This window comes from Janthinobacterium sp. GW822-FHT07A03, from assembly GCF_058798815.1.
Genome location: NZ_JBXAKW010000006.1, coordinates 1 through 54,833 on the forward strand (window position 1 = coordinate 1; position 54,833 = coordinate 54,833).

Here is a 54,833-nt window from a genome sequence, read left to right on the forward strand (position 1 = left end):
ATTGCTGGCAGGCCCATCAAGGCGCGCGTGCGGTTGACCAGAGCGCCAGCCCGGCGGTAGCCATAGGTCGGCAGCGCCGTAATCTCGGCGCGCACGGCGTCGACCAGGATGGCGTCGGCAGGCTGGTGGAACGTCTGAGTGGTGCGCCCGTCGATCCAGTCCGCGGGGCGAACCAGCAGCTGGGCTACGTGTGAGCGCGCTACGCCAAGGGCAGAGCAGACCGGCTTCACTGGCCGTCCTTGCCCGACAAGGGCGAGCGCGCAATCCACTTTTTTTCGCGAGCGAACTCGACGGCCTCCTTCAGGATTTCCGCCTCCATCGTCTTCTTGCCGAGCATGCGCTGCAACTGGGCTATCTGCGCGCGCGCAGCGGCCAGTTCGCTCGCCGGTACCACCGATTCGCCAGCAGTGACCGCCGTTAGCGCGCCTTCCCGTTCGAGCTTGCGCCAGTTGAACAACTGGCTTGCACCGACGCCGTGCTTGCGTGCGACCAGCGATACGTTCATGCCTGGCTCGTAAGTCTCGCGCACCAGCGCCGCTTTTTCCTCGGCAGACCAGCGCCTGCGGCGCTCCTGGCTCACCGTCACCACCTCGATTGTTTGCTTGTTCCTAGTCATATGCACAGTCCTATTCCTATCCGTAAGAATAACGCATAGGCTGTGTCTGGTGAATCAAGGGGCTATTTCAAAGCCTCCCAAGAAATTCGAACGAAGCATCTGGAAAGCCAGCGATTACTAGTTCTTCCATGTTGCGAAACTGGGCCAGCGGCGAAAGGCTTTTGTATTTGCAGTACCATACCTTGACACTAAGTATAGCCTCAGGTTCAGCAATTGTAGGGAAATTACCACCAGCGTCGCGAATCAATTCTAGGTGCATTTTTAATATATCCATCCATTTTTCTAGCTTTAGCATCGACCGCTAAAGGTCCGTTTCTGGCCGTACGCAGGCGATCAAGGAATTAACAACTGCATCTTAGCGCTAGAAAAATACTGCACCTTTGCTTGAGATAGCTCTTCGGCTAGTTTTTGACGCAGGGCTAATCCATCCGCATCTAATTTAGCAACTTCTTTCAAGTCTGTATATGTCCGAAAGTGAGCCAACTCATATCGTTTCTGCCACGCGGAAATTTCATCGTCTAGACGTTCGGAAATGCCTAGTGCAGGTGCCATCAGCCAGCCACCCTCGACGGCGTCACGGATACCGGTTCCTGAGAGATTTCCGTCAACTACTAAATAGCGCACACTGTTGTTCATATTGAGAAGATACCCGTGAGAGTCTGCAATTGGCCGACTGCTGTCGTCACAAGGCTATTTTAAATGGTCATCAAAACCCAGTGCACGTGTCAATTTTGGAAGTTTAGCCCACAGAATAGCGAGAACCACTAACCCAGTTGGAATGCCAACATACAGTAGAGCACCTTCCTCAGAAACCTTGAAAAAATACCTGGTCAATCCAGCAGCTAGTAAACCCCAGAAAAGAAACGCAAAAACCAAACAAGAAACAATTGTCACCCACTTCCTAAACCACTCAAAGCGGCGCTTGCGAGGTGAATGGAGTTCATATCTTTCCATCTCATAAGTCCCGCAAAATTTCCTACTTTCAACTTCTCGTAGTACAAGGCGCATCAACTTTTTTAGCAAGTTAAACGGCTGGTTTTGGCCAGTTGCCGTAGTTGGAATATTCCGCCCCGAAACGCTCATTCTTCAATGCTTTGGCCCGATGGTTGATTGCGGAAGTAGTCTCCATCTGGATCCAGATCCTTGTATTGACGCACGATAGGGTGCTGGAGCGTGGACCACAAGTGGTTGATCAAGCCAGTCAATGCGCGTAAATTCTCAGTTCGCTCTATGTCGGGGAGCGTGCGAATAACATTGTCCGCTTCATTAATGATTTTTCCCATGCGTTCATACATCGACATCAGTTGCTGTGCGGTTGAATAGTCCATTTCTCTTCTTTCAAAAATCACTTGCTAGGAACTTCGACACAGCGTCGACATCAACGGCGATGCTGAGATGATCCAATCTGTGGAGGGTCCGCTTCTGGTCGGTTGCCATCGTTCTCAGGTTGCGCCCATTGCGGACCTTAGATACCTTTCTCGCCCGCTGAAGAACCCATTAGTGAGCCAGCCATTCACAGAGCTGGCCTAAATCACTTCCTGGTAACGTCTAAAGAAGCAATCAACTCAGCAGCTTGTTTTAAGTTCGCTGGCGCATTATCAATCTGGCTTTGCTGAAGTGAAATCTGAACGTCAACATCACGATATGAGAAGAACAAATGACAAATTTCTGTTTCGTGACAAATAATAGAGCCGACGGAATATGTCGAATCGTCGCGCGTAGGCTTTCGTTGGAAGTACCAGACATCTCTCCCACATAACTCTGTACATCTATACCATCCAAAGGAGGTAAGTTGAAGTGCAGACCCTACCGTTCCTTCGGCAACGGTAACGTCAAATGGCGACGGAAATCCATTAGCTCGTCGCTCTGCACTCGACTGCAACTGAACGCCCCATTTCCCATAATAAGGCCCGTTGGGAATCTCTAAAAAAGCGCCTTGTGTACTATCGAGCGCACCGCTAATCGCTCGCAACGAAGAAGCGCTGACTATCGCTGGGTTTGGAAATCGAAACGTTACACTGGCGATTTTTAAGTCCACGTTTCGCTGCGACCAAAAGTGCGCGAGTGTGCCCCCTAACGCTAATAAAAGAAAAAACACACCTACTTTGTTCTTACTCATTGCCCTTCTTTCAATCAGACGGCAGCCTCTGGCCCGTAGCGGCAGCAGAGCATAGCGGATTGCCAAGCAGAAAAACTCACAAATTGTCACGCCTCCGCGAATGACCGCTTGTGGCCGATACCGGCCGCTTGCGAAGCGCTGCTCTTGGCCGATGCCACACTCACGATTTCATCTCCGTTCCGTTGAGCTGCTCCATCAACGCATCGAGCTTACGCTCTAGCTTCAAATTTGACGCCCCAATGAAATACCAGATGCAAGCGAAGTTCACGATTGGAATCAACGATAGAACTGTCCAAAGCACTGCGTTCCGTCCTTTATCCTTTGCTAGAAGATAAGCAGAAACTGCCATCATTAGTGACATGAATACAAGCGGAAGAAATGAGACAAACATGTTTGGGGCGTTGTTTTCCATTAGTTTTATCTAGGTTGAATGGTTTAAATACGTTGGAAAGTCGACCTGGTGACACGTCCGAGCAACCTGCTTTAATGCTCCTGAACGGTTGCTTCTGGACGATAGAGGCACCAGAGCATAGCGGATTGCTAAGCAGAAAAACTCACAAATTGTCACGCTGCCGCGAATGACCGCTTCTGGCCGAAAGCAGACGGCCAGGATGAACCAGGCTTCGGCCATGGCGCCGATCAATATCACGCGGCCGCTTGTTCCCGCGGCCGGATGATCATGCAGGTGGCCGTCGCGTGCGCGTACACTTTGCCCGCTTCGTCGCGGATTGTGCCTTCCGAAATGACCAGGTTGCGGCCCGCATTGATGACCTTGCCTTCCGCAAAGACTGTCACGTTGAAGGGCAGGGGACGGCACATCTTGATGTTCAGGTCTGTCGTGCCGTAGCTTTCGCCGGCCGGCAAGACCGTGTGCGTGGCGCAGCCCGTGACCGTGTCGAGCACGGTGGCGGCGAAACCGCCGTGCACGCCGCCCATGGGATTCGTGTGGTTTTCATTCGCCGTGGCCGTGAAGATGACTCTGCCGTGCTCGATCGTGTGCGCATCCATGGGCATGGTCTTGGAAATGCCGGGCCGGGGGAACAGGCCTTGCGCGAACGCCTGCATCAGTTGCAAGCCTGTCATGTCTTTCGGGTGCATGGGTAACTCCTGTGGTGGTGATGTGGGGATAAGTCAGACGTCCTGCGCAAAACGCAGGCGCGAGGCGTGCAGCAGGAAGCGGGCGACGATGGCCAGCTCTTCCTCGCTGAAGCCTTGCTTCAGTTGTTCGTTCAGGCTGTCGAGCAGGGGCAGGGCATGGGCCAGCACCTCGCCCCCCTTGGCCGACATGTGCAGGGTGCCGGCGCGCGCGTCGAGTGCCGACTGGCCGCGCACGATCAGGCCGTTTTCTTCCATGCGCGTCACCAGGCCTGTCACGGCCGAGTTTTTCAGCTGCAGCGCCCGCCCCAGATCCTTCAATTGGCAGCCTTCCTCGCCCTTCAGGGCAAACAGGGCGACGACTTGCGTGCCGGAAAAGCCCAGTTCACTGCTAAACACGGCGTCGGCCGAGCGGAACAGGTTCTGGCGCGCCAGGTTGAGCAGGTTGAACAGGCGCGGCGAACGCTCGCCCAGCGGGCAGGCGGCGGCATCGGGAAGGTCTGGCTGGGGGGAGGTATTGGTACGCATGCGAAGTATACTACTACGTATGCGTAATAAATCAAGCGCCTATTTTCAGTCGCGCCGGTGGCGCCCCACGTAGCGGGCGCGGGGGCGGATCAGTGCCGCGCTGGCGGCTTGCTCGGCGGCATGCGCGATCCAGCCGGCCGAGCGGGCCAGCGCAAACACGCTCAATGCCGCGCCCTCGGGCCAGCCGAACGCCAGTTCCATCGCGGCCAGCGCCAGGTCGGCATTCGGGCGGGCATCGAGCAGCTCGCTTGCCGTGGCGCAGACGGACAGAATGGCGGCCAGATGCGGGTACCCGGGCGACAGCGCCGACAAGATTCCCAGCAGATATGCGGCGCGCGGGTCGCCGTCTGGATACAGCGGGTGGCCAAAGCCGGCGAATTCTGGCGCGACGGTCTGGTAATAGGCGCCGATGGCGGCCCTGGCGTCCGGCGCGGCCAGCGCCTGCGTCAACATGCGCCGGGCCGCCGCGCTGCCGCCGCCATGCTTGTCGCCGGACAAGGCCGCCAGCCCGGCCATCAGCGCGGCGGGCAGGCTGGCACCCGTCGAGGCGACGCAGCGTACGGCAAAGGTCGACGCATTCAATTCATGGTCGGCCAGCAGCACGAGGGCCGCGCGCAGCAGTTCCGTTTGCTGCGCATCGGCATGCCACGCCCGGGCCAGCTGCATGTGCAGCGGCAGGATGGATGGCGCCGTCCGGAGCAGGGCGGCGGCCAGGATGCGCATCAGGGCGGGGCCGGATGGCAGCGAGGGCGCCATGTCCGCCGTCGCCAGCATGGCCAGGGCGAGCATGGCGCGCGCCAGCGGCGGTGCTTCAGGTGCGCTGGCCAGCCCTGGCGGCAGGGCCGGCGCGTCCTGCTGAAAATGGTCGCTCGCGTTATCGTCCCACAGCAGGCTAGCAGTCGCTTCCAGCGTCGCGGACTCGGCCAGCGCCGTCGCATCGCAACCCCGGTACAGCAATCGTCCGTCGAAAATGTGGGAAATCCGTGTCTCCAGCACGGGCAAGCCCCAGTGCATGGCGGCCACGGCCGTCTGGCCACCGCGTTTGGCGTCGTTCTTGCGCGCCGCCAGGCGCAGCACGTCTTCCTGCGGATAGCGCTTGCGGCGCGACACGCCATTGCTGACGGAGGCCAGCAAGCCCCGGCTCACATAGGAATACAGGGTGGGCAGGCTGACGTTCAAGAGGCGCGCAGCCTCGGCAGCGGACAGATCGTTGTTCATGGCGGCCATTGTAGCGGCTGTCACTTTATATTGATTGATGGAATCAAGATTGACGGGCCGGGCGGCGCGTCACTAGACTCATGCCTTTCCAGGAGTTTCCATGAGCACACACACCATTCGCACCCTGCGCCCCGATGATGCCGCGCCCTTGCTTGCTTTCGAGCAAGCCAACCGGGCCTGGTTCGAGCGCCATATCGACCGGCGCCCCGACGATTTTTACAGCGTCGACGGCATTGCCGCGCACGTCGCGCAATTCCTGGACGAACATGCACAGGGACGCTTGCACCCCTGCATCATCGTGGACGAACATGGACAATTGATCGGGCGCGCCAACCTGAAGGATATCGACGGGCAGACGCAAACGGCCGAAGTCGGCTACCGCATCGGCGAGCAGCAAGCGGGCAAGGGCTTGGCCACGGCCGCGCTGCGCCATCTGATTGATCTGGCGCAAAACGAATGGCAGCTGGCCAGCCTGCGCGCCTACGCCATCGACGGCAATGCGGCGTCGATCCGCGTGCTGGAACGCTGCGGTTTCGTGCAGGGAATGGCCGTGCCCGATATTGCCCTGGTGGAAGGCAATGTTGTCGATGGCCATGCCTATGCGCTGGATTTGCGGGCGGCTGGGGTAGACTCTATCCTGTTATAAAAACAAAGTTGACAGATATGAATCGCGAAAGGCCTCAACACATCATCGTCATCGGTGCCGGCATCGTCGGCGCGTCGCTGGCATACCACCTGGCCAGCAAGGGAGCACAAGTCACCGTGCTCGAGGCGGGCGGCATCGCGTCCGGCGTGACGGGCACCTCGTTTGCCTGGATTAACACGTCCTGCGCGGGGCCGGACCCCATTGCGGCCCTGCGCGGCGACGCCATCGCCGCCTGGCGCCAGCTGGAAACGCAGGTGCCGGGCTTGACGGTACGCTGGCACGGCGCCTTGTCGTATGGCACGCAGGATGGGCGCGTGTCGCCCGAATCCATCTTGATAGACCGCTCGCGCATCGCCCGGCTTGAACCGCAGCTGCGGCGTCCGCCGCAACAGGCCGTCCACGAGCCGGAACAGGGCGCCCTCGACGCCGTTGCCGCGACACACGCCTTGCTGGCGGCGGCCGAGGCGCTCGGCGCGACGGTCCGCACGCACACGCCCGTGCTGGGTTTTGCCGTCCGGGACGCGCAGGTGACGGGCGTGGAAACGGCTGCGGGCCGCATCGAGGCTGATATGGTCGTGCTGGCGGCAGGCACGGGCACGGCCAGCCTGGCCGCGCAGCTGGGAGTTGACTTGCCGATCCTCGCCTCGCCCGCCATCTTCCTGCGCTACCAGGCGCCGCCGGGCCTCGTGCGCGCGATCATTTCCAATCATGCAATGGAAGTGCGGCAAGCCGAGGACGGGACCATGCTGGCGGCCGAAGATTACCTGGACGACGCGCCGGAAAACCATCCCGCCGCCATCGCGCTGCGCACGGCCTGCGCGATACGGGAAGAACTGGAGGGGGCGGAGGCCATCGCGCCGGAATTCGCCTGCATCGGCCTGCGGCCCATGCCCGCAGACGGCGTGCCCATCATCGGCTCTCTGCCAAATATCAAAGGAGTGTACGTATGCGCCATGCATCCGGGCGTGGTGCTGGCCGCCATCGTGGGGCAGCTGGCCAGCGGGGAAATTCTCGATGGCCAGCCGGCTGCGGCCCTGGAGGCTTGCCGGCCCGCGCGTTTCCTGGCGTGCTGACTTTTAAGGCACAGCTACCACGAACACGGGCAGGACGAACGGCGCAGGCTCCTGCTCATCGCCGTCCTCCGACGGCGCCTGCATGAAATCCTTGTTGCGCCAGTCCCCATTCACCACTTGCTCGGCGATCAGCGCCAGATCCTGCGTTTCGCGCAGCGCGCAGCGAAACGGCAGCCGCCCATGCGAGCGCGACACCAGGCTGAAGCGCAACTGCCGGCATTGCGCATCGTGCCAGCAATAGAACAGCATGTCCTCGCCAGCGAGGGCGCTGCGGCGCGCCGCGATCACCTCACCGATGAAGGCAACGATATCCGCCGCATGGATCTGCGGCGTTTCCTCGTCCGTGGGCGAAAAGCTCCACATATTGGTTCTGGCTTCGTGGTTGATGTCGTCGGGATCAATTTCCACGGCATCGTCCTTGGCCATGGCTAGCCAGCTGTTGACGACAGTTGAATGAATCATGTGAAGCTTTCAGTACTTATTAATATTTGTTTATTTGCGCATCACCGGCTGGATTATGCCGACGTGTCCATTCATCCGCGACTTCGCCCATGGTTTTAGCAACGCCATCACCTATCCATGCCATGAAATCACGGTCAAGCTTGAATTCGGGACCGCACTGATCCAACAGGAAGCGCCTGACGTTTTGCGTATTTTTATAGCGGGCATCAATGCTGGTCTGCCGAGTGATGACGCCGCCGTGCCAGTCGAAATCCATGCTGCAGTCCTTTCTGAGATATTAAGGCTGGGTAGAGAACGACCTGTAGCTTGGCTTGCACTTGAACTCAGGCACTGGAAGTACCTCCAGCCTCATCCGACTGCAGAGTCCGCATATACTATGCTAAAACCATGATGCTGAGATTGTAGTTTAATACATAATCCTTGATGAAAATTCTCCTGAGTCAAGTCATTCACAATGCAATACAAGTTCAATCCTGGTGGCCGAACGATCAATGTCAGTTGATAACTCAGAATTTCTTCATTTTTCTCGGAGTAATATGTTTTCATTGTTTTGTTTTTTACATATACTCCGGCTTTTCTCAAGGCTTCATCAATCAGATATGTTATATTATCATCGAGCGTAACATCCAAATTGTCATGGCCATTATATTCGCATAGTATTGAAATCGGAAACTCCACCGCAATTTCAACTTCTCTTGCATAGTCGCAGATTATCTTCATAATTTCATGCCTTGCTGGTAATTTGATTTTAAATGAATTGGGCTGATATCAATCGTTTGAATGAAGTTCTACAATTCAAAATATGACCTCACCCCCCGCGGCCCATCCGCCAACAACTCCGCCAGCCTGTCCGTCAACCACAAACTCGTCTCGCTGAGTTTCTTCCCATGTATCGATAGCCGCCGCACCGGCAGGCGCGACAAAGCCAGCGCAGGGCAGGGCACTTCCTGCAGATAGCCCTTGTAATTGTCGTAGTTGGCGATATTCAGCGGCAGAATCGCCCAGCCCAGCTCGTCCGCGACCATTTCCGCGATGCTGTAGAAACTGTCGGAGAACCAGACGGCGGGGCTGAAGGCGTGTTCGCGGTTGAGCTCGGAATCCATGATCAGCTGGCGGTAGCGGGTCAGCTCGTTGCGGCTCACTTCCTGCCCGTGCGCCATCGGGTGGCCTTTGGCCACGAACACGCCTTGCGCCACGCTGCCGATGTGCTGCTGTTCCAGCACGGGGGAGATGGGGCCGCGGTCAAAATGAAAAGCCACGTCGGCTTGCTGCTGCTCCACGTATTGCGCCACCTCGGACGCCGTGGCGTTGAGCATCACCAGTTCCAGCGCCGGGTAGCGCGCCGCCAGTTCCTTGACCAAAGTGCCGATGGCCAGGTAGGGCAGGGCTTCGTCCAGCGCCAGGGTCAGCTGGGCTTCCGGCGCCTCGCTCAGCAGCTGGGCGCGCAGTTGCAATCGCTCGGCCTGGCGCAGCAGTTCGCACGCTTCCAGGTGCATCACCTTGCCCGCCTCCGTCAGCACGGCGCTGCGGCGCGAACGGTCGAACAGTTCCACGCCGAATTCCGCTTCCAGCAAGCCGATCGAGGTGCTGACCACCGATTGCGCGCGGCCCAGCCTGCGCGCCGCGCCCGAGAAAGAGCCGGCCGCGACAGCCGCTTCAAAGTAACGCATTTGTTCCAAAGTCCATTGCATGGCATCCACCTATCTGTTTTACAGATGGATTTTAACTTGAATGCCATTCAGGGGCGACATAAAATGCTTTTACTAATTCAATAACACGAGATCCGCCATGAAAAACGCCCAAGCCCATACCCCCGCCATCAGCTTCAGCTGGTGTCACGACGCCACCGCCGAAGATGCGCTGTGCAAGCTCTATCTTGACAACGTCAGCGCCGACTATATCTCCCATTCGGAGCTGCAGGGCGAACGGGCCGATGCGCCCGGCAACTGGCGCGCGGACTTGCCTGAAGTCATACGCGGCGAAATCCGCGCCGCCCTGTCGCACGACTGGGCGCATGGCGATTCGACCCTGCTGGCCGTCGCCACGTCCGGCGACACTATCGTCGGCATGGCCTTGGTGTCCATCGACACGCGCCAGCGCGCCTCGAAATCGTTCGCCGCGCTGGACGACCTGGTCTTGCTGCCTTCCGTGCGCGGCAGCGGCATCGGCAGCTTGCTGGTGGAGTGGGTGGCCGACGAGCTGCGCAGCCACGGCATCGCCCGCTTGTTCCTCGAATGCGGCGCGCACAACCTGACGGCACAACAATTCTTCCAGGGCCGCGGCTTCAAGCAGGTGTCCGTCGTCATGCTGCGCGAACTCGACGCAACTGCAGCGAGTGCCGCAGTGGATGACAAGGACGGCGACCGTGGCTGACGCCCGCCGCCCCCGACAAGGCCAGGCCCGTGGCAGCCTGGAACGTAAATATTTGCGCAGCACCAGATTCATCCAAACCGATAGTTGTTAAAAGTCACACTAAAACCCATGAGTTGTTTATGCATCCAATGAAAAAATGGCTGACGCTGGCCATCGTCTCCAGCGCCCTGTTCCTGATCGTGGTCGACATGACCGTGCTCTACACCGCCTTGCCCGCGCTGACGCGCGACTTGCAGGCCACTTCCTCGCAAAAACTGTGGATCATCAACGTCTACGCGCTGGTCGTCTCCGGTCTGTTGCCCGGCCTCGGCACCCTCGGTGACCGTCTGAGCCACAAACCCGTTTTCCTTGCCGGCCTGGCCGTGTTCGGCATCGCCTCGCTGTGCGCCGCGTTTTCGCCCGCCGCAGAATGGCTGATCTTTGCCCGCGTATTGCTGGCCATCGGCGCCGCCTTGATGATGCCGGCCACCTTGTCCATCATCCGCCTGACCTTTACGGACAACCGCGAGCGCTCGTTCGCCATCGGCGTGTGGGCGGCGATCGCCTCGGGCGGCGCCGCGTTCGGCCCCGTGCTCGGTGGTTTCCTGATGGAACATTACTGGTGGGGTTCCGTCTTCCTGATCAACGTGCCCATCGTGCTGCTGACCTTGGTATTGGCCACCGTCATCCTGCCGAAACGGGCCGGTAACCGCGACAAGCCGTGGGACTTGAAGGGCTCGCTGCAAATCATGATGGGCCTGCTTGGTGGCGTGTATGCGATCAAGGAGCTGGGCAAGTCGCAGCCGTCGTATGCGCTGGCCGCCGCCTCGTTCGCCGTGGGCGCCTTCTTCATGCTGAAGTTCGTGCGCCGCCAGAAGCGGCAAGCCAGGCCGCTGATCGACTTCGCCCTGTTCCGCGAATTGCCGTTTTCCAGCGCCGTGGCCGCCGCCATGGTGGCGTCCGCCGCCCTGATCGGCATGGAACTGGCGCTGAGCCAGCACATGCAGCTGGTGCGGGAACTGTCGCCGCTGGAAGCGGGTCTGCTGCTGTTGCCGCTGCCGCTGGCGTCCGTGTTTGCCGGTCCGTTGACGGGTTTCATGCTGCCGCGCGCCGACAAGGCCAAGGTCTTGTGGGGTTCGCTGTTGCTATCCGGTATAGGCATGGCGTCGTATCTGCTGCTGCATGACGCCGCCGTCTCGGCGCAAGTGGCCAGCCTGGTGATCCTGGGCCTGGGCCTGGGTGCCGTCATGACGGCCGCATCGAGCGCCGTGATGCTCAACGTGGCTCCCCAGCAAGCCGGCATGGCCGCCTCGATCGAGGAAGTGTCGTACGAGCTGGGCGCCGTGATCGGCGTGACGGTGCTGGGCACCATCATGTCGGCCGTCTACAGCGCCACCCTGGTGATTCCGGAAAGCGCGGGCGTGTTGCCGAACGTGCATGACACCTTGGATGCGGCGCTGCTGGCCGCCGAGCAATTGCCGGCCGAACTGGGCTTGCAAGTGTCGGAACTGGCCCGTTCGGCCTTCGACAAGGCATTTATTGTCGTGCTGGCAACGGCTTCCGCCATCCTGATGGCGGCCGCCGCCACCATCCGCCACCTGCATCTGCGGGCCCGCCGCGTGGCTTGATTGCCCCCTTGGGGCCAGGGAAAATGCTGACGCCGCCATGATTGGCGGCACCAGCAGGATTTGCTTTTTGGGCAAAGGTCAGACGCAAAACAGTAGGATCAAATACAAACTAATAAGATTGACGCGAGTGAGCCTGGCGGCCATGCTTCGGGAACAATCGCTATCTGCCAGGAGCAGACAGTCGGCCCTCGCCAGCTAGTGTGGCCAGCACATTTTTATATGTGATCAAGAAAGAGCACATCTCCCATGAAGCCACTTCGCTTGTTAAGCTGCGCAACGTTGGTAATTGCATGGTTTGCAGCATCGACAGTCATTGCTCAGACGTCAATTGCCGAACAACAGGATGCACGGGTCATAGAAAATCTGCGTCAGAACGGCGCGGATGTTACCAAAGTACATAACATCGATTTCTTTCTTGTCTTTATTCGGAAGGCTGAAGCGGCTGCCACCGCAGAGAAAATCCGAGCCTTGGGATACGAGATTGTAGGCGTTGGCCAGCCGCCCACCGCGAAGCAATGGGAAATTCACGCCAAACGTAAGATGGTGCCAGAGTTGCAAGCAATGCAGGCAACTACACGCGCGATACAATCCCTGGCGGAAGTTCGCAATGGGTATTACGACGGCTGGGGTGCCGTTGGAGTCAAATAGCAAATATTGCCGGATGGACTGCTTCATTGCGCTCACCGACCGCTACGGGGCGGAACCTGGCAGCGGCGGCAACCGGCCAGGAGCGGACTTTTCGTTGGCAATTATTTAAATAAGAAAACATGCACCCACCGTGGAATTTTACCTTTTAGTTTAGGAATGAAAAATTTTCCAAGGAGAAAAGCCGTGGACCATAAGAAAAACAGCAGATTTACACTCAAAGATGTCTTGATAAAAACCAATGCTCAGCGTCTTTCTGAGGCACCAAAAAGCGAGAAAATTACTCATTATGTTTTTGTTTTTGGCATTGCGATTGTTATAGTGGCCTCTCTTATTTTTATGGATTGATTTTTACTCATGTACTCTATGGCAACTAATACCACAGCATTACAGTTTAAAGAATCGCTCGGAAACGAATAGATCAGGATCGCAACCTGCTGGTATCACGCCAAGACTGACAAATACCCTAACCGAACCTATCTCAAGGTCGAAGTCACGAATGAGCAAGGGCGATATTACGTCGCCGGATATTCAATGGAACGGGTCCTGTTAGGTGGGAAGTTTCCCTTTCTGAAACAGTAGATCGGGCGATCAGCAGACTAGCTACTGGCCGCTATGGGCCGAAAGCAGCCGCTCGTATAAGCTCAGGAAACAGCAGCCTGCGTCAAATGCTGCAACCATGGCCTCGGCAAGCTTCGACGCGCAATAGTGTCTAACATTCTTGCACGCGCGGCGCGTCGAATTCGCTTGCCTCATGGCGGGCTTGCGTCGAACTTTATGGTTCGTCCACCTTACTCCGTGACAATGATCTTCCCGTTCATCTCCTCGTGGCCGCTGCCGCAAAAATTGTCGCACAAGAAGGCGTATTCACCGGACTTGCCGGGCGTCAGCCGCACTTCGGTGACCTGGCCCGGCTTCAGGTCGGCGCGGATGTTCATGTCCGGGATGAAAAAACCATGGATGAAATCGACGGCGGTGAACGCCAGCACGACGGTTTCATCCTTTTTTACGGTGATTTCATTCGGCGTGTAGACGAATTTCCTCGCCTCGATGGCGATGATTCTTCCCTTTTCGGCAATTTCCCTGACGCCCCGGGCATTGATGGCGGCCAACGTCAGCAGCGCACCGAAGCCGCAGGCCAGCCTTGCACATAGCTGTCTTCTGGCGCGGTCCATGGCTTACGTCCTCGTGACGGGAAATTCCGTGAGCTGGTAGTCATTCCCCGCCTGCGCTTCCACCTCGCGAAAACCGAGTCCCTTGTACGGCGCGGCTGGGTCCCACGGCAGGGGCGTGCGTTTTTCCTGCGAGCCGGGCGCCGGCAGGGGGAAAATCAGCGATTTGGCCGCGTGGTGCGCGATTTGGCCCGTCATGTGGTGATGTTCCTGGTGAATATGGCCGTAGAACACCGTCACATTGCTGTACGGCATTAACAGGGCGATCGCCTTGTCGCCGTCGCGCGTGGCCCAGTCCCACTTGGGCACGAGGTCGAACAGGGGGCGGTGGGTGAAGACGACGATGCGCGCGTCTTTTGCCTGCCTGTCCAGGTCGTTTTTGAGCCACTCCAGCTGGGCGTCGCCGATGCGCGCGCCGGGGTCGGACACGTTATCGAGGGCGATGAAATGCACGCCCTTGTGCTCGAACGTGTAATTGGACGGCCCGAAGTTCTCCTTGAAGGCGGCGCCGTTGTCGAGCGAGGCGTCGTGCTCGCCGGGGATGAAACGCACGGTTTTTACCGTTAAACCGGCCGCAATCTCCTTGAACTCGGCCATGCGCTGGCGGCGCTCCTTCGGGTCGTCCGTCGTATGCGTCAGGTCGCCCGTGAAGATGATGAAATCGGGCTGCACCTCCAGCGCATTCACGGTGGCGACGGCCTTGCGGAAGGTGTTCAGGGCGTCGGGATTGGCGGCGCCGCTGAAACCCCAGTGCACGTCGGACAGCTGGACGAAATAGAAATCGTCGTAGGGGGCGGCCATCTTGCCGTCCGCTGCCGCCTGCGCATGTCCATACAGTCCGGACATGAACACGGCGCCGCCGCCGATGGCGGTCAGTTTCATGAAACTTCTGCGGTCCATCATGATATTTCTCCTCGTTTCAGTGGATGACGGTGGCAAAACAAGCGCTATCTGGCGGCCGTCGCTGGACTGGCCCGCCCGGCTTCCTGCTGCAAATACGCGATCAGGTCGGCGCGGTCCTGCGCGGACGGCACCATATAGCCCATCTTCTGGCCGGGAATCAGTTTTTCCGGATTCGTCAGCCATTGATCCAGCGTTTTCTCGCCCCACACGATGGCGGACGCCTTCACGGCCGGCGAATAGCTGTAGCCGGCGGCGCTGCCGGCTTTCCTGCCAAACACGCCCTTGTGCGCGGGACCGACGCCGTTGTAGTCGATCGAGTGGCAGGACATGCACATGGTTTTGTAGAGCACCTGGCCGTGGACGGCGTCGCCGGCGCTGGCCGCGCCGCTGGCAGCCATCAGCATGGCCGCGGCCAGGCCGGCGATGAAGTACGGGTATGTCATGTCGAAGTCCCTTTCATTTGCAGGTATCTGGCATGCACCCGATGCAATCGGGGCCTGCAGATGCTATAACTCCGAAGACGGTGAAAATATTCCCGCGAAAACCGGTTTATTTTGGGCCTGGCAAAAAAAGGCCCGGCAGCGGGAATAAACGGCGGGCAAAGCGAGTCTTATGCAATGAGACGGTCGACAGGCGGATGGGTGTTGATTTGAATGACATCGATAAAACCAGGTTGTTTGAAAAAATTGCCATGCCTCATCTGGATTCCGCCTACAACCTGGCGCGATGGCTCACGCGCAATGACCAGGATGCCCAGGATCTGGTGCAGACGGCATTCCTGCGCGCCTGCCGCTTCATGGACGGCTACCATGGTGATGGCGGCGGCGCGCGCGCCTGGCTGCTGACGATCGTGCGCAATACCTATTACACGTCGCTGCGCGACAGCCGCCCGCAACACGATGACATCGGCTTCGACGAGGAAATTCACGGGCATGATGAGGATGGATGCGGCATGGTGCCGGATGCTGCCGGCGGCAACCCGGAAGACATCCTGGCCAGGGCCGACGTCAAGCAGGCGATCAACCATGCCCTGGAAACGCTGCCGCGGCCTTACAGGGAAGTGCTGGTGCTGAAGGAGATCGACGATTTGTCCTACAAGGAGATCGCGGGCATCGTCGGCATCCCGATCGGCACGGTGATGTCGCGCCTGGCGCGCGGACGCAAGCTGCTGCTGATATACCTGAAACAACATACCGATGAGAAATGAAATGGAGTGCACCGAATCACGCAGCAAGATGTCCGCCTTTGCCGATGGCGAGCTCGACGCATCGGCGGCGCGGCAATTGACGCAGCATCTGGCCCATTGCCCGGACTGCGCAAAGGCGTGCGCACAGCTGCTGGCCTTGCGCGCGGCGGTGAGCCGGCATGGCGTGCGCCATGCCGCACCAGCTGCCCTGCAGCAACGCTTGCGCCAGGCGCTGCAGGACGAGGGAAAGATGGCGAAGGAGAAGCCCCGGGGCTGGAAATGGGCGCAATTGCCGTGGGCGTGGATCAACTTTGGCGTGGCCGGCGCCAGCACAGCCGCGTTCGCCGTCACGCTGGCGCTGTATCTGTCCGTGCCATCGGACGCTGAACGGCTGGACCAGGAGATCGTGGCCAGCCATTTCCGTTCGCTGATGCCCGATCACCTGGCCGACGTCGCGTCATCCGACCAGCACACGGTCAAGCCATGGTTCAGCGGCAAGCTCGACTTTTCACCGCCCGTGGTTGACCTGGCGCAAGCCGGATTTCCCTTGGTCGGCGGGCGCCTCGACTACATCAGGCAGCGTCCCGTCGCCGCGCTCGCGTATCGCCGGCATCAGCATGTGCTGAACCTGTATGTCTGGCCCGACCAGGCGCAGCGCGATGCGCCGCCGCGCCTGACCGTCAAGCAAGGCTATCACTTGATACGCTGGAGCCGCTCCGGCATGGAATACCGGCTCATTTCCGACCTCAATGTGCCGGAACTGATGGATTTCGAGCGCCGGCTCGCGGCGCAGATCGACCAGGACGCTCGGCCGTGAAAGCGCCGCGCCGGGCGTGTTACCTGAGCAGCGGCGCCACCTTGTCGCGCAAGACCGTCCATTGGGCGTCCAGCACGGCCTGGTTGGGGTCGTGTCCGGCCCGTTTTACCAGGGTAAAACTCTTGACGGGCGCCGTGATGCTGTCGAAATACGTGCGCGCGATGGCGGGCGAGGTCAGCAAGTCCGCTTCGCCCATGATGAAAAACACGGGCAAGTCGAAGCGCGTGCCCAGCGCGGGCAGGTCGACCTTGGCAAACATGCCGTCGCCGCGCAGGCCGATGAACTGGATGTACGAGTAATCATCGGCCGCCTCGGCATCGGCCAGCGCTTGCGGCGTGGCGTAGAACGGCGCCGGCTGCCACCAGTGCCTGGGCGGCGCATCCGTTGCCAGTGCCTCATATTTGCGGTCGAAGCGGCGCAGGATGCCGAAGTTGCGGGGATCGCGCCAGGGCGGCGGACCCAGCGCCGCCAGCTTGTCCAGCGTGGGCGCATCGTTCGCTGCTTGCGCCAGCGCAAGCACTTGCCGGTACATGCCGGCCTCGTTGTCGCGCGCATTGACCACTTGCGCCGTGCCGATATACGCGTGGAACAGGTCGGGGCGCGCCTTGGCCATGTGCACGCCCAGGATCGAACCCCAGGAACTGCCCATCAAAATGACCTTGTCCTTGCCCAGGTGCTGCCGCAGATAGGCCGCCACGGCAATGCCGTCGTCGCGCATCTGTTCCACCGTCAAGGGCACGTCTTCCGTCGGGCGCTGTTTCGCATACGTCATGCCCGCGCCGCGCCGGTCCCATTGCACCAAGGTGTAATCCTGTTTCCAGCCGGCATAGAGAGCGTCGGCAAACGGGCTCAAGGCATTGCCGGGACCGCCATGGATGAACAGGATCACGGGATTGCCGCAGGCGGCGCCCGTGACGGTGATCCATTGCTCGATGCCATTGATGGGCACATAGCCCTGTTCGCGCACGGCTTGCGCGGGCGCGGCGCAGATGGACGGCGAGGCGGGCGCCGCCTGGGCCGCGCCGCAACAAGTTAACAGCAGCAATGCCAGGCCTGTGATGCGCATATCGTCTTCCTGTATCTGGTTGGCGGGAACTACAGCGTGCAATCCTGTGCCGGCTTGCCGGCAATAAAGCGGGTGCTGGCCTGCTCGAAACAGGCGGGCGCCGTCCACAGGATGAAATGCGGGGCATTCTGCACGGTGGCCAGGGCCACCTTGCCCGCCTTGCGCTGCGTCAAGGCCTGTACTTGCGCCTGCGCGCCCGCGTACGGTGTCTTCGGGTCCAGCGTTCCCTGCAGCACCAGTGTAGTCGGCACCTTGGCCGGCAAGGCGCCGAAATAGGCGTCGCGCGGGTAGGTGGGCAAGCCGCCGCCCAGCAGGATGCGGGGTAGGGGACTGGTCAACAGCAAGTCCGCCTCTTCGCGCTCGAGGTCGGCGGCCGTCCAGCCGGGGCGCAAGGAGGGCTGCAGATTGTTTTCCGAATTGCTGATGATGCTGACCAGCGGAATCGACAGCGGCGACTGGGGATAGCTGCCCAGGCCGGCTGCCGAGGCCGTCAACGTGGCGCGCACGGCCGCCAGTTCGCCATCCTTGCCCTGGTCCAGGTCGTGCAGCAGGTACGGGATGCGGGCGCGGGCGGCCGGCACGTCGAGCATGCTGCCGAGGAAGTTTTTCAGGTTCTTGCCGGGAATCTTCGCCAGCAGGGCGGGATCGGCTTGCGCCTTGTCCAGCACGCGGCGGTACAAGGTTGCGGCCGGCTCGCCCAATGCCGCATGGCAAGCCGCATCCGCGTCGCAGCGGGCCAGCACCTGCATGCCGACCTGGTTGACCACGTGCGAGCGCTGGCTCAAGTCCCAGCGCGCATCCGTTTGCGGCGGCACCAAGGAGTCGAAAATCACGCCCTTGACGGGCAGCGGTCCCAGCTGCAAGGTGCGCAAGACCAGCTGCGTGCCGTACGACACACTGTATACATACACGGGCGGCTGCTTGCGCCTGCTCCGCTCGCCCTCGATCAAGGCTTTCAAGTCGCGCGCGGCCGTGGTGATGGAAAATTGCGCCGCGTATTCGGGCATCAGATTGATGCCCTTGAAGCAGCTGGCCCATTCGGCGCCGGCCAGGGCGCGGCCGCCGGGACTTTGTTCCGACTCTTCCACCTTGCACAGGCGCGACGAATGGCCCGTGCCCCGATGGTCGGGAATCAGGAATTCAAAGCCAGGGAAACTGCGGCGCAGGGTGGGCAGCAGGCTGTAGAACGAAGCGCCCGATTCGCCGGGGCCGCCCGCCACCAGCCATAGCGTGCCCTTGGCGGGCTTGCCGGCAGGCACATCGGCGGCAAACTTGCGCACGAAGACGTGCATGGCATCCGCGTCGCCGACGGCGCGGCCCTGGGCATCGTAGCTGCCCGGCACGTTCAAGCCCGAGCACAGGCTGCCGGGGGCGGCCGTATCGGAGCAGGGCGTGAAAAACATCGGTTCGGCATGCAGGGAGGTGCCAGCCAGCAGAGCGGCCAGCAGGGTCAGGCGGGGAAGTAAGGTCATCGGCTACTTTGGCGGCGGTGGGAACAGCCGCCAAAGTAGCGTTTTTTACACCAATTGTCCAGATGGAAATATTTCTGCGCGGGACTATGTTGCTTGTTACTATGCTTGCTTGTTATTGCGAAGCAAGCGCAAGCCGTTGGCCACCACCAGCAGGCTGGCGCCCACGTCGGCGAACACGGCCATCCACAGGGTCGCCATGCCGGCCAGGGCCAGGCCGAAGAACACGGCCTTGATGCCGATGGCAAAGCTGATGTTTTGCACGAGGATGCTGCGCGTGCGCTGGCTCAGGCTGATGAATTCAGGCAATTTACCCAGTTCATCATCCATCAGGGCCACGTCCGCCGTTTCGATGGCCGTGTCGCTGCCGGCCGCGCCCATGGCAAAGCCGATGTCGGCCTGCGCCAGGGCCGGGGCGTCGTTGACGCCGTCGCCCAGCATGGCCACCACGCCGAACTCTTGCTGCAAGGCCTTGATTTCATCGAGTTTATTTTCTGGCAGCAATTCCGCCTTGACCAGGCTTACGCCCACCTCGGCCGCGATGCGCTGCGCCGTCAGCAGATTGTCTCCCGTCAGCATCACGGTGGTCACGCCCAGCGCATTCAGGCGGGCAATGGCGGACGCCGCCGTGGGGCGCAGCACGTCGGCCACGGCGATCACGCCCAGCGCACCGGCCGGGGTGGCCAGCACCATGGCTGTGTAGGCTTGCTGTTCCAGCCGCGCCAAAATCGCTTGCAGTGCCGGCGTCAGCACGTTCAATTCCGTCATCAGGCGCGCATTGCCCAGATAATAGGTCTGGCCATCGATGCTGCCGCGCACGCCGCGTCCATGCAGGGCGGCAAACTGGGTGACGGGCAAGTGGCTGCCGGCGGGCGGCCCCGCCTTGACGATGGCGGCGGCCAGCGGGTGGGCCGAGTTGACGTCCAGGCTGGCGGCCAGCAGCAGGATGGCGTCGCGGTCGCTGCCCTCCATGGCCACCACATCCGTGACGGCCGGTTTGCCCATGGTCAGGGTGCCCGTCTTGTCGACGGCGATGGCCTTGATCCGATAACCCGTTTCCAGGAATTGCCCGCCTTTCACCAGAATGCCGCGCCGCGCGGCCGCCGTCAGGCCGCTGACCACCGTGACGGGCGTGGAAATGACGAGTGCGCAAGGGCAGGCGATCACCAGCATCACCAAGGCCTTGTAGACCCACGCCATGAAGGGCTGACCCAGCAGCAAAGGCGGCAGTACGGCCACGAGGATGGCGAAGACGACCACGGCGGGGGTGTAGTAGCGGGCAAAATTGTCGACAAAGCGCTGCGTGGGCGCCTGTTTTCCCTGGGTTTCCTCGATCACCTTGACGATCTTGGCCAGGGTGCTGTTGCCGCTGTTGGCCGTCACGGTGACGTCGAGCAAGCCCCGTTCATTGATAGTGCCCGCATACACGACGTCGCCCACGGCCTTGTCCACCGGCATGCTTTCACCGGTGATCGGCGCCTGGTTGACGGACGATTCGCCGCTGGCCACCACGCCGTCGAGGGCGATGCGCTCGCCCGGTTTTACGCGCATGGTCGCGCCGATGGCCACGGTGGCGACGGATACTTGCTGCCAGGCGCCGCTGGCGTCGGCAACGGTGGCCGTGTCGGGCGCCAGCTGCATCAGGCTGTGCACGGCGTTGCGCGCGCGGTTCAGCGACAAGCCCTCGATCAGCTCGGCGATGGCGAACAGGAAGATGACCATGGCCGCTTCCGGCCACTGGCCGATGGCGATGGCGCCGAAAACCGCCAGGCTCATCAGGAAGTTGATGTTCAGGGTGAATGTCTTCAGGGCAATCCAGCCCTTTTTCAGGGTCGGCCAGCCGCCCGTGGCGATCGACAGCAGGGCCAGGGCGATGACGAGGGGCGAGCTGTCTGCGTGCGTGGTCCACGCCAGCGCCTCGGCGCCGGCTGCGGCCAGGCCGGAAACCACCAGCAAGCCTTTTTGCAGGCCGGACAGATTGCCTTCGTTCGGGTCGCGCGCGACAGCAGCGTCCGCCTCCATGGGAATCGCCTGCATGCCGATGCCGTGCAGGGCCGCTTCCACCATGGCCAGCGAGGGCAGTATATGGTGCACGTCGAGTACGCGGTTCATCAGGTTGAAATCGAGGCCCACGACGCCCGCCATATTGGCCAGCTTGTTGCGGATCAAGCGTTCTTCCGTGGGGCAATCCATGTTGGCGATGCGGTATTTGGCCGTGCTCGCGCCGGCGATGGGGGCGCTGGGCAGGGCTGGCGCGGACGGGGCTGCTGGCGTGGACGAGCACGCGTGCTGGCTGGAGCAGCAGCCGGCGGCTTGTGGCGCGCGGGCTGCTGCGGGGTCGTGCGCATGCTTGTGGTCATGCTCGTGGTCGTGCGCGTGGTTATGGCTATCGTGCGGCATCGCATCATCCTTCTGGATTGGTGTATGCTTCCATTAGAAACCCTGTAGCCGCTACAGGGTCAAGCGGAATTTGCAAGTTGGAATGAAAAAGGGAATGCCATGCGTATCGGAGAACTGGCCAAACGGACAGATTGTGACGTGGAAACCGTGCGTTACTATGAAAAGGCGGGCTTGCTGCAGGAACCGGGCCGCAACAGTGCCGGCTACCGCGAATACCGCGAAGAACACCAGGAACGGCTGCAATTCATCCGCCATTGCCGCTCCTTGCAGATCGGCTTGACCGATATCCGCGCCTTGCTGGAATTTAAGAACAATCCGGCCGAAGGTTGTCAGAGCGTCAATGAATTGCTCGACCACCATATCCTGCGCATCGCCGAGCAGATGGCGAATTTGCAAACCCTGCAGCAGCAGCTGGTGACCCTGCGCCACCAGTGCGACCAGCCGCAGCCGTCGCAAGACTGCGCGATTCTGCAAAACCTGTCCGAGGCGGCCAGCGGCCACGACTGCGCCTGCCACACCGAACTCCCACAATCCCATTGATTCATGCTGAAACTGTTACCTGTAAGAACTTTACTCACCTTGTCCCTGCTGTCGCCGCTGAGCCATGCGGCCGATGCGCCTGCCGCCGCCGGCCATTACCTGACCCTGTACGCCGTGCCCGGCGTGCCGCAAGACGATGACCCGTATACCTGGAGCACGGCGGGCGGCAAGCAACTGACAAAGGGCGTGACCAAGGCGGATGGCCGCGCCTATCTCAAAGGGGAAGAGGGCGAAGAAAACTATATTTTGAAAACCGTCAGCATGCGCTGGCAGTTGAAGGTGCCGGCCCAGTGCTGGCAGGGCGCGCCCGAGGCTTTCCTCGATTGCGTCAAGCTGGCCAAGACCACCAGCCGCTATGATGAGGAGCAAGAGGCGCTCAAGCTGGCGGAACAGCAGAAAGAAGTGAAAATGCAGGCCAGAATCGCCGCCTATGCGGTGGAAGCCCGGGCCAACGACGATGCGCTGGCCTGGCTGGGCCGCCTGCCTTCGAGCTGGACCCTGGACGGCTATGGCAAGCGCCTGCTGGGCATCGGCGACAAGGTCTCCCGGTACATCGCCGACGAGTTCAAGGAGGACGGGCCCGACGCGCGCCAGTTCGTCTGCCGCGCGCCCGCCTACTATGGCCCCGTGCCGGACCAGGCAGCCGTCGAGGCCTGGCTGGGATCGCCTGACGAGGTGGCCAAGGTTCGCACCGGCCCCGCCTGGAATGCGCTGGTGGCGGCAGGCGAAAAGGGCAACTGGATGGCCCGTCTGGAACTGTATTACGCCTTGTCCGGCGCCAATGTCAGCGAACTGAGCCTGCTGGAACAGTACCGCATCGTGCAATTGATGGAATGGCTGCACAAGAAGAAGATTAGCGGCCTGTACAGTTATTTCATCGGCGCCATGCCCGTCGCTCCCGGCAGCAACTACAGTGCCGTCTGGCGCAGGCGGGATCAGGTTTTCCTGTATGCCGCCATGCTCGGCGATTACCATCAACAATTCCGCATGGGCAATGTCTTGCGGCGGGAAACCGACCCCGCGCTGGTCGAGACAGGCAAGGCCATGCAAGCCTGTTCCCGGACCGCCATGCCGCAGCGGTACTAGCGCGACTAGCGCGGCAGCAGCGGCGGGCCGCCGTCGCCCAGGCGGAAGGCGTCGACCACGCGCAATAAATCATGCGCCTGGTCCTGCATGCTTTGCGCGGCGGCGGCCGATTGCTCGACGAGGGCGGCATTGCGCTGGGTCAATTCGTCCATTTCCGTGATGGCATTGTTGACTTCCTCGATGCCCTTGCTCTGGCGCTGGCTGGCCGCCGTGATGTCGTTCATGATTTCCGTCACTTGCTGGACGGAAGCGACGATATCGCCCATGGTGCGCCCGGCGCTGTCGGCCAGTTCGCTGCCTGTTTCTATCCTGGCCACGGAATCCTCGATCAGCTGCTTGATTTCGCGCGCCGCCGTGGCCGAGCGCTGCGCCAGGCCCCGCACTTCCGTGGCGACCACGGCAAAGCCGCGCCCCTGTTCGCCCGCGCGCGCCGCTTCCACGGCCGCGTTCAAGGCAAGGATATTCGTCTGGAAGGCGATGCCGTCGATGACGGCGATGATGTCGACGATGCGCCCGGAACTGGCCTTGATCGACCCCATCGTCTCGACCACCTGGCCCACCACGCGGCCGCCTTCCAGCGCCACGTTCGAGGTCGACAGCACCATCTGGTTGGCCTGGTGCGCATGGCTGGCGTTTTCGCGCACGGTGTCCGTCAGTGCATGCATGGATGACGCTGTTTCCTGCAAGGAATGCGCTTGCGACTCCGTGCGGGCCGACAAGTCCGCATTGCCCAGCGCAATTTCACTCGCTTCCACCGTGATGGTGGAGCCCGCCTGACGTATGTCGCCCAACAAGGTGTTCCAGTTCTTCAGCACGGTGGCCAAGGCGCGCGACAGCTTGCCCACCTCATCGTCCCCTTGGGCATCGATGCGCATGGTCAGGTCGCCGGCGGCCAGGCTTTCGGCGGCGCGGCAGGCCTCATCGATGGGACGCACCACGGAACGGGCCACCCAGGTGGCGATCAGGGCCAGCAAGGCAAAGCCGATGGCCATGGTGCCCAGCGACAGCCAGCCGGCGCGCTGGCCCGCGTTTTTTGTTTCCTGCAGCGCGTCGACCGTGCGGTGGTCGAGATTCTGCAGCACCTGGCGCAGCTGTCCGCGCACTTGCTGATAGTGCGTGGCAGCATTTTGCATCGCCGCCACGCCCGTATTCGGGTCCATCGAGGCCAGGTCCAGCGCCTGCGCCACGCTGGCACGGTAGCGCTCGAGGCCTGGCAGGGCCTGGTCCGCTTCCGTGGCGGCGCCCGAGAATTTCTTGAGCTCCTTCAAGCCTTGCGCGATGGCATTGAGCTGGCCATCCGTTTGCGCGCCGAATTGCTTGAACTGTTCGTCCGACAGGCTGGCGGCGATGGCGATCTTCGCATACACGTCGGCATGTACCTGGCCCAGGGCAATAGCTTGCTGGTTGGCAAGCCGCTCGGCCGTCAGGGTGACGTCTTTCAGTTCGCGCATGCGGCTTTCGTTCTGCTGCATGGCGAAATAGGACAAGGCCCCCATGGCCAGCAGGCAAGCCAGCGCGACCACCGGGACGATCAACATCTTCTGTGCGATTTTCATCGGAACCCATATCGTCAAGAGAGGGGAAAACCATCCCGGCGCTGGCGGCGCGGCGGCTGGCTACAGGTAGATGCCGCCGCAGACGACGGTCTCGGCCAGCTTTTCGCAGTACATCACCTTCGGCTCGATCTTCTTGGTTTCCGGATTCGTGAATTTGTATTCCTGCCAGAAGGTGCCCTTGCTCTTGGCCAGGTCCACTCGCTCCTTGACGAAGGCCTTGCCGTCGATATCTTTCAATTCGATCAAGTTCTTGCCCACCATTTTCGGGTTGGCGCCATGCGCGACCACCGTGCCGTCGAGTTTATAGACGACCAGGTACAGGTCGTGCAGGATGAATTGCGGCGCCTTGGCCGTGATCTCGCCATACGCCTTGGCGTCGCCGGCGCTCTTGATGTAGGACACACCTTTCTTGACCATGGCTTCCGCGTCGGCGCGCGTGGCGCCGCCTTCGGCAGCGCTGGCGATACAGGGCAGCATGCCGGCGGCAAGCATGAGCGACAGGCAAACGGCAGGGGCGAACTTGGGCATGAGAATCTCCTTCACATTGCAGCAGGGAAAGGCCGGCGGGGAACCGGCGCGCTTGGGGGAGTGCTGACGGTTCATGGTAGCGCGATGCCAGTGGGCATGCGCTGGTGCAACAGATATTTTTTCAGTGGGGCGTTTTTGCAACATCGCGTGCACATTGCCGCAATGGATATTTCATAGGGGAAAGCAGGGCGCAGCCTATCGTGTCGATAGTGTGGCGCGTGCGCCGCGCTACCAGCTGGACGGGTCTTCCGCCGCCGCCCTGGCCAGGTCGGCGGCCCAATCCTGCTGGGCCAGGCGGTAGATATCGGCAAAAAAAGCGCGCGGGTCAGCCATGTCATCCCACAAGGCGGGCAGGGCGTGCGTGCTTTCGGGATCATGCTCGAGGATGGCCTGGAAATCGTAGGCGGGGTCTTGCAGCGCCTGCGCCAGCACGGCCACCAGCGCATGGCGGTGGCGGTAGCTGAGTTCCTTGTATTGCGAGGTGATGTCGCGCCGTATCAGCGCCGCGCGCTGGAGCGGATCGTTCATGTCCCAGGTGTCCAGTTCCACGCCTAGGGTTTCTTCACGGTCATACACGTCGAAGGGGCCGAGAAAATAGTGGAGCGTAGGAATGTAGGGAGCATCGCTCGAGGGGCCGCGCAGCATGGGACTCTTTCGTTTGATTGCTAAATGATCACGCGCATTCGGGCAGGGTCCAGCCTTCGTCGCCCATGTCCGTCGGGTAGATGGCGCGGGTCTGGTTCTGGCCCCAGCGGGCATGGTCGAGGATGCCGTCTTCATGCATGTCCAGCACCCATTCGGTGCTTTCCAGCAAGGTGCCATCCTTGTGATAGACGCGGAAGAAGGTGGACGTGCTGAGGGCGCGCACGATGTTCTGCGGCACGCCGTCGCCGTAGTGGGGCACATAGGTCTTGATCACGCAGGTGCCCTGGTCGTTCCACTGCTGGGCATATACGCTGGCATTGCGCGCGGCGCTGACCTTGATGAACAGCCAGGCTGCCAGCAGGAGGGCGAACAGGAGGGCGGCGGCGATCAGGCCGGTTTTCTTGAGTAGCTGCATGAGGTCATGGCATGGCCAAAAACGGAGTTGCCGCATTGTATGTCAATAGGGGAAATACTTGCTGTACGGCACGTGCGGCAAGTATTCCCCGCGTGGCTGTCTATTTCGGCAATGCCGCCTGCAAGGCATTGGCCATTTCCAGGTGATGTTGCAGCGCTGGCAAGGTTTTCGCGGCAAAAGCCTTGATGTCGGGATCGCTCGCCTTCTGGCTGGCATCCGTGAACAGTTTCACGGCATCCTTGTGCGCCGCCACGCCGATGCTGGCCGCGTATTCCGTATCGAATTGCTTGCCTTCCAGGCGGCTCAGCTTGTCGATCTGCGCCTGGTGCTTCTTGCCGGGCTGGTCGCTGACCTCGATCTGCTTGCTGCTGGCCAGCTGTTTCAGCTCATCGGCCACTTTTGTGTGATCGGTAACCATGGCATCGGCGAATTTCTTCACTTCCGCATTGCTGCTCTTGCTTTGCGCGACTTTGCTGGCGGCAATTTCCGTGCTGCCCGCGTCGGCGGCCTTGCTGAGGAATTGCTTGTCGTACGCGCCCGGCGCGGCGGCGGCAATGCTGTTGATGGCAATGCCGCTCAATAGCGCCACGGCGGCGCCGATGGCCACGCTTTTCAGGGAGGGCGCGCGGGAACTGGTGGTCGGGATAGGCATGGGGACTCCTTTTTGGTGTGGTTTTTTCTGCAAGCTGATGACAATGTTAAGCCAGCAGCCTGCGCACACCCATAGGACACTTTCGAAGCTCCCCGTAGGACTAGTCCTGTTCGTTAGCGCACAATTCGACTTGTTTCAGCGCAAACAAGGCGGCGATGCCCGCATCGCGGCGCCAGGCGGGCATGCAGATATCGAGCCATTCCGCCATCGCGTCCAGGTGCGACGGTTCCGAGACGCTGTGTTCGAGTTCGTCGAGCACCGTTTCGCGGTCGATGTACAGGCTGTCCAGCCAGGCGTCGAATGAAGGCGCCAGTTCGATGAAACCGTGGGCGCGCTTGCCCGTCCACTCCGGCAACTCCTGCACATAGGCCAGCACGCGGCCGCCGCCTTCGTCCGTCAAATCCAGGTAGAGCATGGAATTGCCACCGTCGCGGGCGAAGGGCAGGATTTTCACGGGCATGCCCGTATGCTCGCGCGCGGCGCGGATTTCGCCCACCAAGGTTTCATCGCAGAAATCGCCTTCGTCGGCGCTGAAGAAGGTATTGAAACCCATTTTTTCCACGCCGCCATTGCCGTCCGGCACATCAGTGGTGTAGTCGAACCAGGCGCCGTTGGCCACTTGCAAGAACGCCAGGAAGGCGGGCGGCAACGGTGCTTCCAGCAAGGTTTCGATGGCGGCGATTTGCTGCGCGGTGGGAGCCGGCTTGGCGCCCTCGAGCGCCAGGTGGCGGTACTGCGTGTAATGGTTGCTCATTGATTATCCTTGTAAATTGCTTGCGGCCGCCACGCCATCGTCGCAGCCCGTCTCCACCTTGGCCAGCGCATCGACGAGTCCGGCCCGCAGCACGGCCATCGAGCGGGCCTTGTCGTCGATCTGGGCGATTTTCGTTTCCAGCATGGCCCGCTTGGTTTGCGCATCGAGCGCATTTTCCTGCCAGACGGCAATGACTTCGGCGATTTCCTTCAGGGTAAAACCCAGCGCCTTGGCGTGGCCGATCAGCTCGATCCGGCGCAAGGCCTGCGCCGAATATTCCTTGTAGTTATTCGTCAAACCCGGCTGCGGCGCTTCGTCCAGCAGCCCCTGGCGCTCGTAGAAGCGCACCGTGTCCTTGCTGACGCCCGTCAGGCGGGTGATTTCTCCGATGCGCATCGATTCACCTTGACCGTGGACTAAAGACCGCAGTTTACAGTAGAAACACTTTCAACTACGACACTTTTGCCATGACCGCCTTCAACTACACCAAGCAGACCGTGCTGATCACGGGCGCCTCGTCCGGCATCGGCCGCGTCTTTGCGGAAACCCTGGCCGCGCGCGGCGCCCATTTGCTGCTGCTGGCCCGTTCCGGCGCCGTGCTCGACAGCCTGGCCAAGGAACTTTCCCAGCGTCACGGCATCCGCGCGCACGCGCTGGTGGCCGACCTGGGCCTGCCCGGCGCCGCCAGGGAAGCTTATGCACGGGCTTGCGCGCTGGGCATGCCGCCCGACGTGCTGATCAATAACGCGGGTTTTGCCACGCATGGCCGCTTCGAAAGCATCGATCTTGCACGGCAAGTTGGCGAAGTGACCGTCAATTGCACGGCCCTGATGGAACTGACGCACTGCGCCTTGCCGCACATGCTGGCGCAAGGACGGGGCGCCGTCATCAACGTGGCGTCCACGGCGGCCCTGCAGCCCGATCCCTACATGGCGGTCTACGGCGCCAGCAAGGCTTTCGTGCTGTCGTTCTCGGAAGCGCTGTGGGCGGAAAACCGCAGCCGCGGCGTGCGCGTGCTGGGCCTGTGCCCGGGCGCCACGGACACGGCTTTCTTCGACGTCGTGGCCGCGCCGGAGGCAGCCGTGGGCAAGCGCATGGCGCCGCAAACGGTGGTCGATGAAGCGCTGCGTGCGCTGGACCGTGGCCGCAGCAGCCACGTGGCGGGCCGGCCCAACCGGCTGCTGGCCTGGTTGCCGCGATTGCTGCCACGCCAGACCGTGCTGGGCATCGTGGAAGGCATGCTCAAGCCGAAGGCGGCGTAACCGTCAGAACGCCATCGTGGCGAACATGGCCAGCACGGCCGTCGCCATGACGATGGTCGACAGCCAGCCCAGCGCCCGCAGGCGGCGCGAAATGGTGAGCGTGCCCATGATGGCGGGGCGCGAGGCCATCACCATCATCAGGGCCATGATGGGCACGGAAATGACGCCGTTGATGACGGCGCTCCAGTACAGGGCCTTGATGGGGTCGAGCGGCGAAAAGCACAGGGCCGCGCCGATCACGGTGGCCGTGACGATGATGCCGTAGAACTTCTTGGCCGCCTTGGGCGCCAGTTCCAGGCTGTTTTTCCAGTGAAAGGCGCCCGCCATGGCGTAGGCGGCCGAGCCGGCCAGCACGGGAATGGCCAGCAAGCCCGTGCCGATGATGCCCAGGCTGAACAGCGCGAAGGCGAAATCGCCCGCGATGGGGCGCAGGGCGGAAGCGGCCTGGGCGGAGGTGTCGATGTGCGTGATGCCTTGCGCGCCCAGGGTCACGGCCGTCGTCAGCATGATGAAGAAGGCCACCAGGTTGGAAAAGCCCATGCCGATGGCCGTGTCCATCTTAATGCGCTGGAATTGCCGTGGCGCCAGTTCCGGCGTGCGGCGCAAGGCTTGCGCGCTGGCATCGGCCTGCAAATCTTCCACTTCCTGCGAGGCTTGCCAAAAGAATAAATAGGGGCTGATCGTGGTGCCGAACACGGCCACGATCATGGTCACCGAGGCAGCCGACCAGGCGAACTGGGGCCAGACGGTGCGCAGCGCCACTTCGCCCCAGGGAATATGCACGGTCAGCACGGTGGCCACATAGGCCAGCAAGCCCAGGGTCAGCCATTTCAGGATGCGCACGTATTGTTGATACGGAATGAAGACTTGCAGCAGCAGGGACAGTAAACCAAAGCCGACGGCGTACAGGTGCGTGGGGCCGCCGATGATCAGGGTCAGGGCGTCGCCCATGGCGGCCACGTCGGCGGCGATATTGATGACATTGGCCAGCAGCAGCAAGCTGACGATGGCGTACAGCAAGGATTTCGGATAGTGGCGGCGGATGTTCGTCGCCAGCCCGTGCCCGCTGACCCGGCCGATCTTGGCGCTGATGACCTGGATGCCCAGCATCAGGGGAAACGTCAGGCACACGGTCCACAGCATGCCGAAACCGAACTGGGCGCCCGCCTGCGAATACGTGGCGATGCCGCTGGGGTCGTCATCGGCCGCGCCCGTGATCAGGCCGGGGCCCAGCTTGCCCAGCCAGGTGTCGGATGGGTCGGCCTGGCCACTGTCGGTCTGCATGCGTCACTCCTGCGTGATGGAGCGAGCAGCGTATCACAGGCGGGCGGCGTCGGACAGGGCGCCGCCCGGGAAACACGCGTCTCAGTAGCGCGCATCCTTGGGCTTGCCGCCCTTGGGCCAATCCTTGACCTTGTCGGGGAAGTCCGGACGGGGCATGTGCGTAAAGTATTCGGCCACGTCGACGGCGTCCTGGTCGGACAGGCTGCCTTGTCCCAGCGGGAATTTCTGGCCGTGGCCCATCACCATGTTGGCCTTGACGAAGCCGGCCGCCGTGTAGGTGCGGGCCATGCCGGCGCCGATATTGAACGAGCGCTCGCCCCACAGCGGCGGGAAGGCGACGACGCCATTGGCGCCCTTGATGCCTTCGCCATTCGCCCCATGGCAGACGGCGCATTGCTCAGCATATACTTTTTTGCCATGCACGGGATCGGGCAGCAGCGCGCGGTCTATCTTCGCCACGCCGCGTCCCGCCACCTTGTCGCCCGCCTGCGTGGCACCCTTCATCCAGTCGATGTAGGCGACCATGGCCTGCAGGTCGGGGCCGTCCACTGGCAGCGGCTTGCCGTGCATGGAGCGGCGGAAGCAGCCGTTGATGCGCTCTCCCAGGCTGATGACCTTGCCGGCGCGCGGCGCTTCCGACGGGAAGAAGGCGGAAATGCCGAGGAAGGGCGAACCGCCGGCCACCGTGCCGCCATTCAGGTGGCAGCTGCTGCAATTGAGGTCGTTGCCCACGTTTTGCGGCAGGCGGGCCCGCGTTTCCGTCATCAGCTGCATGCCGTGGATCAATTGATTGGCATTCGGCTCGGCCGTCAGGGCGGCGAAGCGGGGCGTGACGAAGCCGCCCGCGTCCGGCGCCTTGAGCTTGAGCTCCTTGCGCACCCTGGCGATCTGCGCCGGGGTCACGGGTGCGCCTTGATTGCCCCACTTGCCGCGCACAAAGGTGAGGATTTCCGCCAGTTCCGTGTCTGACAGGCGGTCATACGCGGGCATGCCGAACGAGCGGGGCGACTGCTGCGTGACGGCCGACTGCCAGCCCGTCAGCGCGATATGGATGACGGAGGTGGCGTCCTTTGATTGCACCGAGTCGTTCTGCGCCAGCGGCGGGAAGATGTTGTCCACGCCACGGCCGTCGCGGCGGTGGCAGGTGGCGCAGAACTGCAGATAGCCCAGGCCGCCCCGCGTGTTGTACAGCGCATCGCTGCCGGCCGCCGCGAGGGGCGCCGTTTTCTTCGGCGGCGCAGTTGCCCCATCCTTGGCCGGCAAGCCGTGCAGGTAGTGCGCCAGCGCGTCGAGGTCGGCATCCGTGAAGTATTGCGTGCTGTGCGTGATGACTTCCGTCATGCTGCCGGCCGCCGTGCCGAAGCTGTTGCGGCCCGTTTTCAGCAATTGCACGATGTCGCCCGGCGTCCACAGATTGCGCAGGTTCACCGCATGCCAGCCGTCAAAGGTGAAGCCGGACAGGTAGAGCTTGCCGCTGCCGCCATCCTGGCCCATGGTTTTTTCCTGGAAAGCCACGCCGCGCGGCGTGTGGCAGGAGCCGCAATGGCCGAGGCCTTGCGCCAGGTAGCTGCCCCGGTTCCACTGGGCCGACTTGGCGCTGTCGGGCTTGAACGGCGCGTCGTCAAGGAAGACGGCATTCCACAAGGACAGGCCCCAGCGCATGCTGAACGGCCATTTCATGTCCGTTTCGCGGTTTTGCTGCGCCACGGGCGCCACGCCCCGCTGCAGGTAGGCGTACAGCGCCTGCATGTCGTCGGGCGTGATCTTCGCGTAGGAAGGGTAGGGCATGGCCGGATACAGGTTGTGGCCGTCCGCCGCCACGCCCTTGCGCATGGCGCGGTCGAACTGGGCAAACGTGTACGTGCCCAGGCCCGTCTTGGCGTCGGGCGTGATATTCGTGCTGTAGATGGTGCCGAACGGCGTTTTCAGTTCCAGGCCGCCGGCCATGGCGGCGCCGTTCGGGCTGGTGTGGCAAGCCACGCAGTCGCCCAGGCGGGCGACATATTCGCCGCGCTTGATCAGCTCGGCCGACGCCGTGGGCATCTTGGCGGTCGCGGCACTGGCGCCTGTGCAGAAGGCCAGCATGCCCAGCAGCAACAGCTTTGCCGCCAGCCAGGTCGTTATCGAAAAGAAAAAGGTGGGAGGGCGGCGCGAGCCGCAGCGGGGGATGGAAATGGCGTTCATGGTGACCCTTTATTATTACGCGCAAGCTTACGCAGTCGTCACCACCGCGAACATTGGGAATTTCTTTCGAACAACTAGGTAATCTTCCCTAGTGTTTTACACGGCAAAATCGTGTAGGGGCGCCTGCAAGCTGGCCATGATGCGTTCGCGCAGCCAGCGGTGCGCCGGGTCCAGGTGCATGCGCTCGTGCCAGACCATGGCCATCTCGTAATCGGGCAGGGTCACGGGCGGCTCCCACGTGCGCAGCGCGCCCAGCGCATTCTTCAACAGGCGCGACGGCAGCAGGGCCACCATGTCGGACGCTGCCAGCAAGGGCGGGACGATCAGGAAATGCGGCACGGACAGCACCACCTTGCGCGTACGCCCCAGCTTTTCCAGTGCCGTATCGACGTTGCTGCGGAAACCGCCGCCGTTGGGCGAGACGACGATGAATTCCAGCGCGCAGAACTGGTCGAGGTCGGGCGGCGATTGCAGCAGCGGGTGGTCGTGGCGGCCCGCCAGCACGTAGTGCTCGGTAAACAAGGTGCGGTGGCGCAAGCCGGGCGGCGCTTCTTCCTGGGCCAGGAAACCCAGGTCGACCTGGCCGTTTTCCAGTTCCTGCGCCATGCGCGCCGGAACGGCTTCGAACACGGCCATGCGCGACAGGGGCGCCTGCGCGCGCAGGGCGGGCAGCATGGGCAGGAGGATCGCATATTCGGCGGCGTCGGCCGCCGCCAGATTCCAGCGCACCTGGGCCGTGGCCGGGTCGAAGGCCTGTTCCGGCTGCAAGACCTGTTCCAGCTGGGCCAGCACGGCTTGCAACGGTGCCAGCAGGGCCAGCGCCCGCGCCGTGGGCAGCATGCCGCGCGGACCGGGCAACAGCAGCGGATCGTCGAAGGCCGCGCGCAGCTTGCCCAGCTGCACGCTGACGGAGGGCTGACTCAGGTGCAGCCGCGCGGCCGCCCGTGTGACGTTGCGCTCGATCAACAGGGCGTTGAGGGTCAGCAGCAGGTTCAGGTCCAGCTTGCGTAAATTGTCCATGGCTATACCTTGTATATCAACTATTCATTTCCACTATGATAGCGCAAGCCCTACAGTGGTTCCTGTGACTTTTACTCTTCACCTTTTACAGGAACTAACTGATGCAACTCCATGAATATACAAGCTTTGATGCTTTGGGATTGGCCCAGCTGCTGCGCCAGGGCGCCGTTTCCGCCGCCGAATTGCACTACGCCGCCCGGCGCGCCTGCGCCGCCGTCAACCCGCGGATCAATGCCGTGATCGAGCTGTGGCCGGCCGATTTGACTGCCATCGACCACGCGGCACCGTTCGCCGGCGTGCCATTCCTGATCAAGGATGTGGCCGTCACGATGGCGGGCCAGCGCAGCGAAGCGGGCAGCCACCTGGGCGCCGGCCATGTCGCCGCGTTCGACTCCCACCTGATGACGCAGTTCCGCGCGGCCGGCCTGGCGACATTTGGCCGCACCAGCACGCCGGAAATGGCCTTTGCCACCACCACGGAACCCGTTCTATATGGGGCCACGCGCAACCCGTGGAACGTCAGCCTGAGCGCGGGCGGCTCCAGCGGCGGCGCGGCGGCGGCCGTGGCGGCCGGCATCGTGCCCCTGGCCCATGCGACGGACGCGGCCGGTTCCATCCGCGTGCCGGCCGCCTCGACGGGCCTGTTCGGCTTCAAGCCCAGCCGGGGGCGCGTATCGAACGGCCCCGCCATGGACGAAATCTTCAGCGGCCTGGGCGTGCAGCTGGGCGTGAGCCGCAGCGTGCGCGACAGCGCCGCCTTGCTCGACTGCGTGCAGGCAATCATGCCGGGTGAACCGTATGTGACGAATCCGCCTGACCACAGCTGGCTGTCGCAGGTAAGCGTGGCGCCGGGCAAGCTGCGCATCGCCGTGCAGCGGACCGCCAGCAATGGCGCCCGGCCCGTGCCTGCCGTCGATGCCGCGCTGCAAGACACCGTGCGCCTGCTGGAAGAGCTTGGCCACCACGTGGAAGAAGTGCAACCGGCGCTGGGCGTATCCTGGCCAGCCTTCGTGCACGCCAATGCCAGCATCTGGTGCGCCAACCTGGTGCCGTGGATAGACGGCCTGGCGCAGGAAAGCGGGCGCGCCGCGTCGCTCGATACGCTGGAACCAGCCACTTTGGCCTGCTACCGGTATGGGCAGACGGTGTCGGCCGTCGATGTCGTCGTCGCGCTCGGCATGCGCAACACCGTCACGCGCCACGCCGGCGCCCTGTTCGGCCAGTACGACGTGCTGCTGACGCCCACCATGCCGGATATGCCGTGGCCGCTGGGGCGCTATGGTGAAAAGGAGGAACAGCTCGATGGGCTGGGCTGGACGGCGCGCCTGTTCGAGCATTCGCCGTACACGCCGCTGGCCAACGTGGCGGGTTTGCCGGCCATGTCCGTGCCGCTGGCCATGTCCAATGATGGCATGCCGATCGGCATGCAGTTCATGGCCGGATATGGAAACGATGGAACCTTGCTGCGCCTGGCGGGCCAGCTGGAGCGGGCGGCGCCATGGCTTCCAAGGCGTCCGCCTGTGTGGGCGGGAAATTAAAAGCAGGGATTACAGCGCCGCGAGGCGCGCCGCGCCCCGGTTTTCCATGCGAAAACGAAATCGTTCCCACAGCCGGTCGTGGAAGGGCAGGACGATCACGTTGCAGATCGGCTCGACCACGGCCAGCAAGCCGCCGAAGGCCATGGAACCCGTGGCCCAGTACATGACGCTGAAAGCGACGCCCATGTGCATGGCTGTCTGGCTCAGTTTTTCGCCGGCCAGGGCGGCAAAGCCCAGGCGGCTGGCGGCATGGCGGCGGCGGATCGCGTGCCAGGCTTTTTCATGCCAGGGCAGCAAGCCTACGTTGATGACCGGTTCGATGATTGCGGCCAGGCCACCGAGTGCCAGCGAGCCCGTCAGCAAATAGGCAAGGCCGAAGGCGATCGACATGTGCGTGCAGACCTGGCTGAATGTTTTGATGGCGGTGAGCAAGGGAGGCTCCTTTCTGTTGAATTCGCTTATCCTTGAGTTAGATAGTAACGATTCTCATTTACAAAAGGAAGTAAAATATTTCAACTGGCTCGATAGATTGCATCTATTGATTTATAAATATCAATTGCCCATACTGCGGGTGTATCCCGCTGCAGGCATCGCCGTCAGCGTATGGCCGTCGCCTGCGACCAGACGGCTTGCCAGCGTCCATCGCGCAACTCATAGCTATCCATATGCTAGTAGCGGGCGCGCGGCACGGCGTGTCCGCCAAAGACGATTTCCAGTTGCGCCGAGTAACGCAGGATGGCGGCCGTGCCGTACAGGCGCACGCTGATCGCGTCCGGCTCCCAGCTCAGATAGCGCATGTGGCCGGAGGCGATGGCGCCCAGGTAGTGTTCCCGTGACAGCATGCTGCCGATGGGCGTGATCAGCTGGAAGTCTTCGGCGTGCAGGGAGCGCGCCGCCTGCGTATCGGCGGCCACGAGGGCGCGCAAACGGCTGCGCTCCGTATGGCGCAGCAGGTCCATCTGCTGTTCTTCAGTCGGTGCGGCATTGAAATCGTGCATGGCAGTCCTGTTCTGGTAGGTGATTGACATTTTGACGTTTTTTGTCCAAAAGTCATGTTGACACTATATACTCAAAGTGTCAACATGACTGGATGACGACCGATACCCTGAAAAGCCAGCTCATCCTCGATGCGGCCCTGGCCGTGTTTTGCCGCTACGGCTACCGCAAGACGTCCATGCTCGACATCGCGCAGGCGGCCGGCATGTCGCGTGCGGCGCTGTATTTGCACTTCAAGAACAAGGAAGACGTGTTCCGCGCCGGCTCCGAACGGGCCCATGCCACCGTCATGGCGCAAGTGGCGGCCGCACTGGCCGAATCCGGCCCCGTGTTCACGCGCATCGAAACGGCGCTGCTGGCGTTCCAGCAAGGCTTGATGGCGGAAATTGCGGCCAGCGCCCATGGGCAGGAATTGTTCGACGCTAACATGACCCTGGCGGCCGACGTCACCTTGACGGCGCGGGCGACCTTGGCGGCGTCGCTGGCCGGCGCGTTGGAACAGGCCGAAGCGGCGGGCGATATCGCGCTGCGCCGGGTGGACGCGACTGCCGCGCAAGTGGCCGCCTTGCTGGTGGCCACCATCGATGGCATCAAGCACACGCAGGGGGGAGGGGAGGCGTTGCGCCACGGCATTGCGCTGCAGATGCGCGTGCTGGGCGCGGCGCTGCTGCGCATGTGAGCGGCAAAGCCCGCATGCGCAGTCGGGCAATGCCGCTTACGGCAAGGTTTTCAGGACATTCTTCGTCGGCACGGAGAAGTTATAGCCGTCGTGGCGGTCCCAGTTGATCGACCACGTCATCACGCCGCGGAAGTCCGGATACGCCTGCAGCGGCTTGATGGTGCCGCAGTTGAGCAGGCGCGTCAGGCAATTCAGGGCGTTGCTGACGTCGGCATTCGTCGTGAAACCGGAGCCGGCCGAGCTGCGGCCCGACGGCACGCCGAAGCCCACCTGATCCGGACGCAGGCCAGCGAAGGTGTTGCCGCCATAGTTAAAACCCTCGATCAGCATGCGCGCCGTGGCCACCAGCTGATCGGCCGAGCCCGCCTTGATGGCGCCCGTGGCGTACGGCGTGTAGATGTCGCCGTTGTTGTAGTACTGCGGGTGCAGCACCGTCAGCTCGCTGCGCAAGGCGTTGATGATGGGAATGTAGGCGCCCCAGATGCTGCCATAGCTCGTGTAGCCCCCTTCCACGTACACCCATTCCGGCGCCATGGACAGGTAAAAGCTGCTGCCGACCTTGGTTTTCAGGTTTTTCACGGCGATCGGCAGATAGGTCTGGATGGCCGCGCCTTGCGCCACGCCGTTTTCCAGGTCCAGGTCGATGCCATCGAAACCATATTTGGTGATGATGGCGTACAGGCTGTTGGTGAAATTCGTCGCTTCGGCCGTGTTGCCGACGGAAACGGAACCGTTTTGCCCGCCCAGCGACAGGATGACTTTCTTGCCTTTCGCGCGCTTGGCGGCCACGTCGGCGATGAACTGCGCTTCCGTGCCCGCACCCGGATCGATGGTCAGGCTGACATTGCCGCCGCCCGCGTTGTCGCCGAACGAGACGACGATCACGTCCCAGTCGTCGCTGACCTGGCTGATCGGATAGGTGGCGCCGCTGGGGTTGGTGAAGTTGTGCCAGTAGCCGATCAGCGCGTGCTTCGCCAGGCCGGTCGGCGTAGGCGTAGGGGTTGGTGTCGGCGTTGGCGTTGGCGTCGGTGTCGGGGTGGGTGTTGGCGTAGGCGTTGGGGTAGGAGTCGGTGTCGGCGTCGGCGTGCCGCAGTCTCCCACCACCGTCCAGGGCTGGCCGCTGCCGGCGCCGCCGCTGCTGGTCGACGGGTTATTGCCTTGCGTCCACCAGTTGGCCGTGTAGTTAACGTTGTTGTAACTGGCCTTGCCGCCGCCATTGTAGGCGGTGCCGCTGTTCCACGGCGTGTAGCAGGCGACCGCTTCGGTGGCACCGGCCAGCAGCTGGCTTGCGCCTGCGCTGGATCCGTCGCTGCCGCCGCCGCAAGCGGCCAACGTCCCGCCGAAGAGGGTAAGGATGAGGGTATTCATGACTGTCCGGTTCATTGCATCTCCTTGTGTATTTTTTTCATGGCCGAGCCGGTTTATCACCGTCCGATTTTTCAGAGTGCAAGCATTGCAGGTGGTAGTCAACTGGTTTTATTCTTTGCGCAAGATCACAATACCAGTTGCGGACTTTCCCCTTCGGATGGGCGATGCGGGCCATACCAGTGCCTGTTTTCCGGTGCGCTGGTATGGTGTACGCAAGAGCGCCGGGAGCAGGGCGGGGAAGGGAGGAGGACTCTCTCAGCGGCTGCGGTATTGTTTCTTGGCGCAATTCGGCAAGCGGCACGCGCGACAGGTCCAGCAGCATCTGCGTGAAGCCACGGTCTGGCGCTGCATCAGCGGGTAGTTCAACTGGGTCACGGTATCGATGCCATGGTTGAGCACGGACAAGGCTGCCGCGATGGCCAGCGCGCCAGCAACGCGCAGCAGATAACGCAGATGCCGGCAGGAAGACAGGGGAGCAGCACCTCGCCGCGTCACGGGAATATATCGAGAATTTGCATTCAAAATCTCCTGCAAGCCATTGATTTCAATGTTATATTTCTCATAGAAGACGTCAAGGTGTGCCCGGCAAAAGATAAAGGCGGGCAATCTTACATGAACTGGCGCCATGCCGCATATTATTATCAATTTGAAATTAAATAATGACGGCATAGTTTCAGCTATCGTAGCGTGTCGCAAAGCCGGTCTTCAACCATCCGTTCCCAAAGCGGTGAAAGTGTTTCAATCGACAAGATAAGTTCAGACTGCGGGAGTTCGTTGGCATCACGTAATAGTGCGATCAGGGAGCGCAAACTCATGTCCAGCCAGGCTGGATTGCGAAGTGTGGCGGGAGCACGTTTTGTCAGCTTCTCGAGTTCAGCCTGCAAAGATCCATCGCCAAGCTGAAGATTTCCTCGAATATAGCGCTCATCTGGCTTGCGTATCATTGTCACTAGCCGCGCCAGTAACTTAAGCACGGACAAGACCGATTCGCCGGAAATGTCGGGAGCACGCCTATAGACATGAAAATATGACTGTAGATTCTCAGCATATCCAGTCAGCGTGGACAACTTTGGACTGATGGATGATATTGCACGCGTAGGTATCGCCTGCAGGGAGTAGATATGCGAGGACAGGTCGATATCAATACGTGGTACCGATAGAAATTTCGCGAAAAACCCGGATTGGCTATTCTGCCGCTGAGTCTCCTTTTGAACAATCCATTCGCTAACGGCAGGAAGCAGGTTGCAGAAAACCCAATCATAGGTGAATTCGGCGTCCCAGGCTAAGCGCGGATGCATTGCAAGAGGCTCGTCCGAGATTGAGGTAAGAGGTGACCAGCCAATGATAATACTGTCCTCATGAGGGAGCGTAAAACCACCATCCTGATATGCCCGCATAATCAGATGATAGCCACGCTCAAGCTCGTCTGTCCTATGCTCAACATATACTTTCAAAATGCCTGGCGCCCTGTCAAAGATGTGCCAAACTGATTCACCTTGACGGCAATCATGCTCTTGCGCGAACGAGAGAAACGCACGCCATAATTGGCGGCTAATTTTAGCGAGGCCGAAAGTCTTCTGCTGGGTATCTTGAATTGGATTAAAACGGAGAAATCGCCATTTCGATTCGAGAGATTTGGCGGCTGAAATATAAGCAATCCACGCCTGCTTAAATACCCAATGAAGATGACACAACTCGTCGTTGTCGAGCATAAGCCGTATGTCGGGCGCACAGAAGATGTATCGTCCTTTCTGTCCCGACGCCGGAACCACATCCAGCCTGACTGTTTCGTTCTCGAATACGACACTGTTGTCGTACTGTGCTTCAAATTCGCGCCGGTATCGGGCCGGATATTTGTCCGGTATGCGAGCACGGGAACAGAAGCCCGACGCAATCTTTTCACCAAAAAAAATTTCCACCAGACCTGCTTGTTCTCGAAGTAACTCGTTTAGCTTATCTAGTCCCCAAAGTTCCGCATTTATCTCATGCCGGTCAAGCAGTAGCGCTTGCTCAGCCCATTCTTCGACAAGTTTGGCATCGTCATTTACGGCAAATGGAATGCACAGAATGTAATGATCCGAGTCTGATGCTTTCTTATTGGCTAAAAATTGCTTTACCCAAGTGTGTAACTGCCCCCGTTTTACCTCTCGAACATTCTTGCACTGCATAACGGTCTGTTTTACTGAACCTGGCTTCAGAGCGACGATGTCGATTCCGTACTGAGCTTGGCCGCTGCGGCCGTAGCCAAAAACCTGGAGAAATCGGCTTCTGAAGAGCACTTCCAGCAGCCGCGCGCACAACTTTTCAAAGCTCTGCCAGGATACTTGCTCGAATGGAAGAGATTTCAGTCGAGGATCATAGGCATAATAATCGCTGGTCTGTGGTGGTTCGAAGAGCTTGTTGGGGTCCAGTTCCTGTCTGTTTTCGGGGGTGTCATTCATTGCCGTCTCCATGGGTAAGTAGCGATACGATTTGGTTTGATTGCGAATGAAGAATGGAATATGCAGAGTGGCGAGGTTTCTTTCAGGTGCCGATTCATGCCGATATACTGCGCCAGTACGGGCGCCATCATCTTGCCAACGCCTGGAGAGGGAAGCCAGAACGCTGGTACAGATCGGCCGACGATGCGCTGCGGGCGGCATATTCTAGCTGAGCCAGTCGCGCACGGTGCACCCATCGCGGCTCCAGATCGGCGCCGAGCAGGCCAAGGCAATGTCCATGGTGTGATATTGAAAGTTAAGGATGAACGAAGGTAAATCGCATTTGCGATTGTATAAGTTGTAAAACGGGGGATTTGACAAATTCGTCCATAATTTCGCATAATTTATATTATGTCAAATCACTAAAGCAGTGCAGAATCAAAGCGTTACATCCAGTTCGTCCGTTGAAGTAAATGTGCTACGGCTTCTGAAGTGAATTTGCTACTCAAAGAATCGCGCCCGCCCTGCATGCGCGTTTGATTGATGAACTGGTATAGGGTATGTGCCAAACAAGTCTTTTTGGATTTTCCCTATAAATTTGCATCTAATGACACGAGGACACTCTCGCATTGACGATCGAGCCGCCTTGAACGGCATTCTGTTCATGCTCAAGACAGGATTGCCTTGGAAATATCTTCCTCTTGATCATGAACTGGGCTGTGGCATCGCATCGCATCGCGCGAGCGCCTTGGCAAATGGCGCTGGGTAGTCGAACGCACCTTGGGTCGGCTCCACCGTTTCCGTCGGCTGCGGATTCGCTATGAACGTCTTGCCGATACCCACCAGGGATTCCTCTCGCTTGCCTGCATACTCATCTGCTGGCGATATATTGAGATTGGGCGGTTTTGTTAGGGGCTCTAAGTGTACAGCCTGGCTGGCAAGAGTGACCGTGACGTAAAATTTGTTCCGCGACTATTCCGTTTTATCCTTCCCCCTCCCCCTTCACTTGCACAAAGGCTATTCAACCAAGAACAGTATTTCATCAATTTATGACGTCAACCTCGCAAACTCTCCAGCTTGGCCAACGATGCCCTCTAACCGCAACGATTTGTATCCACCCCTTACTCCAACTTGCTAACATCTAGCGTCCTTGAACTTTGTCGACGAAAACGCTAGCTGGAGGCGAAGCTTCTAAGTGACCTACGCATAACCGTCCACGGCTATCAAATGGCGGCCGCCTATCAGGCGGTGCGTACGGAGGTTGGACGCAACGGCTTCGCCGTAGAACTTTGGAGCTTACCTTCCAAGCTACACTTTTTCGCTACGATGAACGTACGAGGACGCGCGAATGGCCACTCTAGTGCGATGCCATCGTCGGTCACATTGGGAGTTAAATAAAAACGTCAGTTTGATGTAGTTTATAGCCAGAGCTCGCTACGGATACTCCCTACTTGGCGGGATAGCTGGGTGAGGCATGCCCAAATTTGCCTCGGTGGGAGAGCTTCCAGATACGCGGTTTCCTCCACCGCCATCACGACTATCTGCAAGGGCGTTTCGTTTAGAAAATGCAATAATTGCGATTGGTGATTAGTCGGCACCTGTCCGGTAGCCAAGGCCTGCTGCAGCTGCTCGCTGCTCAGTTTGCCCTTGTAGCTGACACTTGCGTTTTTTGCCGCCATCCACAATCCTCGCTTTTTCTCCCGAGCCTTGATCGTCGGCAGGGAAAAACTGAGTCCTAGTACACCCAACAAATTCACCACGCGTCCAAAACTCAGATCGGCAATGGTTCCAACCTCCAATTGCTGAACCGTCTGGCGCGACAGACCAGCCAACCGCGCTAGGCGTAGCTGCGTCAATCCCAGGGCCAGGCGACGAACGCGGACTGCTTTGCCAACTTCATAGAGGTACATGAACTGCCGTTCTAAAAGTGTATAAAATATTTTACATCTATTTATCTTGGGAAGTGTGGAGATGCGCAGTTCAGCACGACAGCTAGTATTTTGTCGCGATGATGTTGGCCGGATTGAGCGAAGTCGGCAAGGCGTTGTCGCACTCTCCCCGCTTACCCAGGTCAACAAAGTCAATCAACGCTTGACTATTAACCCCACCGTATCAAGTAGGTGATCGCACGTGCGGCACGATATCGGTGTCCGCCACCGCACGGACGGTAGACAAAACGTCTTGATGATGGTCTACGGTCGCTTCGTAGCTCGCCTTGCAGCGACTGGCATAATTCTAACCGTAACGCATAGCCACTAGACCTTCTCGATCGTGAAGTGATTCTTAAGCCGATTCTGATTGTCCGGTGACAAACTTGGAACGCAGATGAACAATCTGTTCTTTGCCCGACTGACCGCTACGTAGCTGATTCGTTGTTCCTCCGAAGCCTCAGAATCCTTAAGCAGATCAGGCGCAAGCAGAAAGTCAAACTTCTCGCCGTCTGGGAAGAGTACCAAGACGTTATCGAACTCATCACCCTTGGCTTTGTGGATCGTCCTATGCAAACTTAGATCTTCGCCTATGTGGACACATAAGGAAAAATTCTGGTAGGTTATTTTCTCATAGAACAGCTTAGCTTTGCCACTTGTTACTTTCGGCGCGCTTAGTCCGAACTTCGCCTTTATAAAATTCGAAAAATCAAGTAACGACATTTCGGAGAAAATAGCGTAATCGGCGAGCAAAGAAACAATGAGCTTTATCACGTCCTTATCCTCTTGGCCATATTTTGGAATGCGTCGAAGTCCTTTCTTCAGCTCTTTGATTGCATCACGAAAATTATTCTGCCTCGCCAATTCGACCGCTCTTACACTAGCGACAACAAATTCTCGACGCTCTATACTTGAATCCGCATCTATAAGGCGAGAAATTAGCTTGGCGTCATAAGTGCCAAAAGCACCTCCGAGCTCTCTCTTCATTGCATTTGATGTGATGTTGTCACGAGATAGAGAATGAACAGACTCATTGGGGCATCTCATTTTTGCTGACTTCAGGGCTGCCGCCATATTGCCAACGAAAATTACAGGAAAATCAGAGTTGGAATTGCGCCAAGGCGTCTGCTCAATATCCATCCTCGCGATATTGAGCAACCGGACAATTTGATTACTGCTCCGCCTATTGTCGGACATCACAAAGTCAGAAAGGCCAGGAAGCTGAAAATCCTTGAATTGTGAGGGGATGGCTCCTTGAAACCGATAAATCGACTGAGCTACATCACCGATAATACCAACAAACGCACCCTTCTTCCCGAGTAGAGTAAATATGGCCACTTGGATAGGGTTGCTATCCTGAAATTCATCAATAAAAAAATAAGGAAACTTAGCGATCAGTACGTCTAGAACAAATGGATGTTTCGTCAGGATTTTGTAGCTCAAAAATAAGACATCATCATGGTGCACGACACCCTTTTCCCACGCCATCAACTTATATGTGTAATACGATATGGCCTTTACCGCATACCCACCAATCTTATGCGGAAAACGCGTATTCACTTCTAATTCGCCCGTTTTTCCCCATTTCCATCGAAGATCCCTGAAAGCGTCAATAAGTAGATTGTCGTCTGTTATTCGCGTCTGTTTTGTCTCCGCTTTCCAAGTGTTGAGAAAAGTGTATCCGGACAATATAGTGTCGGAATGCCCGTCGATCTTTCGAACGTTTAAGTGGAACTCATCAGCGATGAAAGAAATATACGGTCGCAGAACGTGGGTATACAAGAAACTATGAATCGATGAAACTTCTACCTGATCAGCAGATGGGCCAAGTCTCGCCCGGATAGTGTCAACCCCAATGTTAGTATAAGTAATACAACTGATTTTCTTAATCTTTCCCAGACGCCGAGAATTTGACAATACATTCTTAATATGTTGCACTAACCAGTGGGTTTTACCCGCGCCTGGACCGGCAGATACCCGAAAATTAATATCTATAGATGGGAGAACTGTATCCGAGTTGATTATTGTCATTTGCAGACCCAATCGATGGCGTCCTTCAAATATTTAGGGGTGGAAAAGCTCTTGTACGCCGGGGTTCCTATAGCATCAAAATTCGCACGTAACGCGTAGGACAACTCGAGTGCATTTTCTCCCTTTCCTACTGAATTCAAATATCGTGACGCTATAATAGCTGCAGCGCGATCATCATTTCCCCAAGTGATTGCAGCTTCAATACCTTTCGCAATGCGTTCATTTTCGGAACTCTTTCGGAGAACGTCAATAATCTCTTGCAGTGACTTATTTGCCTCGTGGAGCAACATCATTTCACGCAATTCCTCTGCATTGCTAATCGAATCAGTTAGTAATAGCTCAAGCGACGGATTGGAAAGCAAGAGCTCGTATTCGAAGGTCTTCCCTTTCTTTAAATCTTGGCTAAAATATCTTATGTTGGCATCGGCTTTAAAGGTAGGTATCTCATTTGATTTATAGTGAAAATTGGCCGGGTCGACGAGATACTCAAACGGGTAACACTTTTCAAACCGCCCCTTGCTATCTGCCTTCCTCCATTCAGGATCCCGATCAGTCACGCACGCAACAGTTTTGTGGATCGTATTCGGCTTATCATTGGAAAATAAATGAAGAAAGTGTTCGAAATACCGTCCACCTACATTTATTACGGACACCTGTGTATCTTCGAGGGATTTCCCTTCATATTGAGCAAAAATTGACATCAATAGTTGTTCTGCTATTCCTTCGACGAGAATTATACTTTTCGCAAACAACATTTCCGATTTCGTCGCATCGAGAAACCGTTGAACGTACATTTTGCTCTTCTCGTCGGGGAAAACGCGCCCAGGATAACCCACCGATACCTGCCCATTGCTATTGTTTAAACATATAATTTCGTCGAGATTTACGGCGGAGGTAATATGCGCCGAATGGGTCGTCAAAAATACTTGCCGAACCTTTTTCGATTTGCGGTTCGCCTTGAGAAACTTCAGAAATTTGTATTGCATAGCAGGATGCAAATGAGCTTCTGGTTCTTCAATAGCTAAGGTCGCGAATATCTTCGAGTTTCCACCCATATAATCCATGTTCGAATTCATCTGCATTTTGGCAAGAAGCAGCGACATGTATATCAGGTTGTTATACCCTAGCCCATTGTGTGAAGCAGGAATTCTTATGCCAGTGTTATGTGCGACAATGAGCTGCAGAGCAGAGAACATTTCTACATCAGAGATTGAACCGGCAAAATCAGGCGTGGCGCCATCAAATGACGCTCCGGTCTCATTTGCATAGGAGAGGATTTCCACCTTTCCCATTTTCATTCTGACCTGCAGCGCTTCAATTAACTTGTCCGCGCTTTCTGCGAATGCTGTGCGTCGCGCACGTATCTCGTCTTCTTTCTCTTTTTTTGTTTTTTGTGCTATTGGTAACGATTTTATTTCGTAGTCCATAAAGAAATCTAAAACTTCACGTAAGAGCGCTGCGCGGCCAGTATGCATGTCGCGCTCAACATCTCTTATTGCATCAAGAAACTGAAAATCGAATTTTCTTAAGTTTTCGACATCGGCCGCTGTTTGATTGGCGGCTACTCCTCCAAGAATTCTTGATTTATATCTTCGAACAAAATCATGCTGTAGCATTTTCCATATTTTTTCACGATTTCCTGGGTGTTTTTCTAGGACTTCCTGCACCTTCGTTTTGTAGTCGTCAGCCTCTGAATCTGGCAAATAAAATTCGTAGGTAAGCATCGCCTCATACGAGGGGTCTAGCTTAGTTAACCACGGCCCAATCATTGCCAGATCGTCGTCTTCCTCTACTCCCCGATTGATTGTAACGACGATTGATACGCGAGGCGGCGCCATCTGGAGTTCGGCAACTGTCGCATGTTTGTTAAAATCGTCGGCTGTAAGTCGCTTCTTTCCTTCTGCATCTAATACTAGCGAAAGTGCCTTTATAAGATTTGTTTTACCGGCGTTGTTATGCCCAATAATAACGTTAATTCCATCGTTAAATTGGATTTCCTGCGAGTTGAAGTTTCTGAAATTATTAATTTTTATTTTTGATACATACATGGAAGAATGCCTGTCTTGAAAGAGCTACTAGTTATTGACGCTTGACTGGGTCTGATCTACAGAAGAAGGCGAGTAACCAAGGCGGCTTCATCAGAAGCGCCTTGCTCTCTAAACTAGGGAGGCTCGCATACAATACAACTAAAATAACGAAAATGCCTAGTCTTCTTATCAATCTGTTGCGGCAATGGGCAGACTTAACTAACACATCGAGATTCAGCAGCAACGCTAACAACCATGTCCGCGATGTCATAGAAGTCGCCGGCCAGCATAACGGTCGGTTCTCTGCATACCTGCAGGAGCAGCTCAACGGGCTCCGCTATCGGATTCGACTTGAAATATTGGCAGTCGATTGATAGGATCGTAAGCGGATTGGCTTCCGACGCAGCAGCCTGCGGTTCGTGCGTGTTGGACCTGTTAATCGCAGTCGTAACTGAGAGCCATGGACGCTCGTTGGCTGATTTTGTCAAAACGCTGCCGTACCATGAAGCAAAAGTGTGACTTTCCTCGATCATGCCCTATGGAGCCGTTCGTCGGCGCTTATTAATACGGGTCCAATCTTGTCTGGTCTTGCTGGTGAAAAATCCATTTTGGATCTACGACGCACCGCGAATGAAATCATGATCAGGTATCTCAATGATTCCGATTCTACCGGGCCTTTCCTTTCTCCGCTCGTGAGTTGTAACCATGTGGACGAAGTAGAAAAGTACAGATCGGACCATCTGCAAAGACTCAATCAATTGACTTTGGTATTCAGCAAGACTGAAGTGCTCGATTTGCTTGCTGGGAATTCCAACTGTGAAAGTTTCGTCATGCAAAACCGTGAATCTATGCGTGGCCGCGTGACGGATAGATTTCTTGGCCTTGAGGTACCCTCGCAAGTCCCGTGCGACTTCTGTAATGGCAATTAGTGGGAAGTTTCCCTGCTCTATCAAAGCGCAAACGCTGGGCGTAAATGCGCGCGGCCGACGATTCTCAATGTTTTTTTCATGTAGGAACCACAAGGTGCCGAAGCCTGTTTCGTCGGCCTTTCCGGGTAGCCCCAAGTACGAGTGGATAGCCACTGCCGTTTTGTCAAGCAGATCAAAGCAGCATTTTTGAGCAATCGCCATCATACTCATTGACGTTCCGTATCTCGCGTAGTCTAGCGTGTCATAATATTTCCCACTCTCCGGGCACTGTTCCTCTAAAGCCAGATACGCCGCAAAGCGGGCCGCCAAGAAATCAGACTTGAGCAAATTGAACATCGTGAATATCGTCGGCACTCTTGCTTGCGAGCTTTGTACTAAAATCGGGCCAAGACGTAGCGAATCCCATTGGCTAAGGTTTAGATCCAGGCCTTCGATTGACGGAGTCAAGGCAAGACGATTTGTTGCTACAAAGTGCTGATATTTGCTTGCGTTGGTCAGCGGAGGCTTCTCACCGACATGATTGCTGGCTTCCAGGAACTCCCGAATCGTAGCATCCCCCGCGCGGCCTACTATCTGCGCTATGCCTCCGACGCAGGCATTTGCCTTTCGCACGAGACTAGCAACGGTTGGCGCCACGTCTTCCTCCATTGCCAGGCCGTATTTTTCAAGTTCAACCAGCGACTTTGCAGCGTAACTGAGCGCAACCCCGTTTGTTGGCTCATGCTCAATGGCTCGCGCATAGCAGTCATAAGCCTCGATGAGACGCCAGTTTTTTGCGAGTGCATTGCCCAGGTTATTAAGCGCGCGCGCCCGTAGATCACTGCAGCTCTCGGGGTGATGTGCCGCAGACAAATAAAGTTCTTTAGCTCGAATGCGATCCAAACTAGTGACGACGCACCAGTCTGCAATGGATGGAAGCACAACTAAATTAGCTCTCGTTATTAGGGCATTAGCCAAGTTGTAATCTATATTGGGGTCGCTTTTGCTTCTGCGATGTAAATCCTCAAGGATGGATACTCCTTGATCAACCGCATCACTATCCTTGCAATCACTACCCGCGTCCGTTAGAACAATACCGGCAAGGACCATACGGTTTGCTTCATCAAGAGTATCTGTTGTTGCTAGGATATTACGAGCGGTTTCAATCGCAGCACGTGGATCGTCATCAATGAGGCGTGACAATTGTCCGCCTAAGCGTTCAAATTCTTCTAGCAGTCGGTTCTCGCTCATGTGTAGTTATCTTTTGTCCTATCCCGGCGCTTGCTCGGGAGTGTCTGATCCTTCATCCGGCAAATCCTTGTCGTGTGCTAACAACGTCGGCGTGCGATCGCTTCGCTTAGTGTATCTATATTCGCCAATATTCCCACTCAGGTAAGCTTTCAGCATCTCGATCTTTAGGTAGGTACGACCTTCGTAAAGCTCATGCTCGCTCAGCGTTAGACTATTTGCCGATGCCGAAGCGATATCCTTTGCGAGAATCCCAATTTTTGCGAAATCAAGGCGTTCTGCAAATATGCCGCTGACTCGTTTGAACAAGAAGTGGCAAACCGAGTAGCAGACGCCCAAGATGGATGCGCATATAGTGAGGTAAGGAAGGCGAGTCACGAAAACCGTTAAAAGATCCAGATTCGGCTCTTTCACATACTTTACCGAGAGGTCAACCGCACCCATCAGCAGTTGGAACGTCAATAAAAAAATGATTGCCAGTGGAATGAAAGAAAGGCCGATAAAGATGTTCGCCTGCTTAGCGCCGTGATCTGAAAATGATGAGAATTCTTCGGAGAAAAGATTGACATTACTGGTAAGGTCTCTCAGCCGCTTTTCTTTCTCTGACGCATCGAGGGCCAATTCGCGCAGTCGTTCCTTTCCTTTTGTGACTTCTCCCTCAATGTCCCGGACGGTCGCTTCGTTCTTAGAAATCATGTCGACGGTGGCTTGTTTTTGATTTTCGACTCGAGTAATTTGCTCCTTGAGATCGGCCAATTTTGCCGAAGATTTCTTAATATCTTCGATGAATTGATCGAGCTCACCTTGCAACGATTCCAGCTCCGTGTTCTTCCTTTCTTCCAGCTCCTCTACCGCAACCTCACGCTCGTGAACCTTGGTTTGGAGAGTCAGTATGGCATCGCGCTCTCGCGATAGCTCGTCAGCAGTAGATTGTCTGAGGCCTATCAAGCGCCCCAGTGAATGAGTCAATGCTTCGAAGTCTTTGATGTTGTAGCCGATGATACGGATTTGCCTAATTTCTAGGGTTCGTCTTGCGATTAGATCGAAAATGCCCGGTTGCAAATAGATTGATATTCCAGAAGATACATAACTTACGGAAAAGCCTACGGTCGCGGTCGCCGCATATTCAGTGAAACGCTTTTTAATACTCTTGTTATGGATCGCTTCATATACAGTCAACTCAATTCCTGCGCCGGCAACAGGCTTCGAGAACTCGATTTCAACAGCAGCGACGTAAGCAGGTTCGATGAACTTTACTTCATGCGGATTGCCTGCTTTTAACGAAAAGGGTTTTGCATTGACGTCAAGGCTGCGTGCTATGGCTCCACTAAGTTTGCTCACAAATTCAGTAGGAAAAACGACTAGTTCAGGCTCTTGCATGTCCTGCAGTTCTTGCAGTGCCGTGTCCGTAGTTTCGAGACTCATGGTGTCCTTGTGTTGTTGAAACGAGAGTTACTGTTGATCTTAGAGTAATGCAAATTTTAATGCAATCAAGCAATTTAATCATCACGTTGGCGGCTAGAGACTGCCGCCAGGCGCCCATATCGTTAGCACTTCTTGATGGCTTGCGACGTGATGGAGTTGGCTAGCTGTTTTGTCGTCGTGTTGGCGGTCCGGTTTTGTAATGTGGCGGACGCCTTGGCTTCCATCGCTTTCCAGCGGCCTTGTTCGTGCCCTTCTGTGCCAATGCGCTACCGGCCAAGCTACGCTGTACTGCTGACGCATTCGGATTGCTGAGCGTGCGGCCGGCGACTGAGCCAACCTTATTGCTTTTACTTTTTCCTGCGATTTTGGCTCTCCTCAGATGAGCAGTGAGTGCGGTTGCCATATTTAGTATTGTCTTGCCTATTTCTACTATAGCTAGTAGTTGTGGATATTTAAGTACATTTTTACTAATGAAATAAATCATATCAAATACGGCGGGGGAAGGCTGGAAAAACGATCTTTAGAACAATAAGTCGCTCGTGTAAAGTATTTACCTTAATGTGTGCTAAGGTAAATAGTACGGTTTGACAGGTATTTATATGCCTGTTAATGTACCTGAAATTTATTTGAAAAAATCGTCATGTCTCGACCAGCATTCTCGCTAACGGACTCCCAAGCCCGTGCCATCTCTATTCGTACGGCAGAGCTCGAGCTGTCTTACCCACTTGATCCGCGCAACCACCGGCCATTTGTTCGTGCATTCTTGCGTGCAGTGCAAGATGTGACTGGCAATCTGTACAGCCCGGTTATTTATCAGCGCTTGCTCAAAGCTTATGCACCTGATCGCAGGCCATCGACAGCGACATTGGCGACGGAGAAACAAGCGTTGGCGTTAGAAGCCATAACGCAGCGAACTGAAAGTGCTGTAGCAGGGGAAGTTAACGTTGCTCCGTCTTCTTTTGATAACTTGAATAACCTCCAGGCAGCCGTGACTGCGGCAGTTCAGACTGGCCTGGCGCGCATAGCTCGTGGCGCTGGCCATGCTGATTCCGCTCAGACCAGCTTTTATGCAGCCAGGCTGCGCGATGCAGAAGCGCAACTGCGCGATTTACGCGCCGAGTGTCTGCGGCTCACTTCTGAGCTTAGTGCTGCAAACGAAAGTAGCCGCCTATACGCGGAACATGCTGCAGGTGCCGCTACCGCTCTGACGGATCAAATCGCCACAGTTGCCTTACTGACCACAGAAGTGGCAGATATCCGCAAATTCGCTTTAGGCTCGATTGATGAGGCACGTGGCGAAGCGCGTACTTGGAAAGAGCGCTGCATTTCGGCCGAGGGTCAACGACAGCGCGATATGTGTTTGCTTGAAACTTTTCGTCAGCAAGCCTATCGCAACGGGGCTGCCATTCCTGCCTCCCTAGCAAAGGATCATTCGAAATGAATGAAGTGATCACTGTTCAAAAACAGATCGAGACAGTTTTTTTCCCGGCGTCTCACGGACTTGGTCCAGTGGCAAATGACTGGGAGGCGGCGCAAGTATGGCTTTGCGCCATCGCCAGCCGCGGGCGACGGAACTCACCAGAAACGGTTGCAACGTATGGCTATCATCTAGCCAAGCTACGTTGGTTTTGCGAAAAAATTCATCTGGTTACTCCATCTCTTTGGACGGTCCAAGACGTTGAGGCTTTCTTTGCATTCCTTAAAGATTTACCTGAAAGTGCCGTTTGCGTCCAAGATCCCGCTAGCTTACGTTTTGCAAAATCAGGTGAAGAGGGTCATACGCCCTTCCGTACTCAACCCTCAAAAAGTAGTCGTTCCGATATCCAGCGCTGTATTCACGCAATGTTCCGCGCCTGGCGAGAAATGGGCTATATCAACATCAATCCGATGGGACTTCATGGCGCCGGATCTGTGCGGAAAGTTAATACAATGCGTGCCGTTGCACCGGACTTGTATGATTTGGTTCTTGAAGCGATGGACGCCGAAGAAAAACCTACATTCAGTCGTCGCCAAAGTCATGTTCGCGACCGCTTTATTTTTATCGCCTTACGTGAACTGGGATTACGTACCAGCGAACTGATCAGAGCAACAATGTCAGCTTTTTACCGTCTTTCAGATCCACAAGATGGCAAAAGCTACTGGATTATGGTGGTTCGCGAGGAGACGGCCAAAGGGCAGAAAGAACGGAAAATGCCAGTGCCGCGGTCAGTACTTGATGCATTGGGCATCTATCGAGAAGCATTTGGCATGGCTGCCCTCCCCGACCCGTCAGAAAAAACAGCTTTAATACTCTCACTTCGCACCAGCCGTGCAGCAGCGACGCCTAGTGGGAGTGTTATCAAAGACGTCCAATCTCGTCGATTTTTCCAGGCTTGGCGTACTATTTCGACTCGACACGGTTTGTATCACATCGTCAAAACGCGTCTCTCTACGGCAGCTGAGTTTTTGGATACGGTGGGTGATGTTGACCGGGCTAACCAATTACGCGAAGCTTCCCCTCACTGGCTGCGCCACACTTTCGCCAAGGGAGCCCTGCTCAGCGGACAAGATATCCGACATGTGGCGGCACTCCTTGGCCATAGTGACTTGGCAACGACGATGGTTTATACGGAGCAAGATGCTCTCGATTTAATTCGTGCAACTAACGAAGTAGTGCCCGGAATGCTAGCTTCGGAGCCAATTATTTTAATTTCTTAACATAGGTATGACTATGGATCATTCCGAACAGACCGCATTTGTACGCTTGCAAGCGAAAAGAAGACGGTCCAACAGGCCGCAGAAAGTGCGTCGGGCGCAACGTGGGATGATCGTGTCGATCAGGTCACCTATACATCATGACATCCGATCACAAGATTGGAGGGAGGAAAAATGACAAGTTTTAGTTTTCTAGCCTTAGCACGGCGCGCCCTATATGTCTTCAGCCGCGCGGTACCCAGAAGCATTGGCGATCTACGGATATTCGATCCGCTCGAGCAGAGTGAGATGCAGAGCATGCCTGATCCTGCGCGATATCGGAACTGCAACGAGCTCGATCTTCCGCACTTCACCATGGAGGTTGCATTGAACCACATGCAGTGCTTTACTTCCCCTAATCCTGACCGGATTGCCACCGTGGCGAGTGCCGCCGGCGACCCGGTAGGCTATATTTCATATGCGGTGTCTCCCCTCTTCGATAGGGTGTATATATTCCAGATCAAAATTGATGAACCATTCCGACGCCAGCGCTATGGCTTGGCTATCATCAAGTACCTCCATTCCACGTATCAGCTCCCTATCGTGACCTTCAATGAAGTGGGTTCGGCACGAAGATTCTGGGCAGCTACCAGACACATGGTGGCGTCGCTCGGATCGTCCATCACTGCAATGTCCGTGGGTGAGATGAATCAAGAGCGCGCGCGCTGGAGGCATCTCCAACCAGAAACCGATCGGCTGGAACAGCTGATTAATCAACGATTCCTTGCCGGCGAGGGGTATCAAAGTGCGGTGGGACGAGGATTCGGAGAGCGTAACTCCTGCTAGATCGCTCCGCATGCATGCAACAAATGTAGCTACAACCGGCAGCGACTGCTATCAGCATGTCGAATAGTTCTGGTCGCGGTATCGTTGCTCGATTTTTTTGAAGTCAAGGTTTACGGCTAACAACACGACGTCACCGTTACTTTGATTGACGGCAACGCCTCGCAAGAAACGGTCGCCACCTACCGCTTCCATTTGGCCAAGGCTGGTATCTCGATCAGGTCTGGGGGCGCATGCCATCGCAATGAACCATCGAGGATATGAAGACCTTCCGCGACTTTTTGGCCGATCTGCCAGCGTACGCGCTGAGCCGAAAAGGTGCTCGCCTGGGCGAGGAAGGCTACACCCCGTTCCGTGTGAGGCCAGCGGCAAGCAGCCAAGCCGACATTATCCGCTTCGTGCGCGCCATGCTCAGCACCTTCCATGCTGCGGGCTATATCCGGATTCACCCGATGGCGCTGACGCGTTCGGCCAAGCCGCGCCGGGTCGACGTCACGCATTCGTTACCGGAGGATATGTATGCCCTCATCCTGGACTGCATGGAAGCGCAACTGCACGCCAACCAAGGGCGTTACAAGCGCTACCTGCGTGACCGGTTTGTACTGGTCTGGCTGCGCGAAACGGGCATCCGCGCCTCGGAGTTGGCCGGCGCCCGGATGGATGCGGTGTACCGCCTGACTGACCCCAAAACCCTGCGCACCTACTGGATGATGCGGGTCAATGAAGAGCACGGCAAAGGCGCCCGCGCGCGCACCATCCCGCTGACCAAAGAAGCGCTCGATTCCTTAATGGCGTATCGCACCGCGTTTGGGCTCACCGCCCTGCCGGCGATCGGTGAGCAGTACGCCTTGGTGCTGTCGACCAAGACGGTCGCCGTGGCGATCGGCGCCGGCCAGGTCAAAGCGACTGCCGATCGGCGCTATTTCGTTGCGTGGGGGGCGGTGACGACCCGGAAAGCGATTTTCAAAATTGTAAAAGGAGGCTTGCAAAGCGCGGTGGATTATCTGCAGCACCAGGACCAGTTCGAGGCGGCGAACCACCAGCATATTCACAAGCGTATCCACATCTATCAGCCTGTTTCGAACATTCAATCGTAAGCTGTTGGCGCCGACGCGGAATTGACCCATCGCGCTGATTTTGACTGACCCAGGTTATCCTACCGAAAACGGCACCTGGCCAATGATTGATAAGAGTTAGGTAGGTTAGCAAAAGTCGCCGAAAGCTGCGCTCGGGCAAGGGACTCGTGCCGTCTGACCACTATTGCTCAGGGGGCACGACACGCCCTACTCCGGGAAAAAATTACAGGAAACAAGGGTGCGAAAAGCGAAACTTGCCTAGTAGTTACAAATAGCGTATTTCCAAAGGCAACTTTTGGGTATATTCCTATTCAAAGACTATTTCACAATACAAAACGAAGGAGCAGGGCTT

General features: G+C 58.0%; 55 protein-coding genes and 2 pseudogenes (1 of these 57 running past the window's edge). 19 read left to right on the plus strand and 38 right to left on the minus strand.

All coding sequences use genetic code 11. The annotated features are described in order from the left end of the window. The 8 genes and pseudogenes from AC1RJW_RS17395 to AC1RJW_RS17430 all read right to left on the minus strand — a co-directional run. Nucleotides 1-616, minus strand: a pseudogene (locus tag AC1RJW_RS17395) (transposase); the annotation flags it as partial. A 67-nt stretch (nt 617-683) separates the two neighbouring features. Further along, complete coding sequence (locus AC1RJW_RS17400) at nt 684-890, minus strand: hypothetical protein (RefSeq protein ID WP_493046068.1); 207 nt, start codon at nt 888-890, stop codon at nt 684-686. A gap of 59 nt (nt 891-949) precedes the next feature. Next, nucleotides 950-1,252 (minus strand): hypothetical protein, encoded by a 303-nt coding sequence (locus tag AC1RJW_RS17405; RefSeq protein WP_493046070.1) that lies wholly within the window; start codon nt 1,250-1,252, stop codon nt 950-952. A 443-nt stretch (nt 1,253-1,695) separates the two neighbouring features. Further along, the gene (locus tag AC1RJW_RS17410) at nt 1,696-1,944 is read right to left on the minus strand and encodes a hypothetical protein (protein ID WP_493046071.1); all 249 of its coding nucleotides are present in this window, start codon (nt 1,942-1,944) and stop codon (nt 1,696-1,698) included. A gap of 203 nt (nt 1,945-2,147) precedes the next feature. Beyond that, a complete protein-coding gene (locus tag AC1RJW_RS17415; RefSeq protein ID WP_493046072.1) occupies nt 2,148-2,735 on the minus strand; it encodes a hypothetical protein in 588 nt (195 codons plus the stop codon). A gap of 645 nt (nt 2,736-3,380) precedes the next feature. Continuing rightward, nucleotides 3,381-3,833, minus strand: a complete 453-nt coding sequence (locus tag AC1RJW_RS17420; protein WP_070310764.1) for a PaaI family thioesterase — start codon at nt 3,831-3,833, stop codon at nt 3,381-3,383. A gap of 33 nt (nt 3,834-3,866) precedes the next feature. Next, nucleotides 3,867-4,358 carry a MarR family winged helix-turn-helix transcriptional regulator gene (locus AC1RJW_RS17425; RefSeq protein WP_493046073.1) on the minus strand — a complete coding sequence of 164 codons (492 nt, stop codon included), beginning with the start codon at nt 4,356-4,358 and terminating at the stop codon, nt 3,867-3,869. 45 nt (nt 4,359-4,403) lie between these two features. Continuing rightward, entirely contained in the window at nt 4,404-5,576 is a 1,173-nt protein-coding gene (locus AC1RJW_RS17430) for a citrate synthase (protein WP_493046075.1), read from the minus strand. Between the two features lie 100 nt (nt 5,577-5,676). Between AC1RJW_RS17430 and AC1RJW_RS17435 the strand changes: the two genes are divergently transcribed. Together AC1RJW_RS17435 and AC1RJW_RS17440 are read left to right on the plus strand one after the other, a co-directional pair. Continuing rightward, nucleotides 5,677-6,222 (plus strand): GNAT family N-acetyltransferase, encoded by a 546-nt coding sequence (locus AC1RJW_RS17435; RefSeq protein WP_493046076.1) that lies wholly within the window; start codon nt 5,677-5,679, stop codon nt 6,220-6,222. Nucleotides 6,223-6,239: 17 nt separating this feature from the next. Continuing rightward, nucleotides 6,240-7,295 (plus strand): NAD(P)/FAD-dependent oxidoreductase, encoded by a 1,056-nt coding sequence (locus AC1RJW_RS17440; protein WP_493046077.1) that lies wholly within the window; start codon nt 6,240-6,242, stop codon nt 7,293-7,295. A 3-nt stretch (nt 7,296-7,298) separates the two neighbouring features. Here the strand turns inward: AC1RJW_RS17440 and AC1RJW_RS17445 are convergent, their stop codons facing one another. The 4 genes from AC1RJW_RS17445 to AC1RJW_RS17460 form a co-directional block, all read right to left on the minus strand. Then, complete coding sequence (locus AC1RJW_RS17445; protein WP_493046078.1) at nt 7,299-7,757, minus strand: hypothetical protein; 459 nt, start codon at nt 7,755-7,757, stop codon at nt 7,299-7,301. Nucleotides 7,758-7,776: 19 nt separating this feature from the next. Beyond that, nucleotides 7,777-8,013, minus strand: coding sequence for a DUF6434 domain-containing protein (locus AC1RJW_RS17450; RefSeq protein ID WP_493046080.1), 237 nt, complete (start codon nt 8,011-8,013; stop codon nt 7,777-7,779). A gap of 92 nt (nt 8,014-8,105) precedes the next feature. Then, entirely contained in the window at nt 8,106-8,477 is a 372-nt protein-coding gene (locus tag AC1RJW_RS17455) for a hypothetical protein (protein WP_493046081.1), read from the minus strand. Between the two features lie 68 nt (nt 8,478-8,545). Beyond that, a complete protein-coding gene (locus AC1RJW_RS17460; protein ID WP_493046082.1) occupies nt 8,546-9,448 on the minus strand; it encodes a LysR family transcriptional regulator in 903 nt (300 codons plus the stop codon). A 97-nt stretch (nt 9,449-9,545) separates the two neighbouring features. Here AC1RJW_RS17460 and AC1RJW_RS17465 point away from each other — a divergent pair, with 97 nt between their 5' ends. The 4 genes from AC1RJW_RS17465 (at nt 9,546) to AC1RJW_RS17480 (ending at nt 12,730) form a co-directional block, all read left to right on the plus strand. Then, nucleotides 9,546-10,130: a GNAT family N-acetyltransferase gene (locus AC1RJW_RS17465; RefSeq protein WP_493046083.1), complete on the plus strand. Its 585-nt coding sequence runs from the start codon at nt 9,546-9,548 to the stop codon at nt 10,128-10,130. Between the two features lie 128 nt (nt 10,131-10,258). Beyond that, a complete protein-coding gene (locus AC1RJW_RS17470) occupies nt 10,259-11,737 on the plus strand; it encodes an MFS transporter (protein ID WP_493046496.1) in 1,479 nt (492 codons plus the stop codon). A gap of 246 nt (nt 11,738-11,983) precedes the next feature. Next, the gene (locus AC1RJW_RS17475) at nt 11,984-12,385 is read left to right on the plus strand and encodes a ribonuclease E inhibitor RraB (RefSeq protein WP_493046084.1); all 402 of its coding nucleotides are present in this window, start codon (nt 11,984-11,986) and stop codon (nt 12,383-12,385) included. A gap of 183 nt (nt 12,386-12,568) precedes the next feature. Then, the gene (locus AC1RJW_RS17480) at nt 12,569-12,730 is read left to right on the plus strand and encodes a hypothetical protein (protein ID WP_493046085.1); all 162 of its coding nucleotides are present in this window, start codon (nt 12,569-12,571) and stop codon (nt 12,728-12,730) included. A 443-nt stretch (nt 12,731-13,173) separates the two neighbouring features. On the opposite strand, the gene AC1RJW_RS17485 is transcribed toward AC1RJW_RS17480, so the two are convergent. The 3 genes from AC1RJW_RS17485 to AC1RJW_RS17495 are packed head-to-tail and all read right to left on the minus strand — an operon-like array spanning nt 13,174 to nt 14,900. Beyond that, complete coding sequence (locus tag AC1RJW_RS17485; RefSeq protein ID WP_493046086.1) at nt 13,174-13,557, minus strand: cupredoxin domain-containing protein; 384 nt, start codon at nt 13,555-13,557, stop codon at nt 13,174-13,176. Nucleotides 13,558-13,560: 3 nt separating this feature from the next. Next, the gene (locus AC1RJW_RS17490; protein WP_493046497.1) at nt 13,561-14,454 is read right to left on the minus strand and encodes a metallophosphoesterase family protein; all 894 of its coding nucleotides are present in this window, start codon (nt 14,452-14,454) and stop codon (nt 13,561-13,563) included. Between the two features lie 47 nt (nt 14,455-14,501). Then, the gene (locus tag AC1RJW_RS17495; RefSeq protein ID WP_493046087.1) at nt 14,502-14,900 is read right to left on the minus strand and encodes a c-type cytochrome; all 399 of its coding nucleotides are present in this window, start codon (nt 14,898-14,900) and stop codon (nt 14,502-14,504) included. Between the two features lie 32 nt (nt 14,901-14,932). Here AC1RJW_RS17495 and AC1RJW_RS17500 point away from each other — a divergent pair, with 32 nt between their 5' ends. Continuing rightward, nucleotides 14,933-15,664 carry a sigma-70 family RNA polymerase sigma factor gene (locus AC1RJW_RS17500; protein ID WP_493046088.1) on the plus strand — a complete coding sequence of 244 codons (732 nt, stop codon included), beginning with the start codon at nt 14,933-14,935 and terminating at the stop codon, nt 15,662-15,664. 1 nt (nt 15,665) lies between these two features. Beyond that, on the plus strand, nt 15,666-16,460 hold the full coding sequence (locus AC1RJW_RS17505) for an anti-sigma factor family protein (RefSeq protein WP_493046089.1): 795 nt from the start codon (nt 15,666-15,668) through the stop codon (nt 16,458-16,460). Between the two features lie 19 nt (nt 16,461-16,479). Here AC1RJW_RS17505 and AC1RJW_RS17510 read toward each other — a convergent pair whose 3' ends face one another. The 3 genes from AC1RJW_RS17510 to AC1RJW_RS17520 all read right to left on the minus strand — a co-directional run bounded on the left by AC1RJW_RS17510 (nt 16,480) and on the right by AC1RJW_RS17520 (nt 21,395). Then, nucleotides 16,480-17,526 (minus strand): alpha/beta fold hydrolase, encoded by a 1,047-nt coding sequence (locus AC1RJW_RS17510; RefSeq protein ID WP_493046090.1) that lies wholly within the window; start codon nt 17,524-17,526, stop codon nt 16,480-16,482. Between the two features lie 29 nt (nt 17,527-17,555). Then, on the minus strand, nt 17,556-18,998 hold the full coding sequence (locus tag AC1RJW_RS17515) for an alpha/beta hydrolase (protein ID WP_493046092.1): 1,443 nt from the start codon (nt 18,996-18,998) through the stop codon (nt 17,556-17,558). Nucleotides 18,999-19,097: 99 nt separating this feature from the next. Next, nucleotides 19,098-21,395, minus strand: coding sequence for a heavy metal translocating P-type ATPase (locus AC1RJW_RS17520; protein WP_493046093.1), 2,298 nt, complete (start codon nt 21,393-21,395; stop codon nt 19,098-19,100). A 99-nt stretch (nt 21,396-21,494) separates the two neighbouring features. Between AC1RJW_RS17520 and cadR the strand changes: the two genes are divergently transcribed. Both cadR and AC1RJW_RS17530 read left to right on the plus strand, forming a co-directional pair. Next, nucleotides 21,495-21,935 (plus strand): Cd(II)/Pb(II)-responsive transcriptional regulator, encoded by a 441-nt coding sequence (gene cadR / locus AC1RJW_RS17525; RefSeq protein WP_070218780.1) that lies wholly within the window; start codon nt 21,495-21,497, stop codon nt 21,933-21,935. A 3-nt stretch (nt 21,936-21,938) separates the two neighbouring features. Continuing rightward, on the plus strand, nt 21,939-23,021 hold the full coding sequence (locus tag AC1RJW_RS17530; RefSeq protein WP_493046095.1) for a hypothetical protein: 1,083 nt from the start codon (nt 21,939-21,941) through the stop codon (nt 23,019-23,021). A gap of 5 nt (nt 23,022-23,026) precedes the next feature. Here the strand turns inward: AC1RJW_RS17530 and AC1RJW_RS17535 are convergent, their stop codons facing one another. From AC1RJW_RS17535 to AC1RJW_RS17565, 7 genes are all read right to left on the minus strand, one after another. After that, nucleotides 23,027-24,577, minus strand: a complete 1,551-nt coding sequence (locus tag AC1RJW_RS17535; RefSeq protein WP_493046097.1) for a methyl-accepting chemotaxis protein — start codon at nt 24,575-24,577, stop codon at nt 23,027-23,029. Between the two features lie 60 nt (nt 24,578-24,637). Then, nucleotides 24,638-25,105, minus strand: a complete 468-nt coding sequence (locus AC1RJW_RS17540) for a cache domain-containing protein (protein WP_326457171.1) — start codon at nt 25,103-25,105, stop codon at nt 24,638-24,640. A 228-nt stretch (nt 25,106-25,333) separates the two neighbouring features. Next, nucleotides 25,334-25,750, minus strand: coding sequence for a hypothetical protein (locus tag AC1RJW_RS17545; protein ID WP_493046100.1), 417 nt, complete (start codon nt 25,748-25,750; stop codon nt 25,334-25,336). A gap of 28 nt (nt 25,751-25,778) precedes the next feature. Next, entirely contained in the window at nt 25,779-26,165 is a 387-nt protein-coding gene (locus AC1RJW_RS17550) for a hypothetical protein (protein WP_493046101.1), read from the minus strand. A gap of 100 nt (nt 26,166-26,265) precedes the next feature. Continuing rightward, complete coding sequence (locus AC1RJW_RS17555; RefSeq protein WP_493046103.1) at nt 26,266-26,817, minus strand: DUF4142 domain-containing protein; 552 nt, start codon at nt 26,815-26,817, stop codon at nt 26,266-26,268. A 100-nt stretch (nt 26,818-26,917) separates the two neighbouring features. Beyond that, complete coding sequence (locus tag AC1RJW_RS17560) at nt 26,918-27,571, minus strand: SMI1/KNR4 family protein (protein WP_493046105.1); 654 nt, start codon at nt 27,569-27,571, stop codon at nt 26,918-26,920. 3 nt (nt 27,572-27,574) lie between these two features. Beyond that, nucleotides 27,575-27,967: a MerR family transcriptional regulator gene (locus AC1RJW_RS17565; RefSeq protein WP_493046107.1), complete on the minus strand. Its 393-nt coding sequence runs from the start codon at nt 27,965-27,967 to the stop codon at nt 27,575-27,577. Nucleotides 27,968-28,038: 71 nt separating this feature from the next. On the opposite strand from AC1RJW_RS17565, the gene AC1RJW_RS17570 reads away from it, so the two are divergent. Further along, the gene (locus AC1RJW_RS17570; protein WP_493046109.1) at nt 28,039-28,833 is read left to right on the plus strand and encodes an SDR family NAD(P)-dependent oxidoreductase; all 795 of its coding nucleotides are present in this window, start codon (nt 28,039-28,041) and stop codon (nt 28,831-28,833) included. 3 nt (nt 28,834-28,836) lie between these two features. Here the strand turns inward: AC1RJW_RS17570 and AC1RJW_RS17575 are convergent, their stop codons facing one another. The 3 genes from AC1RJW_RS17575 to AC1RJW_RS17585 all read right to left on the minus strand — a co-directional run bounded on the left by AC1RJW_RS17575 (nt 28,837) and on the right by AC1RJW_RS17585 (nt 33,321). Then, complete coding sequence (locus tag AC1RJW_RS17575; protein ID WP_493046111.1) at nt 28,837-30,117, minus strand: NRAMP family divalent metal transporter; 1,281 nt, start codon at nt 30,115-30,117, stop codon at nt 28,837-28,839. 81 nt (nt 30,118-30,198) lie between these two features. Next, nucleotides 30,199-32,202 carry a c-type cytochrome gene (locus AC1RJW_RS17580; RefSeq protein WP_493046498.1) on the minus strand — a complete coding sequence of 668 codons (2,004 nt, stop codon included), beginning with the start codon at nt 32,200-32,202 and terminating at the stop codon, nt 30,199-30,201. A 195-nt stretch (nt 32,203-32,397) separates the two neighbouring features. Continuing rightward, on the minus strand, nt 32,398-33,321 hold the full coding sequence (locus AC1RJW_RS17585) for a LysR family transcriptional regulator (protein ID WP_493046113.1): 924 nt from the start codon (nt 33,319-33,321) through the stop codon (nt 32,398-32,400). Between the two features lie 101 nt (nt 33,322-33,422). On the opposite strand from AC1RJW_RS17585, the gene AC1RJW_RS17590 reads away from it, so the two are divergent. Further along, nucleotides 33,423-34,859, plus strand: coding sequence for an amidase (locus AC1RJW_RS17590; RefSeq protein ID WP_493046114.1), 1,437 nt, complete (start codon nt 33,423-33,425; stop codon nt 34,857-34,859). A 9-nt stretch (nt 34,860-34,868) separates the two neighbouring features. Here the strand turns inward: AC1RJW_RS17590 and AC1RJW_RS17595 are convergent, their stop codons facing one another. Then, nucleotides 34,869-35,291: a DUF2061 domain-containing protein gene (locus AC1RJW_RS17595; RefSeq protein WP_493046116.1), complete on the minus strand. Its 423-nt coding sequence runs from the start codon at nt 35,289-35,291 to the stop codon at nt 34,869-34,871. A gap of 236 nt (nt 35,292-35,527) precedes the next feature. After that, complete coding sequence (locus AC1RJW_RS17600) at nt 35,528-35,857, minus strand: nuclear transport factor 2 family protein (protein WP_493046117.1); 330 nt, start codon at nt 35,855-35,857, stop codon at nt 35,528-35,530. A 92-nt stretch (nt 35,858-35,949) separates the two neighbouring features. On the opposite strand from AC1RJW_RS17600, the gene AC1RJW_RS17605 reads away from it, so the two are divergent. Continuing rightward, complete coding sequence (locus AC1RJW_RS17605) at nt 35,950-36,534, plus strand: TetR family transcriptional regulator (RefSeq protein WP_493046119.1); 585 nt, start codon at nt 35,950-35,952, stop codon at nt 36,532-36,534. Nucleotides 36,535-36,570: 36 nt separating this feature from the next. Here the strand turns inward: AC1RJW_RS17605 and AC1RJW_RS17610 are convergent, their stop codons facing one another. The 3 genes from AC1RJW_RS17610 to AC1RJW_RS17620 all read right to left on the minus strand — a co-directional run bounded on the left by AC1RJW_RS17610 (nt 36,571) and on the right by AC1RJW_RS17620 (nt 40,343). Beyond that, nucleotides 36,571-37,902 carry a chitinase gene (locus AC1RJW_RS17610; RefSeq protein WP_493046121.1) on the minus strand — a complete coding sequence of 444 codons (1,332 nt, stop codon included), beginning with the start codon at nt 37,900-37,902 and terminating at the stop codon, nt 36,571-36,573. A gap of 255 nt (nt 37,903-38,157) precedes the next feature. Beyond that, nucleotides 38,158-38,529 (minus strand): hypothetical protein, encoded by a 372-nt coding sequence (locus AC1RJW_RS17615; protein WP_493046123.1) that lies wholly within the window; start codon nt 38,527-38,529, stop codon nt 38,158-38,160. Between the two features lie 50 nt (nt 38,530-38,579). Next, nucleotides 38,580-40,343 carry a hypothetical protein gene (locus AC1RJW_RS17620; RefSeq protein WP_493046124.1) on the minus strand — a complete coding sequence of 588 codons (1,764 nt, stop codon included), beginning with the start codon at nt 40,341-40,343 and terminating at the stop codon, nt 38,580-38,582. Nucleotides 40,344-41,069: 726 nt separating this feature from the next. On the opposite strand from AC1RJW_RS17620, the pseudogene AC1RJW_RS17625 reads away from it, so the two are divergent. Continuing rightward, nucleotides 41,070-41,234 (plus strand): annotated as a pseudogene (locus AC1RJW_RS17625) (transposase); the annotation flags it as partial. 506 nt (nt 41,235-41,740) lie between these two features. On the opposite strand, the gene AC1RJW_RS17630 reads toward AC1RJW_RS17625, so the two are convergent. The 5 genes from AC1RJW_RS17630 to AC1RJW_RS17650 form a co-directional block, all read right to left on the minus strand. Next, nucleotides 41,741-42,232: a helix-turn-helix domain-containing protein gene (locus tag AC1RJW_RS17630; RefSeq protein ID WP_493046126.1), complete on the minus strand. Its 492-nt coding sequence runs from the start codon at nt 42,230-42,232 to the stop codon at nt 41,741-41,743. Nucleotides 42,233-42,577: 345 nt separating this feature from the next. Next, nucleotides 42,578-44,281 carry a UvrD-helicase domain-containing protein gene (locus AC1RJW_RS17635; protein WP_493046128.1) on the minus strand — a complete coding sequence of 568 codons (1,704 nt, stop codon included), beginning with the start codon at nt 44,279-44,281 and terminating at the stop codon, nt 42,578-42,580. Continuing rightward, nucleotides 44,278-46,329: an ATP-dependent nuclease gene (locus AC1RJW_RS17640; protein WP_493046130.1), complete on the minus strand. Its 2,052-nt coding sequence runs from the start codon at nt 46,327-46,329 to the stop codon at nt 44,278-44,280. The genes AC1RJW_RS17635 and AC1RJW_RS17640 overlap by 4 nt, the downstream gene beginning before the upstream one ends. A gap of 593 nt (nt 46,330-46,922) precedes the next feature. Then, nucleotides 46,923-48,467, minus strand: a complete 1,545-nt coding sequence (locus tag AC1RJW_RS17645) for an LA2681 family HEPN domain-containing protein (protein WP_493046131.1) — start codon at nt 48,465-48,467, stop codon at nt 46,923-46,925. Nucleotides 48,468-48,485: 18 nt separating this feature from the next. After that, nucleotides 48,486-49,889, minus strand: coding sequence for a hypothetical protein (locus tag AC1RJW_RS17650; protein ID WP_493046132.1), 1,404 nt, complete (start codon nt 49,887-49,889; stop codon nt 48,486-48,488). Between the two features lie 640 nt (nt 49,890-50,529). Here AC1RJW_RS17650 and AC1RJW_RS17655 point away from each other — a divergent pair. The 5 genes from AC1RJW_RS17655 to AC1RJW_RS17675 all read left to right on the plus strand — a co-directional run. After that, nucleotides 50,530-51,330 carry a hypothetical protein gene (locus AC1RJW_RS17655; protein ID WP_493046133.1) on the plus strand — a complete coding sequence of 267 codons (801 nt, stop codon included), beginning with the start codon at nt 50,530-50,532 and terminating at the stop codon, nt 51,328-51,330. Continuing rightward, nucleotides 51,327-52,586 (plus strand): tyrosine-type recombinase/integrase, encoded by a 1,260-nt coding sequence (locus AC1RJW_RS17660; RefSeq protein WP_493046134.1) that lies wholly within the window; start codon nt 51,327-51,329, stop codon nt 52,584-52,586. Before AC1RJW_RS17655 ends, AC1RJW_RS17660 begins: the two co-directional genes overlap by 4 nt. A 171-nt stretch (nt 52,587-52,757) precedes the next feature. Then, the gene (locus AC1RJW_RS17665) at nt 52,758-53,408 is read left to right on the plus strand and encodes a hypothetical protein (protein WP_493046135.1); all 651 of its coding nucleotides are present in this window, start codon (nt 52,758-52,760) and stop codon (nt 53,406-53,408) included. A 257-nt stretch (nt 53,409-53,665) separates the two neighbouring features. Beyond that, nucleotides 53,666-54,502, plus strand: coding sequence for a site-specific integrase (locus AC1RJW_RS17670; RefSeq protein WP_493046136.1), 837 nt, complete (start codon nt 53,666-53,668; stop codon nt 54,500-54,502). 329 nt (nt 54,503-54,831) lie between these two features. Further along, nucleotides 54,832-54,833: a 2-nt sliver of a nucleoid-associated protein gene (locus tag AC1RJW_RS17675; RefSeq protein ID WP_493046137.1), read on the plus strand. The gene runs 1,030 nt beyond the window's last position; only 2 of the gene's 1,032 nt are visible here; the start codon is cut by the window's right edge — 2 of its three bases fall inside, at nt 54,832-54,833; the stop codon falls past the right edge of the window.

What these genes read in the sequence shown, in the direction of transcription:
- AC1RJW_RS17555 (WP_493046103.1), bottom strand. Translation starts at nt 26,817, where the DNA reads ATGCCTATCCCGACCACCAGTTCCCGCGCGCCCTCCCTGAAAAGCGTG.
- AC1RJW_RS17485 (WP_493046086.1), bottom strand. Translation starts at nt 13,557, where the DNA reads ATGGACCGCGCCAGAAGACAGCTATGTGCAAGGCTGGCCTGCGGCTTC.
- AC1RJW_RS17655 (WP_493046133.1), top strand. Translation starts at nt 50,530, where the DNA reads ATGTCTCGACCAGCATTCTCGCTAACGGACTCCCAAGCCCGTGCCATC.
- AC1RJW_RS17495 (WP_493046087.1), bottom strand. Translation starts at nt 14,900, where the DNA reads ATGACATACCCGTACTTCATCGCCGGCCTGGCCGCGGCCATGCTGATG.
- AC1RJW_RS17590 (WP_493046114.1), top strand. Translation starts at nt 33,423, where the DNA reads ATGCAACTCCATGAATATACAAGCTTTGATGCTTTGGGATTGGCCCAG.
- AC1RJW_RS17455 (WP_493046081.1), bottom strand. Translation starts at nt 8,477, where the DNA reads ATGAAGATAATCTGCGACTATGCAAGAGAAGTTGAAATTGCGGTGGAG.
- AC1RJW_RS17560 (WP_493046105.1), bottom strand. Translation starts at nt 27,571, where the DNA reads ATGAGCAACCATTACACGCAGTACCGCCACCTGGCGCTCGAGGGCGCC.
- AC1RJW_RS17425 (WP_493046073.1), bottom strand. Translation starts at nt 4,358, where the DNA reads ATGCGTACCAATACCTCCCCCCAGCCAGACCTTCCCGATGCCGCCGCC.
- cadR (WP_070218780.1), top strand. Translation starts at nt 21,495, where the DNA reads ATGCGTATCGGAGAACTGGCCAAACGGACAGATTGTGACGTGGAAACC.
- AC1RJW_RS17630 (WP_493046126.1), bottom strand. Translation starts at nt 42,232, where the DNA reads ATGTACCTCTATGAAGTTGGCAAAGCAGTCCGCGTTCGTCGCCTGGCC.
- AC1RJW_RS17540 (WP_326457171.1), bottom strand. Translation starts at nt 25,105, where the DNA reads ATGCCCAAGTTCGCCCCTGCCGTTTGCCTGTCGCTCATGCTTGCCGCC.
- AC1RJW_RS17505 (WP_493046089.1), top strand. Translation starts at nt 15,666, where the DNA reads ATGGAGTGCACCGAATCACGCAGCAAGATGTCCGCCTTTGCCGATGGC.
- AC1RJW_RS17510 (WP_493046090.1), bottom strand. Translation starts at nt 17,526, where the DNA reads ATGCGCATCACAGGCCTGGCATTGCTGCTGTTAACTTGTTGCGGCGCG.
- AC1RJW_RS17605 (WP_493046119.1), top strand. Translation starts at nt 35,950, where the DNA reads ATGACGACCGATACCCTGAAAAGCCAGCTCATCCTCGATGCGGCCCTG.
- AC1RJW_RS17645 (WP_493046131.1), bottom strand. Translation starts at nt 48,467, where the DNA reads ATGAGCGAGAACCGACTGCTAGAAGAATTTGAACGCTTAGGCGGACAA.
- AC1RJW_RS17535 (WP_493046097.1), bottom strand. Translation starts at nt 24,577, where the DNA reads ATGAAAATCGCACAGAAGATGTTGATCGTCCCGGTGGTCGCGCTGGCT.
- AC1RJW_RS17500 (WP_493046088.1), top strand. Translation starts at nt 14,933, where the DNA reads ATGCACCCGATGCAATCGGGGCCTGCAGATGCTATAACTCCGAAGACG.
- AC1RJW_RS17530 (WP_493046095.1), top strand. Translation starts at nt 21,939, where the DNA reads ATGCTGAAACTGTTACCTGTAAGAACTTTACTCACCTTGTCCCTGCTG.
- AC1RJW_RS17430 (WP_493046075.1), bottom strand. Translation starts at nt 5,576, where the DNA reads ATGAACAACGATCTGTCCGCTGCCGAGGCTGCGCGCCTCTTGAACGTC.
- AC1RJW_RS17660 (WP_493046134.1), top strand. Translation starts at nt 51,327, where the DNA reads ATGAATGAAGTGATCACTGTTCAAAAACAGATCGAGACAGTTTTTTTC.
- AC1RJW_RS17615 (WP_493046123.1), bottom strand. Translation starts at nt 38,529, where the DNA reads ATGGCGCCAGTTCATGTAAGATTGCCCGCCTTTATCTTTTGCCGGGCA.
- AC1RJW_RS17600 (WP_493046117.1), bottom strand. Translation starts at nt 35,857, where the DNA reads ATGCACGATTTCAATGCCGCACCGACTGAAGAACAGCAGATGGACCTG.
- AC1RJW_RS17475 (WP_493046084.1), top strand. Translation starts at nt 11,984, where the DNA reads ATGAAGCCACTTCGCTTGTTAAGCTGCGCAACGTTGGTAATTGCATGG.
- AC1RJW_RS17580 (WP_493046498.1), bottom strand. Translation starts at nt 32,202, where the DNA reads ATGCTGGCCTTCTGCACAGGCGCCAGTGCCGCGACCGCCAAGATGCCC.
- AC1RJW_RS17570 (WP_493046109.1), top strand. Translation starts at nt 28,039, where the DNA reads ATGACCGCCTTCAACTACACCAAGCAGACCGTGCTGATCACGGGCGCC.
- AC1RJW_RS17550 (WP_493046101.1), bottom strand. Translation starts at nt 26,165, where the DNA reads ATGCAGCTACTCAAGAAAACCGGCCTGATCGCCGCCGCCCTCCTGTTC.
- AC1RJW_RS17465 (WP_493046083.1), top strand. Translation starts at nt 9,546, where the DNA reads ATGAAAAACGCCCAAGCCCATACCCCCGCCATCAGCTTCAGCTGGTGT.
- AC1RJW_RS17575 (WP_493046111.1), bottom strand. Translation starts at nt 30,117, where the DNA reads ATGCAGACCGACAGTGGCCAGGCCGACCCATCCGACACCTGGCTGGGC.
- AC1RJW_RS17405 (WP_493046070.1), bottom strand. Translation starts at nt 1,252, where the DNA reads ATGAACAACAGTGTGCGCTATTTAGTAGTTGACGGAAATCTCTCAGGA.
- AC1RJW_RS17650 (WP_493046132.1), bottom strand. Translation starts at nt 49,889, where the DNA reads ATGAGTCTCGAAACTACGGACACGGCACTGCAAGAACTGCAGGACATG.
- AC1RJW_RS17640 (WP_493046130.1), bottom strand. Translation starts at nt 46,329, where the DNA reads ATGTATGTATCAAAAATAAAAATTAATAATTTCAGAAACTTCAACTCG.
- AC1RJW_RS17515 (WP_493046092.1), bottom strand. Translation starts at nt 18,998, where the DNA reads ATGACCTTACTTCCCCGCCTGACCCTGCTGGCCGCTCTGCTGGCTGGC.
- AC1RJW_RS17610 (WP_493046121.1), bottom strand. Translation starts at nt 37,902, where the DNA reads ATGAATACCCTCATCCTTACCCTCTTCGGCGGGACGTTGGCCGCTTGC.
- AC1RJW_RS17620 (WP_493046124.1), bottom strand. Translation starts at nt 40,343, where the DNA reads ATGAATGACACCCCCGAAAACAGACAGGAACTGGACCCCAACAAGCTC.
- AC1RJW_RS17410 (WP_493046071.1), bottom strand. Translation starts at nt 1,944, where the DNA reads ATGGACTATTCAACCGCACAGCAACTGATGTCGATGTATGAACGCATG.
- AC1RJW_RS17565 (WP_493046107.1), bottom strand. Translation starts at nt 27,967, where the DNA reads ATGCGCATCGGAGAAATCACCCGCCTGACGGGCGTCAGCAAGGACACG.
- AC1RJW_RS17440 (WP_493046077.1), top strand. Translation starts at nt 6,240, where the DNA reads ATGAATCGCGAAAGGCCTCAACACATCATCGTCATCGGTGCCGGCATC.
- AC1RJW_RS17460 (WP_493046082.1), bottom strand. Translation starts at nt 9,448, where the DNA reads ATGCAATGGACTTTGGAACAAATGCGTTACTTTGAAGCGGCTGTCGCG.
- AC1RJW_RS17665 (WP_493046135.1), top strand. Translation starts at nt 52,758, where the DNA reads ATGACAAGTTTTAGTTTTCTAGCCTTAGCACGGCGCGCCCTATATGTC.
- AC1RJW_RS17470 (WP_493046496.1), top strand. Translation starts at nt 10,259, where the DNA reads ATGAAAAAATGGCTGACGCTGGCCATCGTCTCCAGCGCCCTGTTCCTG.
- AC1RJW_RS17520 (WP_493046093.1), bottom strand. Translation starts at nt 21,395, where the DNA reads ATGCCGCACGATAGCCATAACCACGCGCACGACCACGAGCATGACCAC.
- AC1RJW_RS17635 (WP_493046128.1), bottom strand. Translation starts at nt 44,281, where the DNA reads ATGACAATAATCAACTCGGATACAGTTCTCCCATCTATAGATATTAAT.
- AC1RJW_RS17415 (WP_493046072.1), bottom strand. Translation starts at nt 2,735, where the DNA reads ATGAGTAAGAACAAAGTAGGTGTGTTTTTTCTTTTATTAGCGTTAGGG.
- AC1RJW_RS17670 (WP_493046136.1), top strand. Translation starts at nt 53,666, where the DNA reads ATGAAGACCTTCCGCGACTTTTTGGCCGATCTGCCAGCGTACGCGCTG.
- AC1RJW_RS17545 (WP_493046100.1), bottom strand. Translation starts at nt 25,750, where the DNA reads ATGCTGCGCGGCCCCTCGAGCGATGCTCCCTACATTCCTACGCTCCAC.
- AC1RJW_RS17490 (WP_493046497.1), bottom strand. Translation starts at nt 14,454, where the DNA reads ATGGACCGCAGAAGTTTCATGAAACTGACCGCCATCGGCGGCGGCGCC.
- AC1RJW_RS17435 (WP_493046076.1), top strand. Translation starts at nt 5,677, where the DNA reads ATGAGCACACACACCATTCGCACCCTGCGCCCCGATGATGCCGCGCCC.
- AC1RJW_RS17400 (WP_493046068.1), bottom strand. Translation starts at nt 890, where the DNA reads ATGGATATATTAAAAATGCACCTAGAATTGATTCGCGACGCTGGTGGT.
- AC1RJW_RS17450 (WP_493046080.1), bottom strand. Translation starts at nt 8,013, where the DNA reads ATGGATTTCGACTGGCACGGCGGCGTCATCACTCGGCAGACCAGCATT.
- AC1RJW_RS17420 (WP_070310764.1), bottom strand. Translation starts at nt 3,833, where the DNA reads ATGCACCCGAAAGACATGACAGGCTTGCAACTGATGCAGGCGTTCGCG.
- AC1RJW_RS17585 (WP_493046113.1), bottom strand. Translation starts at nt 33,321, where the DNA reads ATGGACAATTTACGCAAGCTGGACCTGAACCTGCTGCTGACCCTCAAC.
- AC1RJW_RS17445 (WP_493046078.1), bottom strand. Translation starts at nt 7,757, where the DNA reads ATGATTCATTCAACTGTCGTCAACAGCTGGCTAGCCATGGCCAAGGAC.